Below are 57,671 nucleotides of genomic sequence, written 5' to 3'. Positions count from 1 at the left end.
TTATTTTCCTTTTTATGTTAGAACAATACATCACAAAAATATTAGAACTAACCGTTACTTCAATGGCAATTAAAAAGGAGCTGCCCGGTGCAGCTCCACACTATCGTATCCGTTAGTTCAATACAGTTTTTATTATGAGTTGAGAAGTTCCTTTAAAGCTTCCGTATTATTGCTTGTCAAAACGGGAATAAATTCAGTTATTTTTTCAATATCCCACTCCCACCACTTCAAAGTATTGAGAATACCAATCGTTTCCTCGTCGAATCTATAACGTATTAATTTTGCTGGGTTCCCTCCTACAATAGCATAAGACGGAACATCTTTGGTTACTACAGCATTTGTGGCGATTATCGCACCATCACCTATATGAATCCCTGGCATAATTGTAGCATTGTAACCTATCCAAACATCGTTTCCTATAACTGTATCACCTTTGAAGCCACCACTTAAATTCTTTAATCCGACTTCCCAATCTCCCCCAAATGCCCCAAAAGGAAAAGTTGTAAATGAATTTGTATTATGATTCGCACCGTTCATAATAAATTTAGCGGTAGATGCAATAGCACAAAATTTTCCGATTTTCAGTTTATCTCCTAAAAAGTCAAAATGATAAAGGACATTTTTCTCAAAACCTAAAGGGTTATTCAAGTCATCGTAATAGGTATAATCCCCAACTTCAATATTTGGATTTATCACTACATTTTTTAAAAAGCAAAGACTTCTGATATTTTTCATTGGAAACACACTATTTTTATCTGGACCCATCATATTCCCAACCTTTCAAAAAACCCAGTTTTTCTACATTATACCATAGCTCCTTTCACAAAACTGTCCAATAGACAGAAGGAACAGTTGCCGCACTAAATTTGGCATAATCAAGTAAGCGTTGGGCGGAGGCTTCAACCAGCTCGATATCAAGCTACGGCCGCCGGTGTTTTCCTCCCTGATTCATAATATGTGCCATGTAAATGAATATAATTATAGATTAAAGCGCTTTACATTAAACTGACTGGTGCCCTACAATGATTGGTAGATTAAGTAATGGTACGTCTCCATCCGGTTTGTAGGGGGTTGTCCACGAGCATGTTCCCACAAAGCTTAAAAATATTTAAGCATAAAAGCATTTTTGTCAAAATGCTTGTTATTTTTAATGCATTTATCATCTCCACCATCCTCATCTTCGGCTACGTCTCTTATTCCAAATCATCTTCCCTGCTGATTGAAGAAGTGGTCACCTCCAATAATAAATATATTGAACAGGCGCGAAATAACATCGATCGGGCAATCGAATCGTGGGACGTCTTATCTTTCCAGGTTTCACTGCAAAGTTCAATCCGCCGCGCCTTCTATTTGTCTGAACAGACATGGAACCTCGATCAGATGCTGTTTCTGGATGTTATACAATATTTGAAAAGCGTCAAACTCGCCAACCCGCTGATCGCCGATATATGGCTGCAGCCTTACCGGTACCCTGTTGTCCTCAACCACGAATCCAAATACAATTCGGACTATTTCTACAGCCAACTTTATACCACCAAGCCTGAGATGGACTGGCGAAAAAAAGAGACGGGGCATTTCGGCTACACGTTCATGGGGCGGTTCGACGTCGTTTCTTCCGATGCTTCTCAGTCCGTAATTACGTTTGCACGAACCGTTCCGCTCAGTGAAGTATCTCCAACCGGGATATTGTACATGAACGTCAAAACCGAAGACCTGGCAAATATGCTGCAAAGCATTAGCGACCCGTACCCTGCATTTATTTACGCCATAGACGCATCGGGCCAGCTTGTGATCAACAGCTCCGTCCGCTCCGAGCATGATCAGCGGATCTATTCCGTCAAAGGGATTATTGCGGATAAAGTGAAAGCCCAAGGAACTCGAGAAGGGTACCTTGAGGAAAAAATCTCTGGCGAAAGCTACCAGATCGTATTCACCTCGTCTTATGTCAATGGGTGGACTTACATTAGTGCGGTGCCAACCGCATTTATTACGGAAAAAGCGAACAAATTCAGGCAGTTCACGCTATTTGCTGCCGTACTTTGCCTCGCAGTCGGTGTTATTATCTCCTATTTTTTGACGGAACGGATGTACCGGCCAATTTACAATATCATAGCTTATATGAATTTGTTCGAACGCAAAAAGGACGAATTGCCAGGCATTCGTAAGGAGGATGAGCTCGGATTTATTGACAGGATCATCAATTACGTATACTTCGAGAACCATCAGTTGAAGGGCGAATTCGAGAAAAATCTGCCTGCGCTGCAGCAAAAGATCTTATATGATTTGATAGAAGGCCGGGTTTCCTCAGAGAAAATGGCCGAGGCCGCAGAGAAGCTTCAGCTTCCCTTCGCCTTCGATGCGTACCAGATCATCGTGTTTGAGACGGTGGATTTTTCCGTCGACGAGAGGCTCAGTCCCCATGAGCCCGATATTATAAGCATGATTGATCAAATGGCTGTAACAACCGACGCAGAACTGCCGCATTTTGCAGTCAAATCGATTAAAAAGCGTGTCAATAAAATCGTCACTGTCGTCAATCTCGATTCCCGGAATCCAAACCCGGAGCTGATCAGCGATTTGATATGCCGCGTGACCAACTTTTTCGTACGGGAGCACGGGCGGACCTTTACTATCGGCATAGGCAATGTATACAAGCGGGTGGAGGATGTACCGTTTTCCTATGTGGATGCGTTGACCGCGTTGGAATACAAACTAGTCAAGGGACAAGGCAGCGTCATCTACGTGGATGAAGTAAGCAAACTACCCGATCGTTCTTACATGTATTCCTTTGATACGGAGAAAAGAATCATCAATGCGGTGAAAACTGGCAATACAACAACGCTATCAGAGCTTTTGCAAGTGTTGTGGAAGGATAATCTGGAGAGTGCCCCTCCAACTCCGGAAATTGTTCACCATTTGTTTCACGCGCTTGCCGGGACTGCAGTCCGGACGATTTATGAAATCGGTTCCACTGCAGAGGAAATATTCGGCCGTTCCTTCAGTTTATACCGTGAACTCGACTCACAGCCTGGCGTTGAGGACAAAAAGCGGTGCATTGAAGAGGCATTCAGAATCATCGGTGAATGGATTCAAGGTAAGAAACAAGGCCAATACACCCAGCTGCTCGGGAAGGTTGAACAGTTTGTTAGGACCAATTACCACCGGGACTTGTCCCTAGCGGTCGTGGGAGAAGCACTTGGATTATCCTCATCCTATTTAAGCAGCATTTTTAAAGATATCACGGGCATGAGCTTCGTCGATTACGTCAACTCGAAGCGGATCGAGCAGGCCAAGCTGCTGCTGCAGACCACGAACCACTCTGTGGCGGACATCTCAGAGCGGGTCGGCTTTACGAGCTCCAACACGTTTATCCGCGTATTCAAACGTCATGAAGGTGTCACGCCAGGACAGTTCCGTCAGTGAAGGGGTGCATCGTAGCAGGTCTCAACCGGAGCTATCACTTGTATCTCACTTAGCCGACCCTCCTCTTTAAGAGACGACGGGGCCGGCCGTTTTTTTGCATATTTTCCCGGCTAGACTCGATAACCTTTCAAAAGCGAACCAATTAAACCGTCTATCGCATCCTCCCCCAAGATTAGCCTATAAATCCAAACAAATCGCCCCTATTATCATAAAAAATGGGGATGGTTCTAAATAATCGGAGATGGAAAAATCGTTTGTGAACGGTTACATTATGGACACGAAATTGAAAACTACTCACTTGATAACATCCATTTATCGAAAGGAGGCGTTTCGTTCGATGGCTAAGCCCGAAGCCGCTGTTCCCCATTCCGTGGCCCCGTCCACGGCTGCCAATCCGTCACAATGGCGAAAAACGATGAAAAAAGCCCTGCCTTACTACCTCATGTTTCTGCTCCCTTTCATTTACTATGTCATTTTCCGCTATGCTCCCGTCATTATGGCCGTCTTGATCTCTTTTATGGATTACAACGTATACAAAGGCATTTTGGCAAGTCCATTTGCCGGGTTCAAGCATTTCATCGATTTCTTCGATTCAATCTACTTCACCCGGCTGATCCGTAATACGCTGATAATCAATCTGCTGAACCTGGTATTCGTGTTTCCGGCTCCGATCGTTTTCGCATTACTATTGAATGAAGTGCGCAACGCCTTCATCAAAAGATCCGTTCAGACCATTAGCTATTTACCGCACTTTGTCTCCACCGTCATTGTTGCGAGCATGGCCGTGACGTTCTTATCTCCGAGCGTCGGACTCATTAACAACCTGCTCGTTCAGTTCGGTATAGAGCGGATTGCCTTTCTTCAGAAGCCGGAGTATTTTTGGTGGATCTACACATCCATCGATTTGTGGAAGACGCTTGGCTGGTCAGCCATCCTCTACTTTGCCGCGCTAACAGGAATCAATACAGAGTTGTACGAAGCGGCGAAGGTCGACGGGGCGAACCGTTGGAGGCAAATGTGGCATGTCACCTTGCCGGGCATCGCACCAACGATTATCATTTTGCTTTTGCTTAAAATTGGACACATGCTGGAAACCGGATATGAGCTCATTATTTTACTATACAACCCCAACACGTATGTAACGGCGGATGTGATCGGTTCCTATGTTTACCGGAGGGGTATCCTAGAGGCCAACTACAGCTTTGCTTCCGCCGTCGGGTTGTTCCAGTCCGTGATGGGGCTGGTGCTCTTGATGATCTCTAACCGATTGGCACGCAAATATTCGGAAACGAGCATTTGGTAAGGAGGACAAACAATGCCGCTGCGCCGTTTGACATGGGGAAGCCTGATCTTTAACACGCTTAATATGCTGTTTCTGGGACTTGTCGTGGCAATCACCATATATCCGTTCTTATATGTGCTTGCCGCTTCACTCAGTGAGCAGATTTATATTTCGCAAGGAAAAATAGGCATTATCCCGATGGGGTTTCAGTTGGAAGCTTATAAAAGGGTCATCGAATTTCCGATGCTCGGACGCGCTTACTTCAATACCGTAGTTTATACGGTCCTTGGGACCGCTGTGAGCCTCTTTCTTACGGTGCTGGCTGCCTATCCGCTTTCGAAGAAGGAAGTCCCAGGGCGAAATTTGCTCACCGGCTTTATCCTTTTACCGATGCTCTTTAGCGGCGGCCTCATCCCCACCTACCTTGTCGTGAACGCGCTTGAGATGCGAAACACGATATGGGCGATCATAATTCCGACTGCTGTTGCATCATTTTACGTGTTCATCCAGCGCACTTTTTTCGAGCAAATTCCCGCAGAGCTGGAGGATGCCGCTCGAATCGACGGATGTTCCGCGATGCAGACGCTGCTGCGTATTTATTTGCCGCTGTCGGTGCCATCACTTGTAACCATCGGGCTGTTTTATGCCGTAAACCAGTGGAATAGCTTTTTCCCCGCAATGATTTATTTGAACGATGAAAACTTGTTTCCGGTACAAATCCTGCTGCGTGACATCGTTATCCAGAACCAGACCGATCAAGTAATGGTAGATGTCCATGACGACAAAAATCTGCTCAGCGAATCGATCAAATACGCGACACTGATTGTCGCAACGCTGCCAATCTTACTCGTATATCCGTTCATACAAAAATATTTTGTGCAGGGCTCCATGATGGGATCGATCAAAGGCTAACCGCGAAATCACGGGATTTGCGTCCCTGATAAAAAGGATAAGGGAGGTTTTGCAGCTATGACAAATTCTAAGTGGACCAAAGGAATAATTAGCGCCATCGCGCTGATCGTGACGCTATCCGGATGTCAGTCCGGAGGCTCTGATCAGAAGACTTCAGGAACCCCAGAACCCCAGAATGACCCAAGCGGACAGACGGCAGTCGGCGGTAAAGTGCTGGATAAGAAAATCGAGGTCAATGTCTATATGCGGCCGAGAACCGAGTCGGTGGAGTCGAACGATCTGCCGTGGATGAAGCCCATCGTCGAAAAGACCAATGTGTATTTCAAGTGGCTAAAAGCCCCCAATGACGATAAGGACTACATCGAGAAGTTTAATTTAACCTTGGCCGGCGGCGATCTTCCGGATATGATGGAAGCGACTCCAGACCTGCTCAATAAGGGCGGTGAAAATGGGGCCTTCGAACCGCTTAACAAGCTGATCGACCAATATATGCCGAATTTCAAAAAGGTTATGGAGAAAAACCCGCAAATCCTAAAAGACATCAAATCGGATGACGGCAACATTTACTTCTTCCCGCAAATCTCCGCGGTCAAAACCATCAATTTGCAAATCGTCCGGCAGGACTGGCTGGATAAAGTCGGTATGAAGGCACCAACGACGACGGATGAATTGTACGAGGTGCTGAAGGCTTTTAAGGAAAAGGACCCGAATGGCAACGGAAAGAACGATGAAATCCCGTTTACAACGCGCAATAAGCTCAAAGGGCTGTTAGCACTCGTCGAGCCTTTCGGCGTGTCGTTCGAGGAGGATTTTTATGTTGAGAACGGCCAGGTTAAATACACCTATACGAATCCAAAGCTGAAGGATGCGCTCGCTTTCGCCGCGAAGCTGTACCGCGAAGGCTTAATCGACAAGGAGTACATTACGAACGACCAGAAGGTTTGGGAATCGCGCTTCACGAATCAACAATCGGGTATTACATTTGATTCGTTCCCGCGCATCGAATATTTGGAGAAATTAGTTGCAAAGGCCGAGCCGAAGGTCAATATGATTGGCATTCCTCCACTTAAAGGCCCCTCTGGGGACGCATATACGAAAAGCCAACAAACGTTAATCAAGAACGGCTTTGCCATTAGCTCGAAATCCAAGTATAAGGTGGAACTTGCCAAAATGCACGATTGGTTTTACAGCGAGGAAGGACAACTGGCAATGAATTTCGGAAAGCTCGGCGAAACGTACACAATGGAGAACAATCAACCGAAGTACACTGACTTGATCATGAAAGACCCTAACAAATCCCCATTGATTAAAATGTACGAACTCGGCCACCGCGAATTTGCTTATCAGTGGGACATCCGCTATGAGAATGCCATGGTAACGCCAAAGATTGAAAAAATCCGCGATTCGATTACGCCATTCATCAAGGATAAATATCCGGTTGCCCTTTCCTTTAAGCAGGCAGAGCGCGATGTCCTCAACTCCAAATTCGCGGAAATAACGACATACAAGGATGAAATGGTGAACAAATTTATCATGGGAGCCGAACCGCTTGACAAATTTGACGCCTATGTCAAAAATATCGAGAAGATCGGTCTGGATAGTGTCCTGAAAATCCAGCAGGCTGCCTATGAGCGGTACACGAAACGATAAAAGAAATGATAGTGGGGGCATTAACGCGGCTGCCGGTTCATGCCGGCAGCCGCGCATTGGACCTACCACCAACTTCGCCATGATCTTCCCTTCTCCTACTATTCCGTTCACATCCCGCACTGTCCACAGCTTTTTACCAAAGAGTCAGCTTCTTTTCGGCTGGTGTACGCGGCTTTGGACGGGGAGCTTTGTCAAAGAAGCCCATGTGAAGGATACCTACGATACGTTCGTCTTTCCGTACGCCCAGTCCATCCTGAAACTCGGGATCGAATATGAACTCGATGGTAGACCATATCATGCCGAGATTGTTCTCCCAGCCAAGAAGTTGAAAATTTTGCATGAAGCAGCAGACTGCGGCAAAATCTTCATTTCGCTTGTGTTCGTTCTTCTCTTCCTTCATCACTACGATCAGATGCGCGGGAATTTCAAGTATCTTATTTCTCATGAACTCCTTAAGCTTGGATGGCAGCAGACGATACCGCTTAAGGTTGCCGGATGCAGACGTAATCAGGTCAACCAGACGTGTCTTGCCGCCGTCGCTGTCCACATAAATGAAACGCCATGGCTCCCGCATCCCGTGATTGGGAGCCCAAACAGCGTCATTCAATAGTTGAATCACCAATTCACGAGGTACAGGGTTCCGATTAAATGTGCGAATGCTTCTTCTCTCCCGAATTGTCTTGGCGATACTCATGACAATCACTCTCCTTTTGCAATCAGCGGCCCAGGCCGACTGTACCGATCCGCCGGCAGCGTGTTTTAATATCCGCCGCAATCCGCTTTTTGTCTGACATAAAGGTCTATTCAGCGGCTTTTCCCCGCCAGCGATCTGTGCCTTCCTTTACCATTTTCAGTGGATTCAATTCCGAAAGGGTTATTGCCCAGGCAATATACCTATCCGGGCCGAATGAGTGCCCTATAGACATTGTGCGGTATAACCCCCCCCTACATCACAATAAATTGTTTCACATGAACGAAAAAAATAACATATAAAACAAAAGGATTAAAATACGCCAATCGACATCATATTCATTTATTGTTTCATATGAAACAATATCATTGTAACTCCCCCTTTTCTTGGTGTCAACCTCCAGCTCTGCCATATTGTCGGCCCCTTTTTCAATCAGTGAGCTGGACAATTTCTCAGGGTAGTATGGCTTTAATCATCGTATCCATGTACCTGTATCCCATATTGTTTCTCAGGAAAATACTTATGATATAATAAACAAACAAAATAGTCGAGGAGATAGTTGAATCATGGATTCAATCAAGGCAAATAAAAGCGCAATTCTTGAACATTTCATTCAGTTTCTTCAGCAAAAAGAGCAATATGAATCATGGATAACCGGATCTTATCTTGAGGAAATTCGGAAGCATATAGGCGTTGAATTAAGTCTGAACATGACGGAGCTGCATACCATTGCATGCATTGGAGAACGGGAGCCGATTAATGTTACATCGATCGCGGAAGCGTTAAACTTAAGCAAAGGGAACACTTCCAAGGTCACCAATAAATTATTGAAGGCGGGTTGGGTACGAAGGGCCCAGCTCAGCGATAATAAAAAGGAAGTATATTTTCGGCTGACTCCTGTCGGTAAAAAGATCTTTGCTGTTCATGACGAGCTCCACACCAAGGAAAAGCAGAGAATGTACGAGTTCCTGGAAAAATACACCGAAGCTGAGCTTGAATTGATTAAACAATTGTTTGAAGATCTGATTGATTTCTATCGATAAAGCTTGAGCAGAAATGCATTACGTAAAACTTCATGATTTTTCCCTAATGCTTTTAACTCCTTCGGTACCATTCTGATACCTTTGAATGGCCTTCAATTTCTCATCTAAACTGAATTTAGGCAAAAAAACTGCACCTCCATTGTTAGTTGTGTCTAACAAATAGGGTGCAGTTTAAAATGGTGAAAGGCCTTTTCCCTCACTTCGCTATTTCGCGCGTGCGCGGAGGCGCAGTTGTTCCAGCCCCTGCCCTATTCAGCATCAGGTAAGCCAGTATGGAAGTGACGCAGCCGAGAGCTCCGACCATCAGGAAGCCGTTCTCCAGGGAAAACCAATCTCCGGCGATTCCCATGATGATGGGGCCGCCGAACATCCCCAAGCCGTAAATCGCCTGGTAGAATCCCATTGCCGTCGCACGTTTGCCGGTATCCATATGTTTAATGCTCAACGACATCAGCACAGGAGAAGTAAAGCCTCTTCCGAAGCCGGCCAAAGCTTGCGTCAGCATAAGCACCCAGAGCGACGGGGTGAATGGAATCGCCACGGTAAACACCCCGCTGATGATAAAACCGACAATGATCGTGTTTCGCTCTCCCAGCTTTTGCGCCAGATGCCTCCCTCCGAACCAGGCGGCTAACGCGGTTGGAAACGTGGAGAAGAAGGTCAGCAGCCCCATATCAAGCTTGGTGGCTCCTAGCGATTGGGCGAACACCGGCGTGAAGCCGAAAACTGTGGCGAAAGTCAGTACCTGAAACAGAATGGACAAGAAAGAAACGGTAAGCAGCGTCCGATCCTTCGCAACATCCAGGACACCCTCGAAAGTAATTTTTTGCGCATGTTTATCCACCTTTTCAACCAGAAACCATGCACCTACGAGCCCTATCATCCCTACCGCTGCACCGATGATGAAGGAGGACTCCCACCCGAAACGGTCCGCGAACCATCCGCCGAGAAGGATACCGAGCATCTGTCCGGTCGAATTATAGAAGGACAGCGTTCCAAGCGCTCGAGTAGTGTCTTCTTTCTTGAAATAGCTTACGAACAGAATGGTAAAATCGACCCATGTTGCTGCCGCCGCACCCGCAAGTGCCCTCAGAATGAGTATCCAGGTAATCTCCTGCGTGATTAGAATGCCCAGTCCGGCCAACACGGAGAACAGCAGACCGAACAGAATAAACATTTTGCGCTTATGATAGCGGTCGGAAAGCACTCCCACGGGAATCCGCAGCAGCATCTGGCTTAGCCCGTACATGCCGACAATAAAGCCGGCCATCTGGTGGGAAGCCCCCAGAAACTCCACATAGGAGGCCAAAATCGGAACGCAGGTATACATGGAAAACCAGAACAGCAGGGTCACGGTGCAAAAAAGAGGAATTCGATAACTTGCCTCAGCATTACCCAAAGTGATCACTCCGCCCTATGTCAATGTATATCCAATCATAGTTAATCAGAGGATGCGTGACAAGAACTGTATTAAAGTCCATTTAGTAACCTCGAGGTAAGTAATGGGAAGTTCGGGAAAGGAAACCACTCATTTTTCCTGAACCGTAAACTCCACCCGCTCGGCTAGGATTTCAAACAAAGCATCATCTTCTTCTTCCTTCATAAGTACCCTCCTTATTTCCATAAGTACTATTAATAAAAGTGCGCCTGCTAAGTGCAGACGCGCCTTATTTTCACCATGAAACTATCGTTATCGCTCAATGAATCGGCTGCAGCTTCAAAGCTTCGGGAATTGTATCTTAAACATCGTTCCCGTTGAACTCGTTTCAATATCCATGTGAGCATTATGCCGTTTTGCGATGTCATAGCAAATGGCAAGTCCTACTCCCGTGCCGTTCGTCTTTGTCGTAACAAAGGGGGTTCCGGTTCCCAGCTGCTCCAAAATATGTTTTGGAATACCCGGCCCTTCGTCTGTAACTCGCAATTCTACGCAGGATGGAGTCTCCAGCGTCTCGACATAGACAGTGCCCCCGATTTGCATGGCCTCGAGAGCATTTCGCACCAGATTCAATATGAGCTGCTTGACCTCTTTGGAATCGAGCATGACATCAGATACTTTAGTTCGCTTCAAAACCAGCTTCTTTTTCGCTATGAAAGCCTCATTCTCTATCAGCGGGAGCATCCGGTCAATGACGTTCCATATATTATCTTGGCTTAATTCCTTCTTATGGACCTTAGTAAGAGACAGAAAATCGGAAATGATCTCATTTGCACGATCTAATTCCTCGATCATCAGGTTAACGATCGTTTCATCGACCCTCTGTAAATTAGAATGCATGATTTGCAGAAAGCCCTTCACTGTGGTTAGAGGATTCCTGACCTCATGACTGATGCCTGCAGCCAGCTGCGCTACATGGTTTAATCGATCCATCCTCTCCAATTCGATCCTTAACCGCTCCTGCGATTCCCGCAGCCGCCGTTTTTCAAGCATATAATCGGTAATATCTTCAGAAATGGACACAGCCCCAATAATTTCACCTTGTTCGTTGAATATCGGTTTGCTGTTCCAGACTGCGATTTTTCGAACCCCGTCAGGCCACACCAGTTCTACGACTTGCTTATTTTCCTTGCCTTCCAAAATAGCCTTCTGTAAGGTTAATTCTTTTGCAGTCAGACATCTGCCATGCTCATCGAAGGCAAGTACTGAAGGCGGGTCGTCCGCTGACATCGAGAAGTCTCCTCCTGATTTGATTCGGAGAAACTCGGCAGCCGTGGCATTATGTATAATTCTTTTGCAGCTTGCATCTATCGAGACAGATATACCACCAGGAAGATCAAATAATTCAGGAATGATGTCCGATAAGGGCTTTTTAATTATCATATGCTCTCCATTCTTATCCGATTTTCATAGGCTTAATCTTATCTTCTTCGACATCCTGCCGCGTATTCCTGCACCCTAGCCTAATGCGGTTACCAGACTTCCCCTGCAGCGTTTCTTAGGCTAACATCTCTTGTCAGATTTTCTGAGCACCGCCTTTACCAAAAAACAAACGCCCCGGGACGATGGGTTGTTACGAGGTCAAGCCTCTAAAACCCGTCTTCCAGAGACGCTTTACAACAAAGTATAAATGGTAAACTACCCAAATCGAATCATGAAAAAGTCCAGGATAGGATCATCCCTTCCAAAAGCATTCAACCATATCGGCGTAGGTCTTGAACAACCGCCGGGATACGTCTACGGGATCTCCTGCAGCTTCCAACGCAAAGGTATCGCTTCCTTCCATCCAGCTGACCTCCCACTCGCGTATTTCCCGGTCAAAGGCTTGCTGATCGAAAGAATCTGGATCGTCGATAGAGGCCTCCAGGCAGGCGGCAAATCGTCTCCACCTTTGCAAGTAATAGCTCGCCATGATGCCGGACCACTGTTTGTGTGCATAGTCGTCAAAGGTAACCTCGGGCCACCAGGTGGAAATGATCGTGCGGGCATTGAACTCATGAAGCGCTATCTCATCCTGTGTATTTCCCCACTTCTTCGCTCGATCTATCCATGGGCCGGTAAGAAAATGAACATTTGTGCCGAGCAGCTCTTCCAGATCGACGATCAGCGCCTCCAATGCGTTCCAATATTCTTGAAATCCCGTACGGTCCCTTCGGGTGAACGCCTCAATCATCTTCAAATGCAGCGGCCTTGCCGTATCTGATAACACCTGCCGTCCTACATTCACCAAATCGTATTGATAGTTGATGGAAGTCCGCAATTCCTCCCCGCTCTCCAGCAAGGCTTCCCATGCACGCAGCAGCACCCGCACATCATAGAAAGGAACTACCGTTCCGTTGCAGGTTCGTCTAATTTCCAGCTTCGGTCTGGCGCAAACAACGGATTCATAATTAGCATTTTTTGAATAGACCGATTTGCGAAGCAAGCGCCATGCTTCTACTGCCGCATCATTATGTCTGCCATAGCGGCGCCGCAAGTAGGCTGTTGCCCATTCATCCGGATCGGGAGCCTCTGTCCGCCAAATCATTTCACTCAGCAGGTCGTAAAAAACCGGATTCTCCTCAATGGCTTCAGGAGCAAAGCCGATCCCCGCCATATCCCCTCTCCCCGGGTCATGCAGCGCCTGTGCCGGACCTTGCGCCAACGAATCCAGATCCCCGAACATCCCGTTACGCGCACCGAAGTTGTGCAGCATGCACCAAATCCACGGTTTTCCGTAAAAAGCATGAGACTGCTTCCATTTGGCATTGCTCTCCGCATGCAAATCCAGCATCAGCAGATGCTCCTTCGGAAGGGAACGCACAATGGGCTCGGACATCGACCAGCTCTGCATGACCCAGATTCCATCCGGATCATGGTTCAGCATGCTTTGACAAACAGCCTTTGCCGACTCGGTGACATACTCCGTCGAGGTGTCAGGCGATTTCCCTTCATGGAACAAATCCATCGCGTACAAGTGGTCCGTCCCGTAAAGCCTCTTCTGCTCCTCGTAAAAGTGACCGGCCGCTTCGTCAAACAAGGGATCCCGCGGGTCCAGGAAGTGAATGCCCGGCATTCCAAACCATGACTTCAGCTGCAGGATGTTGGCATCCGGATGCTTCTGTTTCAATGCGGCAGGCACATGACCATAGAAGCCCGCTAACACCGGCGTCATGCCGAGCTGGCGTTCACGCTCCAGAATTTGCAGCTGCAGCTCTCTCTGCCCTTCAATCCAGCTTGTTGGAAGCGGCCCTCCCATACCGTCGACATTCCCCATATAGTGCCAGGCCAGGTAAGCCGGTCCTGTCAAATGCTTGAGCATTTCATCGTCGGACAGCCCCAGCTTGCGCCCTGTCTCCATCCAGACCGCTTCCTGTCCCGTTGCGGCTAGAGGCATGTTAATGCCGTGCAGCGCCATCCAATCGATTTCCCGCTCCCATCGCTTCCAATCCCACCAGGTCATCGTGTAGTTAAAGGTACAGAAATTGTACATATATCGATGACGATAAGGGGTTATTTTACGAACAGCCTCTCTTACGGGCAGCAGCTGGTCCGGCAGCGACAACTGATCGCCTGACCAGGAAATATGTGCATGGCAGCTGTATTTTAAATACCAGTGAAGCGCGGAAGCGAGACTGATACCGTTCGATCCCCGGAGCACGATTCTCTTCCCCTTGTTTTCAATCTCAAATACATCGCGTCCCTGGTCCTGCTCAATCACTTCCAGCTCAAACTGCTCGGCATAAGCCGCGCCCAACAGACGATGCAATAACCCTACTACGACTTCTTTATCCACAACGTTATTTCTTACAGCATCTGTCATTAGCTTGTCTCCTCCTATAAGTTCCCGCTTCCGCTTCGGACGATAATGATCAATCCCTGCTGCGGCTGCAGCGATATGGCTTGCAAAGATTCCAAGGCAATGGCATCTTGAATATTGTCAATCGCCGGCACTTCGATACATAGCGAGTCGGGCTCCCAGCCAAGCTGCCCCCAATCGATATGAAGGGAGCATTGGAGCGGTTCGTCCGCCCAGCTGGCCGCAGCAATGAGCATTTGATCCTGCTTGTGGTATACGGTAACAGCTACATCCTTGCGACTAGGCGCAATCGGATTGTCCGGATGCCAGTAGCCCAGCATTTGCGCATCCTGGATACCAAAACGATCCCATAGCTTCCAGAGCCCCTCCGGGCTATGACCGAACCAGCCAAGCCGATTGGACATCCCGTAAATCATGCCGCGCCAAGGGTTGCCATCACCCAGCATTTCCCCCATAAGCCCGAAGGGAATGCCGCTGATTTCAACTAGCCAATACTCGGGACGGACCTCGTTGTATTTGAACCCTTCCCCGATCCACAGGCTGTCGAGATAAGGGAAGAGCTCCATATATAAGTCGGCATTATTTACAAAGCCCGCCCTTTCATTCATGTGGTTCCATGTATGAAAATCGATCAAGGAGCCCGGTTTCGTCCGGTCCAGTATTTTGCGGACACGCCGCATCGTGAAACGATCATAGGCCGTATCGTCGATATACAGGCCGTCCATATCGGTATGCTTCAGCAGCCAATTCAAGCCTTCCACATAGTAATTGACTAATCTCGAAGTCCCGTCCGTTACTATAGCCGCATCGATTTCCCCCGTGTATTTTCCTGCTTTAAATTCATGCTTCCACGCAGGAATGATGTCATCCCCCAGATGCTCTCGAACCCACTTCGCCGCATCGCCCTGCCATAAAGAAGTGACCACATCCGGATTCGGCCTTGGAAATATCTCATCCCCCAGGCTCCGGAGCGCTTGCAGCTCCGTCATATGATCGCTGATTTCCCTCACGGTATAATATAGCTTGACTTTCAGATTCCTGTTATGCGCTTCCGCTACGAACCGGGCAAGAGTCTCCGTTTCCAGGAACGGATAATTAATGAACGGATGGGCATCCGCGCCATGGTGGATATTGATGATATTGGCGCCGCTAGCGAGAGCCTGTTCTTGCCAATGATCCATCACCGCTTTGCCCTCCAGCCGATGCAAATACCGGTTATTCCAATGGGCATTCATCTCTATCGCCTTGAGCGGAGTGATCATCAGATCAAAGACGAAGCGCAGCTCTTCTCCCTGCTCCATCATTCGTTCTCCGCTATAAGCGCGTAACACAGCTGCATGTTCACGATGTAAGAGCTTGACGCCGCCTTTGCCTCGATTCCCCCAGCTATCCGGTACCGTTAAGGGACGGTGCTTGTAATAAATATTGACGAACGGTCTGCGGCCTTCCGGATCGAGCAGACGGAGCCGCAGGCCCGCATTAACGTCACCAATCCACATCGCATGCTGATGTTTAGAAGGATCCCAGTGCCAGTCCAGATGCTCGGGAAGAAAGCCTCCCTTATGCCCGAGTCCCATTCCATAACGGGCTGCACCCGGAGCATAAGGAATATCAAGCCACATATCGCTGACATGTACAGTCTTCTTCGCCTTCAAGGTTACTTCATAACGGACGTACCCATCGTATTCGAGCTCGCCTTGACACCTCATCTCGAACGAAGGGCAATGACTTTGGGCAGACCATCCAATTCGGCTGTCCGTTTGTCTCTCGAAGCGTACTCCTCTGCTCTCCCAGACTGCCTCTCCTTCCGGGGTTTGGACAGCAAAACGAATCGGTTCTGCAAGAATCGGCTTCCCAACATCCGTGAGTCCATCTACAGCGTCATTGAACCGGCTTTCAATTGCTTCGGGGAACCCATAGTCATTAAGGGTCAGCTCTCTGCCTAAGCAGCCCACCCTCCGATCCTTCCAGGTAACCGGAATGTAAGGTGCCGTCACTTCTTCGTCGATAGCCAGATCCGAGTTCAGCCATCGCAAACGGGAATGCCTCCACGTCTCGCTGTCTCCGGCATCGTCCAGAGGCTGGCCAGCTACCGTTAGCTTTACGGTAAACGGCTGAATGCTGCCGCAAGCCGAAAAGGTCCATACTCCGGAATACGAAGCCGCGGGCACATCTCTGGGAACGGAAATTCCTATCCACAGCGACTGAACGCCTCCCTGTCGGACAGTAACTTTTTTCTTAAACGGCTGTCCGTACGCATCCCTGCCTCCCATGGCAAAGCACTTGATTCCGGAAGCAGGAATGCGCGAGCCTTGAGAGGACACCAGATCCGTGAATTCTGCTTGCACGTCTATTAGCGAGCAGCGAGTGGCAAACAAGACGACTTGCAGCACATAGAACTCTCCCGGCCGCACAACAGCTGCAAACTCGCGACGCTGGGAGCGCTCCAGCCAATCTTCCGGAAAATCCTGAAGCCATAGAATCGGCCGATTCCTCTCCTCCCCGAATACATAATAGGGCTCTTCCGCCTGGGAAGCGATTTCAAGAATTTGCTGTTTCCACAGCCGTTTTCTATTTGCGCTGTCCATGAATCCCGCTCCTGTTCCATTTCAATTAGCAGCCCCTGCTACTTCATTGCCCCTTCGATAGCTTTATTGGCTTCCTCTTCCGCTTTTCTAAGAGCCGTGTTAATATCTTCATTTTCAGCGTAGACACGGTTCAAGGCATCGTTCAGCGGCTTGCTTGCCAAGCCCTCATAAGCAGACGGGGCCGGCCTTGGGGCAAAGCCTGTCTTGAAAATAGCCTCCAGATGCTTCCCTTTGACACTGGCGAAATTTTCCCCGAAATGCTGGAACACTTTGGCATCCCGCAGCACAGGGACTCTGCCGATTTTGGCAAATTCCGTTTGAGCCTCTTCGGAGGATGCGATAAGAGACATAATTTGATATACAAGCTCCTTGTGCTCGCTCATCGAGGACATTAACATGACATGAACGTCCGGCATGGAATGAATGCCCGGCTTATTGGCAAATACAGGCGAAGTGACCATGTCCCAGTTCATCGGATTCCCCGCCTTAGAGGCTTCTTCCAGCGGAATCAGGCCGTCTGTCGTCCAATAATCATACATGGCAAGGGTGCGGGTTTTGTAAAACGCATCCGAATTGGCCTTAGCCAGATCCATGCCCGGGATCGTCTGAAGCTGCTTCAAAAATTGAAACAACTGTTTATAGCCATCGGAATTGATGGCCGCTTTATTCGTTTGCGGATGAACCTGTTGAAGCGATAATTGCCCTGCCAGATGAGACACACTTCCTGGCTGAAGCCCCATATAAGGGATGCCATCTATCGAAGCCGTCAGCTTGCGGGCCAGCTCTGCCGCCTGATCCCAGGTCATATCGTCCTTAGGGTAAGGAACAGCGAGCCTGTCAAAAATATCTTTGTTATAAAACAGCACTTTCGGGTTTTTGTACATAGGCAAGCCTGCAAACTGAAGTGAAGGAAAGGTTCTAAACATGTCGGCAATAGGCTGATCGAAGATACCGGTATCAAAATGATATGCTTGCATCATAGGGCCGATATCGCCGACCACCTTCAGATCAATCATACTGGGGATGGAGGAAAACGATGTGACGATCAGATCCGGGACATACCCCGAGGTTAAGCGTTCGCTATAGTTTTTCTCGTTCAGTCGTTCCAAGGTCACGTGGGGGAACTTCTTTTGAATCGGCTTGACAAAAATGTTGTCCCACTGCTCGTCGGAGAACGTAATGACGCCTAACACTTTTAATGTGACCGGCTTGGACGGATCATCCTGACTTCCTCCCTTCTCTGCATTTCCTCCTAGTGGAGCGCATGCCGATAGCATGAATATAATCCAAACCATCAATAAACCTACCCAACAGCGGCGCTGAACCATATGCTTCCTCCCTTATTTAGATGAGTCCCTTCACCTTTCCACCTCATTCTAAGCGTTCCGCTGTGTAATGGCTTTACATAAATCACATCATTCTAATGAAAATTATCCATTATATGGAATTCCCTAAATACGATCTATCCTAGTCCGTTTTGATTGTCCACGGCATGCAAAATAACCCCACCAAAGTGGGGCGAGTCCGTCGAAAAATCTATAGAGCTTGAACTATTACAATATACTCCAGTGGGACATGCCCCTCCAGCCGCTATTGAAACCCATGAAATGTCGTTATTTTTAGGGTATTTTCACGGGCTTCAAAGGCGGACATACTTCAATGATACGTTCCGGTAATGTTGTCCTGATTATCATTCAATAATTTGGTTATTATAACAATTTGGCCAGCATGATAGCTATAATGCTCACATACTTGAACTAGTATCGTTTCTATATCCCTTGAATAATGGGCGTTAGTTTCAAAGGCGGGGCGGACCACCATTTTGTTCCAATCCTCAACCGAATAATGTATGTTAATGCTCGTTGTTAGATCAGATTCTGTAATCCCTTCTATTATGCTAGAAGATTGCCGCCTGACATCGTTAAGCAGCTCTATCAAAGCTTCACGTGACATTCCATTGTTGGTGGTGAATTCGGATGATCTGGTCCGATTAAAGGGGGCATTGCCAATACCGCTGACAATATGTTGGTACTCGTTCCCCGCCAAATGAAGACATAAGTTGCCGACGCTATTCATATTGGGCTTACATCTATGCCATATTTGTTCATCTGAGAGAAGCTTCAAACAGGATTCTATTCGTTTGAGCTGCTTATTCATTTCATTTAGAACCAGTGTGTTTAGTTTCATAGCGATAAGGTCCCTTCCACTATTTTTTGAAAATACAGACCGTTTTTATTAGCTCGTCCATCGGACCGATGATCTGTTCGACTTCCTTCAAATGATAAAAAGAACAGGTTGTTTTCATATCATTAATTTCATCTGTTGAAGAGTACAAAACGATCTTCTTTTTTGCAGCCAAAGCAATACCTAACTCTACGTGGCTGCCCTTCCCCGCGGGGATCATTACGATGACCACATCGGCATCCAAAACACCAGATACTTCATCCTGGCCAATCTGACGCAGCTTGGTTATAGAATCGATATTGGAATGGTTTGTCCAATCATATGTCTGGATCAACCCGTGAGATTTCAGGCTTTTTGCAGCTACCCGGACATTCTCTATATTTTTAAGGCTGGATGCTATGTAAAATTTCATGAACTGTCCCTCTTTTAATTGCGACGGAGACCCTTTCTATAGTCTTTAACCACATGTATAAGGTTTAATGATCAATCGCTTTTCCTAACCGGTATGTAAATTTCCATCTCACTATCGTCGGAAGTTTTGTTAAAACGTTCATCATAAAGTTCCACAACAAAAGAAGTCCGGTCTTCTACCCATCCGTTTTTTCTTATGTATTCATTGATCTTCTGATAGCCCTTCCATATATCTGTAACGGCCCCCCTATAGGTTGTCATGACAAAGGATTGATTCTCAATTGCTTTAAGCTCCATTCCTGGCGGTATGGAATCATTATACTCCACACCTAGGTAGAAGACCTCCTGTCTTTCAGGATGCGGACTCTCGTCCGGCATCGCATAGAAGATGAGCTCAGCTGCCCCATTCGAATTATATTTCTCGATTAGCTTGGCTCTGGCTGCAGGTAACGCTGTGGAAAAATCCTTATAAAGACACTCACCTCTAATGCCTATTAAGCTAAAGGATTTAACTACGTGCTTCGTCATCATGTTTTCCCCCATATAGCCCCTCACCTTTCCAGGTATTATCAGTACCAGCACACACAGCAAGATTCGGACGTCAAAAAGCTGCCTTATTTTCCCCTTCGCAAATATGTCCGGTTGGATGGGTATTGGAATATTTATCCACATACGTAAATCATACCGAATATACGTTCGATTGTAAAGAAAAAAGTGTACCCGCATGAGGCTGTTCTCATACAACCTGAATAGAACCAGGCATGGTTGGAATCTGAAAATCCCTCAAAATCAGCCAGGTCCTTCAAATGGTAATTAGCGAATCCGGTAAAAAACACCGACATTTCCTTGTTCAACAATCGTAAATCCATGTTGGAGCAAGCATAATACAGCATCTTTGACTGGGGCTCCTACTTTAATAAATCTCTGGCAAGGCTTTGCACTTCCGATAATCCGGATTCTGCCGATATTCGCAAAATTTTTCTTGGATCGAACAATAATTACGACATCTGGAAAGCGGGCCATGTTATCAACTCCTTTGAAGGGATATCCTATGGTATTCATCTTCGAAAAAAGATTCTTGGGCAAATCCGAAAACAAGAGGGTTGAAAATGCAGAAGGCATGCGCACCGACTGTCCGTGAGTCCTGGCAATAAAAAAAGCCCCACAAAAGTGGGGCCGCTTTAATAGGACTTATGCTAAAACAAGGTAGGTACCATGCCCCCGTCCATACGGATAGGAGAACCTTTAAACGCAGATGCATAAGGACTGCATATGAATGCGGCCAATCTGCCGATTTCAAAAGGCCTGATGAACCGCTGTATTTCGGATTGGGGCAGGTTAGCTGCCATAAATTTTTTCTCTTTTTCCGAAAATTCCATATCACCAGGAAACAAGCTATCAATGATTTGATATACATTTTCAGAAAGCGTTGGCCCCGGCAGGATCGTATTGGAGGTGACTTCCGTTCCTTTGGTTAGTTTAGATAAGCTTTTGGATAGCGATAATAACATAGATTTGGTCATGGCATACTGAGGCATTTGTCCTGAAGGCATGATTGCTTCCTCGCTTGCGATAAAGATGATTCTTCCATCATTATTCTTCAACATGCCAGGCAGATAAAATTTAGCTAAACCATTAGCGGCAAGGACATTCGTCCGGAAATAGGTTTCCCATACTTCATCGCTAACGTCCTCATAGGACATGATTTCATAAATTCCCATATTGTTAACCAAAATATCAACTTGGGGATATTTCTCAAATAATGCTTCTCTTTGCTGTCTATCCACAAGATCGGCTGCGGCATTCTGCGGAGAGGTAGAAGGGAACTCCGACTTCAATTCCATTACGGTTCGTTCCACTTCTTCCGGATTCCGTCCGTTAATAAGTACATGGACTCCTTCTCCCGCAAGCTCAATCGCGATGGCTTTCCCTATCCCTTTCGTCGATCCAGTTACCAAAGCTGTTTTGTTCCTTAATCCCATATCCATAACCTAAGTCTCCTTTTGTTGTCATTCACATCAAGCTGATTTGAAGTTTCTTCTTAGAACCCTTGTGGGTTGGATAAAGATTATATTACTTGGTCTGGATCGTTCGGTAACTAGCGCGCCACGCCAAACTTCTTGTTTAACCCGCCAAATCATGAAGTACGGAACATACCGCCCAGTTAGAAAGGAGTAGGCACGGATTCTATGACGGCGGGTGTGCTTTTAAATATTCGGAACGCCAATTGGAAGGAGTATCCCCTTCCCAAAGCCGAAAAGCGCGGTAAAACGAGTTCTGATCTTCATATCCAATTAAAAAAGCGACTTCTTTAATTTCGAGCCTACGATCTGCCAAGTATTCCCGTGCCTGCTCATGCCTGACCTGAGTCAGCAGCTCCTTGAACGTCACCCCTTCGTCAGTTAGACGCCGCTGCAGGGTACGATCGCTCATGCCTAATTCACTAGCCACGTAGTGAATGTCTAGACGCCCTCCGGTTAGGCTGCGCTTCAAGATCCACTTGACCGTCTCAGTGATGGATCGGCTGCGCTGTTCATCCAAGGATCGGTCCAATACGGGAGTCAGAATCTCCAGCAGCTCCCTGTTATACGAAATAAAGGGGCGGTCCAGGTCTCTTCGATGCAGAATCAGTCGGTTACCGGTTGCGCCAATCCGGATAGGGCATCCGAAGTAAGCTTCAAGGGCCTTTACATCACCCATCGAGTGAGTAAATTCCACGGACCTTGCAGCTAATGGCTGGCCCGTCCCCCGTCTACCCAGCTCCAGAAGAAAAGCAAGCGTGGTTCCAATCAAGACGGGCGGTCCGGCTTGCCCGCTGCACATCCATTCCAATTCAATGGTACAGCTCTCACCCTCCTCGGTGATACGCAAGCTTTCGGGAGGGCATAATTGTTTGTAGCGGGCCATTCGGCAAAGGGCATCGCGATAGTCGCGAGCATGGTAAGTCGCCAAGACGGTCGGCGGGTATTGTGTCGTTTCAAAAACAGTCACAAGCTTGATGATTCCGATGGCCGTGTCGCCAATAAGATCGGAGTAGGCTTGCCAGATTCTAAAATATTCATCAGCAGTCACTGCAGCTGATTCCGTAATAATGGTTAGCGGCAGCCGAGCTTTGCGGGCCACGTCCTGCGGGGCAATTCCCAATTGCTGCAATCCCGTCCAAAACCCCGGCGGGAATTTTATTCGATCCAAATTCATTGCGTATGAATCTCCTTTAGCTGCCTGGCTACTCGTCCTTTGTGAATAAGTATTCCCCAAATTGTTCTTATCTTCATTCTAATATGCCGTGAAGGAAAAACATAATCCTTGTGAAGCTGCCAGGGAATCTCAGAAAGTGTTATACCATCTCCTGGTAAAGATTTTCCACATCCTTCACCAGATCCGGTATCCAGGCTTCTGACCCGGGGATTATATCTGTACCCCCATAAACAAGCCATCGCAATGTCTTTATAAGCCAGCATAATCGCAATTGCCAGTTCAGATGCTCCATATGCTCCGTTTGATATGATGTTGAATAAGGTCTTGGAAAATTTCGGGACTCTTTTTTTGTTTTTGCAAATACAGTAAAGGCCATCCCGCAAAGGATGGCCTTCAAATTTGCCGTTACAAACAACGCTATTTTTACTTCATTTAAATCTATTTTCAAAAATCCTTCGGAGGACTTTATTCATTAAACAACTTCCGACACCGTTTCCCTGATAGTCAGGGTGAACTCAAAGAGGAGCTATCCCTGAGACAGCTCCACACGAATCATTTCTTATCAGCGGATCCATCTATCATAGACCATATCATCAAGTCCGGATGCCATCATCCATTTGCCGTTAACAAATTTCATTTTTATAATCAGGGAACCGTACGGCTCATCAAGTACTATAGTATCTAACGCAATTTCTACTACATTATCTTTTTGGCTTATTATCTTGGCGGTATCAATCAGAAATTCGGTCGCCCATCCGTGTCCTCCATTTATGGAGTTGACATACAGCCGCCCTTCATAATCCTTATAAAGAGGAAGACCACTATCTTCCGTTTCCAGATATCGGCTATAAAATAGCTGTTGAGCGATCTCTTTTATAAATACGTCCTCTACTGTTTTTTTCAAATCCACTATGGATTTCACGTTATCCATCATATCCGCCGGCGATTCTCCGCTTTGCTGTGGTATGCCTGTTACAAGACAGTAAGCTTCTTCACCCGGAATCGTTTGCGTCCGATCGATGTTGAAAAATCCAGATCCGTTGAACATTCCTGCAACGATAACTTCAGCCTTCGGCAGAAGTACTTTGAGAATCTCCTTTGCTTCACGATCCGTAAGACTTCCATTTGCACGAAAGCTGGTTTTCATCGTATTTACGTAGCTCGACATCGATTGATATTCTGCCGTTAACTTCTCATTATGCGGATCATACTGCACATCACCCGGACGGATGATAGTGAACACTTTATCTCCCCGTTCAGCGATTTTCGATACATGCCCGGCCTCCATAGCGGCTTGCCCATTGCGACTCCAATCGTCCTTGGTCCAGATACCGATCGAAAACACAACTCCCCCATATCCTTTGTTTGCTGCGTCGATAAAAGAAATGGTTTCGAATGTGGAAGGCTCGTCTATGGTTTCCGCCACATCATATTTCCCCTCCCAGCTCTTAGGAAGGTTGAGGGTGAAGCTGTGTTTTTTGTTTTCATACACGATGCTTGGAGCCGCACTAGTGAGGTGGCCGTTTACATGATCAACATGGAGGTTCACCGCCGAATATGATCTAAAATCCCCTAAGCCCTCGGAGACAAAGGTTTGAGCGTCTACCCCAAAATCATCTCCATGAATGGCAGCCTCACCGATTTTTTCATTGTTATCATTGTAAAAGCTAAGGGTCGCCCCAACAGCATTTTTGGTATTCCCCACACCTTCCATTTTCAATTGACCAGTAACCTTGGTGCTGCCACCGTCTTTAGTTAAAATTAAATTACCGGCCCATATCCCTTTGTAATCCGGGTCCGATAAGTCAAGGCTGCGATTTTTAACCAAAATCTTTTGCGTATCCTGATCATAGTCGATCGTGGCACCCAAATTTTCGGCTACGAATCGGATCGGTACGTACGCATGACCGTCGACATTCACCACTTTGTAATCGTCGTTTAAAGAAACCTGACTTCCATTGATTTCGAAATGGGCAGGAAATAGTAACGCCTGGATAGAATCTGACGCGAAGGCAACAGAAGCACTTGCAACGAATAAACCGCAGCACAAGCCCGATACAAATTTTAGCATAAACGGACCTCTTTTCCTGTTTATATCCTTAGACGTTCCTATGCAGGTTTAGTTACAGATGCGTAGGAAGAATATTTATGCCGGCTTTATCGCCCGCGGCAGCTTCTATGTGTACGTCTTCCTTAAATGGATTTCACGAGCAGAATCTCTAAGGGCTCATTTTCTAACAATAAGCAGCCCGAATCTTTATATCCTAATTTCCTGTAAAAATGCTGCGCTTGTTCATTAGCAAGAGTAGAGGTCATGACCTTGCCGCTTCCTCTCTCTTTCATTCGCTGTTCCCAAAAAAGCACTGCTTCCTTCCCTGCGCCTTTCCCTCGATACTGCTCATCAAGCCATATCATATTCAGAAAAGGAATGCTATCCCAAAAGTAACCGTACCTTAACCAGCCCATGTTTACGTTCTGCTGATCTCGTATGATGAATATTTCATTTTCTTTTATTTTCCTTGCGATCAGACTCTCCAGCACATGACGGTCATGTTCTTTAATGTAATCATAATCAGCGTCATTAGCATATTGAATCTTCAGCACATTGTTCCCTCCCCTTTTCCGATTTATGAGGTCAAAAGCGGCGCCTGCTCAGTCCTGTTTCTATATGGAATCAACCGCCTCGCTTAATACCGCAGCACCCTTTTACATGCCGCATCTATTTCTCCAGACTTTGCTGTATTCCGAATTGGAGCATAGACCCATTAGACGAGTCGTAATAGCATCAGACTAAAACAAAATACGGAAACAGCAACGGCCATGGACGAGTATCCATCCTTGACTGTCGCTGTTTCCTTGCACTGAAGTGGCGTTACCTTGAATGGCATGTGACCAGGACCCGTACGGTTCCGGCAGCAACCTTCCCTTCCCTCTCCTAAGCTATTACGCGGTCTCGTAGTTTTTTAACGGCATGCCTACGTATTCGCGGAAGGAACGGATCCGATCCGCCTCGAACTCAAAGACAACCGCGAGTTCATTGCGATAAGTCAGACCATTCAGAGCCCCTTCTGCACGAAACACCACCATCCCCCGGCTCTCATTCTCAAGCTCAATGAGCGGAGTCATCTGCACCTGCAATACCGAGCGCTCGAACCTGATCAATTCCTCGAACCGTTCTTTGCCTTGCTGCTCGTGATTCCATCCCTCCAACGGGAGCGGAACGGAGAAATGAAAATCTTCCGTAACCTGATTAAGAAAATCTGCGGTATCTCCTGTTTCGAAAGCCTTCTTAAAAGCATCAAATACTCCCAGGGCTCGGGATGGTACCGATCCTTCGGTTTTCTGCAAGGAAGAAACCCGCTGTAGTACTTCACCGGTATTCACGTTCGATTTTATCATAATAAATCGCCTCCTGATTCGGGTCTTGTTAGGTCATTCGCTTATTTGACGAGCTTAAGCTGGCTGGAAATAACCCCGAGGTGAATGGCTTCATGCATCAAAGCGAAATTAAACAATTCACCGGCCGTATTGAATTGAAACGGCCCCATTGCAAACGGGGATTGCAGCTCCTGCTCGAGCAATTGAGGTGTCAGTTCGGAAAGACGGGACAGCTGTGCCGTTAACAACCCGATCAGTTCTTCCTTCGACGGAGGTGCTGCTGTCCAATCCGAAGGCTTCGTTCCGGAGTTGAACAATGTCTCGTATTGCGGCGGAATGTCAGATGGGAAGCCGAAGCTTAACGAAGCGTACTTATCCATCCAATAAACCATGTGTCCGATATTCCATCTTACTGTGTTAGAGAAGCCCTCCGGTTGGATGTCCATCTGTGTCTCCGCTACTCCCTGTAGCTGGCCGACGACGATCTGACGAAGCACTTTTCCTGTATGGATAATTGATTGTGTCATTGTTAAATCCTCCTCATATGGGATGTTCTGTTCACATCTAAAGCATACCTCTGCCACCCCAGAGCAACAATCACGAAATTCCGATGCAATTGATCGGTTTCAGTAATGATTATTGAAGAATTTATCGGATCAGGAAACCGGAGGAGTGTAATTTAGCAACATACTCCTTTGAAGCTAAATCAGTCCTGTACCTTCCATTCGCTTAAAAGAATACCCCCTTAGCTTAACTTAAATAACCCCACAATAATGGGGCTATGTATGGCCTTCAATGCAGATTCAGGTACTTTGTGCGGAGCCCTGAAATTTTATAAATTCTATCTTCACCTAAGCTGGCTATTCGGACACCTTTTTCTTGCAAATACATAGGTATTGTGAATTTAACTTAAATTATTATCCGGATTTCCGTCAGGGTTCGTTCTGTCATACCCTTCATCTCCGCCGCGGTGATACGGCTCTACCTCCGTCCCATCGGCTCTCGTATAACCACTTACCTCATGCGGATCTACATGATGTATGCCTGCCTCGCTGGAATCGTCACCACCAAGATCAAGGTCGAAGTCGCCCAAATCCAGGGCTAGTCCCGTTGGAATTGCAATAACGGCGGCAGCCGTAAGCAATCCCTCCGCCCCGCGACTCATGCGGGATGGATCGCCGCTGACAACATGTCCGATGCTGCGGGCTGTATGTTCAATCGTATTCACCGCCCCTTGCAGGACGCGTGAGCCCGCTTCCTTTAGGTTATCGGCACCTTGTCTTATCATCACGTCGTCATCATCAATAACACCATGAATGACGTCAACTGCACCTTGGACCGCTTTGGCAGCCGTTACACCGGAACGCTCAACGGAGCCTCCGACAGCCTTGCCAATCCTGCCAATCATTTTGTTTCCCGTCAATGCTTCTATGATTTCGAACGGCACGCAGACCAGCCTTCCCAAAATTTCACTTAAAAAGGTACCAAACCGTTCAATAATTCCAGGTTCATACTGCGCTACGTCCGCATCATTGAGTATCCCTGCTGTTCTTCCCCGCAAATAAGCCGACCGATCGCGCACATCAAGCTGCGTCAACCGCTCCAGTTCCCGGACACGGGCGATAATCTCATCAGCCAACCGGTTCGCCTCCGCCTTCGCCTGCTGCCGCTTCATTTCGAGCCGTTCCATCGCCTCATCGATCCAGGCCGTTTCCTTTCCGCCCGATGACTTCTTCGCTTCGATATAACGCATAGCTGCTTGTTCGGCCTCACGCTCGATTCGCTCTAGCGATTGTCTCTTGGCCAGCTGTACGGTTTCCAGCGTAAGTGTCGCCCTCTGCTCAATCTCTGCCTTCAGCCGCTGCTCCGCTTCGCGGACGCGAGTAATTAACTGCTCCATGCGCTGCTCACGGGCATGCCTCTCCGCCTCACGATGTTCCAGGATGCGGTCAGCCTGGCGTTCCATATGCTCATAAGTGTTGCGACGAGTCTCATCGACCCGCTGAATGATGGCTTCCGCTCTTTGACGAGCCTCTTCTTTTCTTGCACGATACCGTTCGAACACCTCATTAGCGGCCTGCTCAGCGCGTCGTTTTTTCTCCAAATAACGGGTTACCGCATCCTCTGCAGCTTGATCTATCGGTCTCTGTTTGTCATCGTCCATTACGTCCATCTGTCTCCTCTTTATTCCATGCTCTCCCATTAGTATATAGCAAAAAGCAACCTTGAACAGACTCAAGATTGCTAAAGATCTGCTTACATGCTCTACTATACGAACCTGTGCATTCGTTGTTAAACAGGAAAATTTCCTCCCTGACCTATAGGCAATATTAACCATTCCCTGCCATTTACGAAAAACAAGCCTGTGTGCTAATATGTGGAAACTACCACTACAAAATAGAAAAGGAAAGGGATTCATCATGAAGAAAATCGCTCTTATTCTTACTATCGCATCATCTCTCGTATTCGGAGCGACAGCAACGAACGCACAGGGGGCAACCTTCAGTGACGTGAGCCAGACAAAACACTCCTGGGCGGTCAAAGCCATCGACTTCATGAGTGAGCACGGGGTCATCAACGGATACTCTGACGGGACGTTCCATCCTGACGCAGGTGTAACCAAGGCGGAGTTCGTAAGCATGTTCTCCCGTCTGTTCGATAAGTACGCCACCAACGATTCCCATACCCGCCAGTTCAAGGACATTCCTGCCACCAACTGGGCATTTGACTCGGTATCGAAAGTGATGTCGGACTACACGTACTTTACATACAGCAGGGACGACAGCGGCATGTACTTCCACCCGAACATGGAGCTGACACGCCTAGGTGCCGTCAAACTGATGCCTGGCCTGTACGATGAGCTGAAGGACGATAAGGAAATCTACAACACCCTGCGGAGCATGAACGACATCAAGGTATACGAGAATGTCAGCGGGTACGATAAGGACGGACGGTTCGATGAGACCGCCGACCGCACAAACGCCGAGTTCCCGATCATCTTCAAGGATGGAGCACTGGACGACGACTATTCTGGAATCGTAGGCACGAAGATCGCAAGCCTTCAAAGGGAAGGACTGATGACCGCCTATGAGGGAAGCTTCAGCCCGAACAAAACGCTCACGAGAGCCGAAGCCGCCACAACCCTCTACCGCTTGTACACTCAGCTAAAGGGTGATGGTAAGCTGGCGCAGTACTCTACAATTCAGTAATCCAAAAACAGGAGCGCGGGGGTTGACCTCTCGCTCTTGTCTCTTTAAGACGCACCGCACCCTGAGACATTGCCCCGAGACCGTGCCTTATGTATAACATTATCGATCGGGGCTGCAGTCCCGCCGCGTTCCGCAAATGCTTAAACCAATAACCTGCAACAAAACACTTTGCCGACGAAACCCGGCTTATTTCAGCTCACCGACCCACTCCCATTTAAACGAGTCATAGTTTCTGGGACCGCTGAAAATGTTGACTTTCTTCTTCTCCCCCGGCATAAGCGTAAATTCGAGCGACGTATCTTCTGCGATTATTTTATTATCTTTATAAAGCATGACATGTACTTTTCCATTGAAGGCTTTAGCTTTATTAAAATTACCGACATACACATGATGATCGATCGTTCTAGTTACAGTAGCCGTTTTGATGGTTAAACGCAGGTTTTCCCCTGATTCCTTGTTAGGGTTGCCTTCTTTGATCATTTGCTGGTCCAGCATGGAAAATGCTTCTTGCATTCTTTTCTCGTCCATATGGTTGGAGATTCCTATAATGGCGTTGAAGAAAATCATAATTCCAGCAAAAACAGAGCAAGCCCAGATCCAGCCGGCCCTTTTGCTTACCGCTTTACTTTTCCAATTATAAAGCAGCACTCCAAATATGACTCCTAAAATGAGTGCGAGCCCGTTCATAATTATCGCCGCTGCTCCTATTGTTCCCGCCTCCTCTGTGGTCACCTTATTCTCTTTAAAATACGTCAGACAAGGGAGATAGTTGCTGCTTTCGACGCAAGTTATCCGTTATTTACAAATTCCCCTTTGAAAGCCACTTGCTCTTTTAAGGAAATGAAATTTTAAATATGGTACAGATGGGAGTAGACAACAGGTGAATTTTAAGTTACATTTGGATAAAGCAGGTGCTTTAGTGATTTGTTCATAGCTAAACGGGACGTAATTTGTCTTATAGGGACAATAATTGTCCCTTATGCAATTGTTCGGATCATTTGAATGGATCACTTCACGCCCTAGTGGGACATATTTTGTCTTATATGGACTTAAAATGTCCCTATGCTGTTTTCTCGGCAAATCACCGTATTTGCCTTGAAATAATAATAAAAAATGGAGGTAATGGTATGACAGTCAAAATTGGAATTAACGGATTTGGCCGTATTGGTCGTAATGTGTTTCGGGCAGCATTAAATCATCCGGAAATCGAGGTTGTAGCTGTAAACGATCTGACTAACGCTGAAACGTTAGCCCATCTGCTGAAATTTGATTCCAACCAAGGTGAATTGTCGGCGCAGGTCACTGCGTCGGGCGGTCATATTTATGTGAATGGCCGCAAAATCACTGTATTGGCTGAACGAGAACCTTCACAGCTCCCATGGAGAGATCTTGGAGTTGAAATCGTCATTGAATCGACGGGAAGATTTACAGATAAGGCCAAGGCAGAAGGGCATATTACGGGGGGAGGAGCGAAAAAGGTCATTATTTCGGCGCCTGCAACGAATGAAGATATTACCATCGTCATGGGCGTAAATGAAGAAAAGTACATTTCCGAAGAGCATCATGTCATTGCAAATGCTTCCTGCACGACAAATGCTCTAGCTCCCCTTGTTAAAGTGCTCCATGATCAATTTGGAATTAAACATGGCCTGATGACAACCGTCCATGCCTACACGAACGATCAGCATATTCAGGATCAGCCTCATTCCGACTTAAGACGCGCGCGGGCGGCGGCCGTTTCCATGATTCCTACTTCAACAGGTGCAGCCAAAGCTATTGGTTCCGTGCTGCCGGAGCTCAAAGGGAAGCTCAATGGCTACTCTCTGCGCGTGCCCACTCCAGTCGTCTGTATTGTTGACTTAAACGTTGAAGTATCCAAAGAGGTTACTGTCGATGATGTCAATCATGCGCTCAGGGAAGCGTCTGAAGGCTCCATGAAGGGTATTCTCGGTTACAGTGAGCTGCCTCTGGTTTCCATTGATTATCAAGGGGATGACCGCTCTTCTATTGTAGATGCACTGTCTACATTAGTAACCGATGGTACGATGGTAAAGGTCCTCTCCTGGTATGATAATGAATGGGGCTTCTCCAATCGTGTGGTTAATCTTGCCCAGTACATTGCTAAAAAAGGCTTATAACTCGCGACGTAGGAAGGCCGATTTCTGTCCTGCAAAAAAACAGCGGGACCCTAAGGTCCCGCTGTCATCATTATGTGGCCGCTGGAAAGCCCATCAATTTTTGGTCACTGTAAGCATGAAAGGCTCATGCGGGTTCCAGTGAATTTCTCCGTCCAGCTGCTCGACGAGGAAACGAACCGGCACATAATAGACTCCATGGATGAATAGCGCCTCATGACCCATATCGACCTGTTGGCCGTTTACAAGAGCCGTCGCACTATTTGGCGTAAAGCGGATTTCCTTCTTGGCTGTATGGATCACGACGCTGCTGCTCTCGCTATCCCATTCCGCTTTATAGCCCAGATTCTCGGCTATTTCACGCGCCTGTCCATATGCTATATCTTTGGAGGTAAAGCCATAAGACGACAGATAATCATAATCGTACATTTCTTCTATCATCGTATCGAATTCAGCCTTTTCCATCAGCCACAGATTGAACTGCTTGCGCGTTATTTTCAAATCACGTTTCAAAAACGTATACAATGCGGAGTTTTCATCCACCTGCTCCATGACCGCTTCTGGGGTATCAAGCTTGGCAATATCTACCGCATCCTGCGAGGATAGAGCCGAAGGCTGAACCGGGCCATTCATGTTCCAGCGCTCCATCTGAAACTGTACCTTCCCGCCCTTAAGCCCGCCGATCTCATCCTTGAACTGGACGTTCATGTTTGCTTTTCTTACAAACTGCTGCGGGTCCACGAACATATCGAGATGCACCTTCGTATCCGGAGAAATATGAATCTCCTGCTGCTTCGCTGTTACGATGGAAGACAGTGTAGCGAGTAGAAACTTCTCGGCACCATAAATGCCTTCTACCGAAATTTCTTTATCGGTAAACCATTCCTGGTACCGGCCCCCGAGCGCTTCATCATCCTTGAGGTAGTCGTACAAGCTGCCCGCCAGCTCCCGCAGCCCTTTATCATCCAAGGTTAGTGAGCGTAAGTATTTCTTGAACAGGTCCGGCATCTGGGTACCCATAACATCAAAAGCCACGGTTGTTCCTGTCGCTTGGCTGCCATGGACCTCAACTACCTGATTGCGTTGAATAGACAGGCTATCCGTGTTCGGCAGATTGCGGACCAGCAGCTGAAGCCCCTTCTTCGTCAAATCGCGTTCACGCTCGTTGACCGCTTCAGATAACGGCGTCGATGCCCTGCCCAACTGCATCCATTTACTCACACGGTAAGGCAGCTCATCAGAAAGCGTTCCAAGCTGTAAGGTAATCGGATGCCGTGCACCCTCCACTTGAACAACCGCCTTATCCCCTTGCACCGAATATTCAAACGGGATTTGAAGCTGAGCCTTGGTCAGCAAGCCTTTACCGGAAACGGTACCAGACTTCTTATTCACCTTCAGCTCGTTCAAGCGAAGCTCCAAGCCGTTTAACAGCTCGTAGCCCTCCAGATAAGGCTTCGGATAGCCAATCCCGAGCTCATCCGTTTTGCTGAACTTATCGGAGTCTATATCAAATTCAAACTTCAGAGAAGTGGACCCTTCATAGGATTCAAGCCCCATCTCCTGATCAAACAGCTTCACCGGGTCAAATCCGTCGACCGGTTGACAGCCTGCCAGCACAAGCAGTGCGACCAACAGTGCAACGATTCCCCTCTTGCTCCAACCATACATCAATGTCATCCCCCTCTTCATCTATGATCTCTCCTACTATAAATGGAAAATATTACTTCTAGCAAGAGTTTTATTAGATTCATAGAGTTTCCCCGGCCGCTAACCTCCGGACAAAGAATAGCGGCAGCCATGGACGAGAGCTAAGTCCTAGACTGCCGCTGCAATCAATTTCGCTGCAATTATTGCTGGATGACAGATTACATTTCAAAGAAATTATCCCGCTCGACCTTACACACTCTTAGACCAAATCGTTGATACCAAACTGCTTTTCCCTTTTCCTGCGCAACTTTGTGCATGGCATGGTCCTTCCAATTTTTTATTGATTCTAGGGATTCCCAGTAGGAAACTGTGATGCCCACCCCCCCTTGATCACGGACACTGCTTTCTATACCCAAAAAACCCGGCTGTGCGGAAGCCAGTTCAACCATCTTGTCTGCCATTTGTCCGTATCCATGATCTCCGGCTGTAAGCTCGGATGTAAAAATAACCGCATAGTAAGGCGGCTGGGGAGTTTTTGCAATTCCGCTCATAAGTTCCTCCTGCATTAGGTTTGGATTCATTCGATTAAGAAGCTGCTTTGAATAAGGGGCTGGAAATTCACCATCGGCAATAAATTTGTTGAAGCTATTTGCTACACAAACCCATCTTGCTAGGCTAAAACCTAACTTGGTTTGGTAAAAGTACTGATCTTAAATATGGTCGCTTCCCTCTCATTCCGTAATAAGTAATATCATAGACGAAAGATTGGCTTAGGGGAACTGCTTGTAAATCGGGCACGCTCCAGTTCTTCGGCAATGATGCGGATGCCTTCTTCTATATCACGCTCATCGGTCCGAATGATGCTGAGACGCAGCAAGTTCAGCTTGGGGAAGGAAGACAGGAACTGCTGATCGGACAGAAACACGTCCACTCCCCGATCCTCCAATCGCTTGACCAATTCCTCTGCATGGGAATCCGGCGGAATGCGTACGGCAGTGAAGAGCCTTTCTTAGCATACATATCGTATAAGGAGGGATTATTTCCACCATGGATAAGCTGCTGCTAGCTCTCCGTTTAAATGGATACTCTCGCCAATTGGAGGGGCAACAAGACTCACATTTGCCTTTAGAGCCTCTACCATTGCACGTTCTATAGGCTCTTTCCAGCCATGATAAGCAAGAGTAAAGGCACCCCAATGAATAAGCATCATATTTTTCCCGTTTACATCTACATGAGCCTCCACAGCCTCTTCGGGTGTCATATGAACCCAAGGCCAGCGCCGGTCATATTGACCTCCTTCGATTAGCGCAATATCAAATGGCCCGTACTTTTCCCCAATTTCTTTAAAATGTGCACCATACCCCCCATCTCCACTAGTATAGAAACGGGTTCGTTTTCCAAGTATGACCCAACCGCCCCATAAAGTTGTATTTCGGTTAAAAAGCCCTCTTCCCGAGAAGTGTTTGGATGGAGTCAAAGCAATGGTTAACCCTTTGAACTCCGTTTCGTCCCACCAATTGAATTCTGTGATCCTTTCCTTTGCAACTCCCCAACGGATCAAATGTGCACTCACGCCGCAAGGAACGAAGAAATGACCAACCTTGTCCCTCAGCTTACGTATAGATGGATAATCTAAATGGTCGTAATGATCATGGGTAATAAAAACCGCATCAATAAGCGGTATTTCATCAATAATATGCAGCATATCTTCACTGTAGCGTTTGCTCCCTACGAAAGAAACAGGTGACGCTACCGGCCCAAGCATCGGATCGACAAGTATCTTTTTATTATCGAGACTGAGTAAAAAAGTAGAATGCCCAAACCAAGTTAAACTATCTTCTTCGCTTTGGATTCGGTTCCAATCAATTTTGGAAACGGGCAATTGACCGTCAGGCTTACGGTCTTTACTACCCGAAATAGAATCCCTAATCATTGAGAAGTAATCATATACACTTATATCCATCTTGGTAGGCACCTGATTGACAAACTTCCCATTAACATAATTATCAAACTTAGTGTATCGTTCTTTCTGCTCGCTGCTTGGGTTTCCACCAAATACTGGGTGCATGTTTATAAACAATGCTGCAGCACATAAAGCAAATAAAGATATCAAAAAATAGATCATTTTTTCCCCGCAATCCCTTCCTTTTGATGCTTGATATTAAATATTTTACTTTCACAAGTCTCCATAATCAATTTTGAAAAAACGTCTCTTGACCTTCAAGCAATTAACCGTCCATTTGTCGGGCGGGAGCAAAAATTAAAACCTGCAACTATATCCCGGTAGTTCAAAATCCTAAGTGCTTTTCTTTTCGAGGTACACCAAGCTGAAATCATGGGATATCAAGCGCTCTTTAAAGGCTTTATATCCTAGCTTCTCGTATAGGGCGATATTCTTTTCGCTCTTGCTCCCCGTAAACAACTCATAACGAGAATTGGGGAAGCACCCTTCTATAGCATACATTAACTTTTTTCCTACACCTTTATTTTGTTGGTTTGGATCCACCAGGAGTTTGCCAATGTAACACGTTCCGTCTTGCTCAATTGCTCTAACAGAACCAATGATGGTATCAGAAACTACAGCTTTGAGTACCACGTGGTCTTCAAACTGTTTTTGCAGCTGTGCGAGAGTCTGAGCAAGAGGTTCAATACTGGTATCGTTGTATAGTTCAGCTTCGCTCCTATAAGCCGCTTTTTGCAATAAGAGGATTTTTTCAGCATCCGATACAGAGGCTCTTTCAATTTGAGTGTCCATCAAAAATACACCTTTCTTGACTCATTCTGAACTCTTCTGAGTGAGTCGTTCATTTATTCAAATAAGATACTCTTCACCCTGCCGTTGGAGCGGTTCACTTCAAGCCAGTCGATAGTTGCGGTATGTTCGTCGTTAGGATTATGGCGAACCAGCTCATATATATGGATTGTGACGCTATCAGCATCGGAATGATCAACCTCCGACCGATATATAGATCCGTTGTTATCCTGGTCGCGGACATTATGGGAGGCAGCGGTTGTCTTCTTTTCTCCCGTAACGATGTAGAATGCTTCTTCCTCCGTCAGCCGAAACTGATCAAGGTCGCCTAATGTCAGGTCCCCGTTGTCAAATCTCTCCATTTGCAATTCAATGAAGCGATCGGCGTACTCTTTGTTCAGAACCTCATATATGAATTCCTCGCTCAAGGAAAGAGCGGCAAGCTTTTTGCCAAGCTCCTGCTTGTTATAGCTTTGGATTTCCCCAAGCGGCTCAATCGTTTGCGTGTTCGTATCATAGATGGCCAAATTCTCGCTAATGACCTTGTTGCGGTCCATCGTGCTGTAGGACCGGACAAGCAGTGCTACCTTCGTGCTGTCTATATAATAGGTAAACACATCGGAGAAGCCGTTCCGATACACATCGGGAAGTTGTAAACGGGTGTACAGCTTCGTTAGAAAAGGGGCATCATGAATACCCGAATTATGCAGGTAAAATGTTCCTTTAGGTTCGGCATTAAATCCTCCGAATCCATAGCCCGGATAATCGATAGTAATGGAATTTTCCGTAAACGTCATCGTAACCTTGCTGTATTCGGGGTCAGAAAATACAAAGTTTTCGCCGTCATATGTGAAGTCGGAGTCCAACTCCCCTAAGTTGTGGCTGAACCCGTGAACGACCGAAACATGCAGATGATAACGTCCGTCATCGAGTTTGGTCACTTCAGCCGTGCCGTTGTTTAACGGATTGTACCAAGGATACGTAAAGGTGCCGGTGACGATCTTATCGACGGATACTTGGGGTGAAACTGGCGGCTTGGCCGCACCTCCTTCGGTCTGTGTGATCCGGACCGTTCTTGTATCGGACTCCCAATCGACCTTTGCACCAAGAGACTCTGCGATAAAACGAACGGGGACCATCGTATTTCCATTAACAATGACAGGCGGAGCTTCTAGGAATATCTCCTTTTCATTCAAGGCAGCCGTTCCCGATCCCACCGTAAGGCGAATGACATTCTGGCCCTTCCTTGCCGTCACCGTCGAGGTATTGCCGTCCCATTCAACCTCCGCTCCCAGCCTTTCGAATATGCTTCGGAGTGGAACAAGTGTACTTCCGTTCCTAATGATCGGCGGCTGTTCAAGCACTAACGGGCTGCCATCCACTTGTACGGTTATAGCTTCGGAGGAAATGGCCGGAAGCGCCCCCATCTCTGCCCTGTTATCTGCACTGGCTTTTGTCATGTCCGGCGTAGCCGATAAACCGACAGCAGCTATTGTTAGCGCAATGGTTAATTTAAAAGCGTATGTTTTCTTCTTCATGGGTAAGATGAAATCTCCTTTATGATGAGAGTTATACCCTTCCTATTCTTTGTGCTCCAGTAAATTCCTTCTTGAATCGTTTGATTGACTCTATTGGGGAAAATGGCTACGCACTGACTCCAATATAAAATCAGGGACCGTCTAGAACAGGAAAATAAGTTCTAGACGGTCCCTGATATTTTTTTGAACTACCGTCAAACGGACTTCCTTCCACTTAGACTCAGATAGTGTTAATGGGTTCAGTTATTGAAGTAGTGTCCCTGTTCGATATCCGGGATCAATGCGGGATGCATTGGCCGCCAGCCCAATCGTGACTGGGTCAGCGCACTCGACATCGGGTTGTCGGACGACGTGAAGGCGCCGAGAAAGCCGAAGTGGGCTTCTGCCTCTTCGCGGGGTATGCTGACCACTGGCAGGTTTAGGTGACGGCCGATGGCGGCTGCGATGTCACGGAATGGCACACCTTCCTCGCCGACCCCGTGCAGCCGTGAGCCGGCCGGTGCAGATTCAACGGCGAGGCGGTACAGGCGCGCCGCATCGAGGCGATGAACGGCCGGCCAGCGGTTGGAACCGTCGCCGATGTAGGCGGAGACGCCCTTGTTGCGAGCAAGGTCGATCAGCATCGGGACGAAACCATGATCGCCCGGGCCGTGTACAGACGGTGCAAGACGGACGACCGATGATCGTACTCCACGCTCCGCCAGAGCGATCACCGCGTTCTCCGCTGCTCCCCGAGGCACTTCGGCATTGACCGCGATCTCTTCCGTTCCGAGTAGCCCCGGTGGGGTCGACCATGCGACCAACAAAGTTCCCGAGGTGAACACGAATGGCTTGTAGGAGCCCTCGAGCGCTGCACCTAACGTCTCTACGGCTCGCAGATCGGTTGCGACTGCACCGGCGAAGTCCGAGAAGTCCGTCTTGAAGCCTAAGTGAATGACGCCGTCTGCTGCGGCAGCGCCCTTATGCAGGCTGTCGAGGTCGTCGAGGGCACCACGGTGTACCTCGGCCCCGACTGCTGTCAGCGACTCGGCAGCCTTGTCTGAGCGGGCAAGGCCGATTACCTGATGCCCTGCATCGATAAGTTCGCGGACGACGGCGGAACCGATGAAGCCCGTCGCCCCTGTAACAAAAATACGCATAATGAAGCCCTCCTTAAGTTGTTGAGCTGTAGATCTACTTGGATCACCCGCGGCGAGCAAAACGATTAAAACCGCCGGCCCCAAGAATAAACCCATTATAGTCTGCATCCCACCCGGATCTTTGCCTGTTCCTCGTCACTTCTTGTCTAATCCTCCAGAACACACCCTGACCTCTGGCCGCTCATGGATTAATCTGTAGGTGTGATCATCCGATAAGACTTATATTCAGGTGATAAAAAAGATAGCCCGCCAAGCCTTACGGCCGCGGGCTGAACAGGAATAGCAGGAGGCCGTAAATGCCTCGGGCAATTAAGGCTGTTGCAGGAATGCAGAGCTCTCCCCAGTTATGGTCATTCCGACATTTGCGTTTGTTGACGCAATCTGGCGACGTCCTTCCTTGGCGGGCTTCCGAAAAAACGGCTGTAATCCCGGCTAAATTGAGAGGTGCTCACATACCCCACCAGCCGGCAGGCGGTGTTCGCATCCATGGAGTTGGAAACCATCAGACGCCTCGCTTCATGAAGGCGCAGCGCTTTTTGGTATTGCAGCGGGCTCATTGAAGTGACTGCCTTAAAATGCTCGTGAAACGAGGACTCGCTCATATGTACCATCTTGGCCAAGTCTGTAACCTTCATCTGCTGGGAGAAGTTGTCGCGGAGCCAGGCAATCGTCCTCACAACCCTCTGCACGACCGAATCCGCAAAACAACTTTCAGCGATATGAACACCGAAGGGGCTGCGCAGGACTCGTATCAAAATCTCATCCATCACGAGAGGGGCAAGCAATTCAGCATCGCTGGGATTGGAGAGACACTCCACTAGCCTCGTCACAGCTTTGACCATGCCTAAGTCGGCGTTAATGACGTAACCGGCGCTCCAATTACGAACGATAGGCAGGCCCTGGGGATATACTTTCAGTGCCAACTCAGCAATCCTTTGCGGGTCAAGGTTCAGCTTAACACTCAGGAATGGTTCGGAATAACTGGCATGTGTAGTCTTCACAGCAATCGGCAGGGCAACGGGGAACATGAGCATATGCGCCCGGCCGAACTGATAGACCTCCTGCCCCACAGTGATGACCTTTGCCCCTTGTGCAACGATTAACAGAGAGGGTGAGTCGAAGGTTCTCACACAGTCAACGTTTACTCGTGAATAGCGACAGACGTGCAAACTGGGGATGCGCTGGCTAAAGGTGCCGTCATGAGGAGTATAGGTGTGGATCAGGCGTGCCAGACGGCCGATTTCTGCATCCAGCGACTCGTCGGCGTTACCTTGCGCCATTGGAAGCGAATTTTCATTTAGCATCTTCATCGTTTCGCACCTCCATTTTAAGTGAGCATGTAGTAAATAATTACGAACGAGATCGTTTATGATGTACTCTAAAGATATCATGTGAAGTTCGTCTAAACTAGAATTTTCTGTTGCTGGCCCTTGCCTGGTTTAGAAAGGTTTAATTCTTCTGACAACTAAAGCCCCCGTACGGTTACGGGGGCTTAGTTTGGCTGTTATGTTACTGTATAAACTTGAACCAGTCGATATTGAATATAAATCCTCTTTTTCCTGTAAACTTCAGATAAACATCATGAGTGCCTGTAGGACCGTTGATGGTACAAGATTGTGCCTCCCACGTATCCCAGCCGCCGGTGTCCGTTACCGGACAAGTGCCCACTAAAGTGCCTGTCGGGCTATCCAATCTAATTTCAATGTTTCCTTCTTTTTTGGAAGCCACATTTGCAACAAATTGGGTTGGTCCTGTCGTTCCAAATTGAACATTACGAAATCCGATGTAATCCCCCTCATGAATATTTCCAACAATCCGGCCGCCTTTAGAGTTTGGTTCAACCTTAATGCCTGACATGTCGTTGTAATTTTCTGCTTCGATCGTCGAATAGGCATCCGTGTTATAGTTTGTTTTGAGCCAGGCTTCCTTACTGAGAGTAATCTTGGAAACTCCCGCGTTTTGATTGACTGTCGATACAACGCTGGACAGAGGGAAGGTTTGATAAACATAAGGCAATTGCTCGTCATACCGGTAGGTAAACGTAAACGGTGTAGTCGGCGGGTTCATTTTACTCATGTTTTCTACCCCGTCGATATGAGAAGACCAAGCCCATTTCCCGATAGTAGATTTGTCATACCAGGTTATTCCTTTGGTAAACGCATTATCGCCATTATTATCCCAACTGCTGCCTGTATAGGTGCCGCTGCTGTTGGTTACTGTTGAATTGACTATGAGACTATGGTTCATTGCATTTTGGAATAGCATGTCAAAAGGTGCGTTCATATTAGCCGTATCGTCACCTTGGCGTTCGGCACCAATCAGCGGTTCATTAAATGCATTATATACATTCGTGTCTGCCGCTATGGATGCACCGTTCCTTGCATTGACTCCGCGCGATAACTTATCTCCGCCATATTTTGCAATGGCCTCAACGCTATCCAACGCATTCTGATGAGTGGAATTATCAAAATAGTTATTGAAGATGTGCCCGGTGCCTTGACGAATCATGGGCAAGCGTTGTCCGACATTCTTATAGCTGTTATACGCTAAAGTCAGTCGAATTCTTTGATTCCCGTCTTTAATTTCAACGCCGTTAGGACCTACGTAGTTCGTATAATCTTTATCGCCGGAGCCTGACAAATGAACTTTCGAGTGGTATGCGGCATAAGCCATAATCTGATTTTTGGTAGCGCCTTCATTACGCATTTTATAATAAACGCTGTTTATCGGGTCCAATGTGCCTGCTGCATATTTTTGCTCCATATAATCGATAGATTGATAAACAGAGCTGCTTACCGTTGGATTCGGATCAGCTGCTAGTCCGAATTCATTCCAGGAAAAAGTGACGTTGGATGCGCCATTCTCCAAATCTATCATTCCATCGGCCGCTATAGAAAACTTGCAATGGTCTATCCACACGTTATTAGCGCCATTGACCTTGATAAAGGACCAGCCTACTTCCTTATGCTTTCCGGAGTCATCCCACTGCCACATCTCGTCAAAATTGAGATTTCTTATTACGATATCATTGACGGACGCCTGTAATTTCAGTTCGGCATGCTTAATAGATTTGCCTGAAGTCGAGAAAATCGTTAGTCCATCTATATTAGCTATGCTTAATTTGGATACTCCGGATTCGATTAACAGCGGATTTGTAAATCCGTTCGATGGATTCGGGTATTTTGTAATAAAACTGTATTTAGACCTTTCCGTTGAATCGAGAGCTAATTCAGTCCATCCTAGGTGGATATCATCGGTAATTTCAATAACTTTGACTGCGCCGCTGCTCGCATCCGAGATGGCTTGCAAAAACTCTCTTCCATTGCTGACCGTACGATAATAAGAGGTTCCTATATAGCTGCTTCTATCCTTAACTCCTAAAGATGCATAGCCGGGAACCGTTAAAAAGCTGCTGTCATAGTTTTTCTCCACCTTAGTCGAGTTAGGTATGGAAGTGATCACCGCCGCCTCCGCTGTGCCGCCCGCACCAACGAAAGATGAAGTTACTAGTAGACTACCTAACGCCATGCTGCTTAAGATTTTTTTAATCAAGTCGTAGCTCCTCCTTAAGAGTAATCTGCCTCATAAATTCATTTTGCATTGCACGAATTACACGATATTAATGTCATCGCCCCCATTCTTAAAAGCGCTTCCAATATTCTCTGTGCTGTATTCCTCTTGATGGGGAATTTGGAAATAATTAATATAGTATAAGATACATGAAAGTATAAAATTTGGCAACAAGCGGCGGCTTACTACATAAATACAAAAATAGCCCCACAAATTGGGGCTTCAGGTTGTTGAAAAGCCTGTTCATAAAGAAAAATGCGAAAGGTAATAGGTGGGGTATCCCTTGGAGGAGCGAGAGCGTTCGCCTTTGTTCTCGGAAAATACCCGCTGTGGAACGAATATAATCCATATTTTCCGAGAACAACAGTGACCGGAAGGGGATACCCCACCGGGGTACCAAAGCAAATTTTTCAGATTTTCAGGTTTTTCAACAAACTCCATCCCCACTTTGCGGGGAGCCCCGAAATTTATAAAAACCGGCCTGCTCCCAGCAGGCCGGCCCATTTGCTATATTCCCAGCGGAATCATCGGCTTTAACAGCGCATCGTGAACGCTGCCGTTGCTTCCGACAATATGCTTCACGCTCAATTGATACGGATTCCCCAGAGTATCCGTGACTCTTCCACCGGCTTCTTCTATAATAAGCACCCCTGCCGCAACGTCCCACGCGTTAAGTCCGTATTCCCAGAACGCGCCCAGCTTGCCGGAAGCCACATACGCCAGATGCAGGGCTGCAGAGCCCAGCGACCGGATGGAGCGGCATTGAGGGGCTATCTCCTGAAGGCTTGTCATCACCGCTTGCCGGTTTGCCGCCTTGGACGGGAAACCGGTCCCTACTACCGTTTGCGCCAGTTCTGCCGCATTCGAGACCGTTATTGGGCTGCCGTTCCTAAAGGCGCCTTTTCCCTTCTCCGCCCAGAAGATTTCGTCCCGGCACGGATCGTAAATGACTCCGGCTCTAAGCTCACCGTAACAAGCCAACGCTATGGAAACCGTAAAGCCCGGGATGCCCTGCACGTAATTATTCGTTCCATCAATTGGATCGACGATCCAGACGAAGGGCTCCTTCTTGGCCTGCTCCAACCGCTCTTCCAGCTCTCCCGCATGAGCGAACGATTCCTCCTCTCCAAGGAAACCGTGCTCCGGGTAAGCTTCCTTCAAGCGCTGCCTTATGAGCTGCTCCGAGGCTTTATCCACTTCCGTGACGACATCGAAGACGGAGCTCTTCTGCTCGGTAGAGAAGTCCGTATCCATTCGGGAGTGGATCATTCGTCCCGCTTCTCTCGCTATTCTGCCTGCCGTTTCCACATAGCTCATGCCAGCTCTCTCCTCTTTTCGATATAATCTCCAATGATGGCGGCAATGGCATGCCGTTCATGATGCACGGTCACCGCATCAGCGGCGGCGGCCAATTGAGGGTGGGCATTTTCAACCGCATAGCCGAGATCGGCCTGCCGGATCATCGCCAGATCATTCAGGTTGTCACCTACCGCTATGGTGTACGGCTGGTCGATTTGCAGTATCCTGACCAGCTCTTCCAGAGCGGTTCCTTTGGTCGCATGCTGCGGCAAAATTTCCAAATAATTGGATTCCGAATAGACCATCTCGCAGGGCAAACCGCTGTTCAGAACGGCTTGCTCCAGCTCATTGGCCTGCTGGACCGAGTCGCTGATGATCATCACCTTGGTGACGGGACCGGCTATGAGGTCGTCAGTGAAGGGCAGACATACGACCCCGTCCTTCTTCTCGTGCTTTTCCAGTACCGCATTGCGTACCGGTGCGTACACTTGGCCGTCCCGGTACACTAGCAGCGCCATATCGTCGGCCTCCGTGAGGGAAGCCATGAATCGGGACCATAACGAAAGTGGAATGGTCAGCTGCTTTTCATACAGCACCTTTTTGGTTACCGGATCCACAATCTTGGCTCCATTATATAGGATGACGGGCACGTCGATACCAAGCTTTTGTATGAAGGGCTCTACTGCAGCCTCCATCCGTCCGGTCGCTAAAGTAAACAGACCGCCCATTTCCTTAAACCGCCTGATGGCATTTTCATTCTCGGGACTGATTTGATGCGTTTGATTCAATAAGGTTCCGTCCAAATCGGAAATGAGTAGTATTTTTTTCACATGTTCCAGCCACCCTGTCTGTTTTATATGGAAAGCGAATTTTCTTTACTTCCATTCGTTTTCAGGCCTTGAAGCAGCTGGGATTCCAAAGAAATAACAACGTCCATAGCAGCAATCTGCTCCATAGCGGAGACGAGCTGCTCCTGCTTTTTCATTTTCAGGCTAAAATGCAGGTTCATGGGCGGCGAAGCGGAGCTGTCGCTGGACGTATGCTCGTCGGGCATCATTTTCAAGTTGGCAATCTGCACATCATGATCTCCGAAGATAGAGGCTATGCGGCCCAGCGTCCCCGGCTTATCGATGATCTGGATCTCGACCTCGTGGTATCTGCGGTTTCTCATCAGATGCTTCTCCCATTTGTTCAGCAAGAACAAGCTGATCAGCACGAGAAAGGTACAGAAGAATGCGCCTGTGTAGAAGCCCGCTCCCACGCTCAGGCCGATGGCCGCCACAACCCATACCGAAGCGGCTGTCGTCAAGCCCTTGATCATGTTGCCGTTGCGCAGAATAGCGCCTGCTCCCAGGAAGCCGATGCCGCTGATGACCTGTGCCGCCAGACGGGCAGGGTCCGTACGAACATTCGTTTCATTGACAAACTGGGAAAAGCCGTAGATGGACAGCAGCATGATCGTCGCTGATCCGACACAAACCAGAATATGGGTACGAAACCCTGCTGCATGATTGCTGTATTCCCTCTCTATTCCGATCAGACCGCCCAATACAACGGCTAATATCATCCGGAGCACCAGCTCCCAATGGGTAATTTCCCATACGCTTCCGCTTACCATTGTCAATGTCTTTCTCTCCCAGCCCTGTAATTTATGTTTCTCTAAATAATATTACGCTTCAGTTCATTGTTCGGCACAGCATCGCTTGCTCGGGGAATCAGTCTTCCCGTCTCCTTGTCGTACACGTTGACCTTCTCCTGCGGGATGGTTACCCACACCGTCTTGCCGACGGGATAGTCCAGCTCGCCGATCACCTTCGCCAGCAGGAGATTGTCTCCGCGGGTCGTCAGCTGAATCAGCGTCTCCGAGCCGGCCGGCATGACCGAATAGATGCTTAAAGGAAACGCGCCATCGGTTTTGTCCGGCGATATGCGGATGTCCTCAGGATATACGGCCAGTACGGCCTTGCCCGAGACAGGCTGAACGCCGGGGATCACCATGGTGCCGAGCTCCGAATCCGCCATCAAATTGCCGTTATGATACGATGCGTCGGCATCAATGAAATTGATCTTGGGATTGCCGATAAAATCCGCGACCCGCAAATCGACCGGATGACGATAAATATTCCTTGGCGTGTCGACCTGCACGAGATTGCCCTCGAAAAAGATGGCGATCTTGGTCGACATGGTCAATGCCTCTACCTGATCGTGAGTCACGTAAATAATCGTCGTCTTCAACTCGCGGTGCAGCCGTTTCAGCTCTGCTCTCATTTCGAGACGCAGCTTCGCGTCCAAATTGGAGAGAGGCTCATCGAGAAGCAAAATTCTCGGCTCGGTCACAATCGCCCTTGCAATGGCGACCCGCTGCTGCTGACCGCCGGACAGCTCGGACGGATACCGGTCCTTGTACTGGATGATCCGCATCTTCTCCAGCGCGCTTTCCACCTTGCCGCGAATGTCTGCTTTCGGCGTTTTGTTAATGCTGAGGCCGAAGGCCACATTATCGAAGACCGTCATATGCGGCCACAAAGCATAGCTTTGGAATACAAGATTCAAGCCGCGTTTGGAGGGGGGCGCATAATAGCCCTTGGCTCCGTTGACCATTTCCTTGCCGTTGATCGTTAGGATCCCGCCCTCCGGATTCTCCAATCCGGTAATGACGCGGAGGGTCGTCGTCTTGCCGCAGCCGGAAGGCCCGAGCAGCGTCATGAAATCGCCGTCCTCGATAAACAAATCCAGATCCTTCAGTATATGATTGTTGTCGAAGTATTTATTAATCTTGCTCAGTTGGATTCCGCTCATATTATCCTCCTATGCCCTTCGAAAGATCGGCTTTGCCGTATTTCGTCGCAACAAAATTCGTAATCAATATAATTGCGATAATAATGATAACGATGGCATCTGCAAACTGCTGGTACCCCTTTTCCGCGTAACGGAACGTCAGTGTCGTCAAGGTACTCGTCTTCGGCGTCACGAGCAGGATGATCAGATCCAGCTCCTTCATGGCGCTGATAAACAGGAGCAGGAAAGCGCTTATAAGGCCTTTGCGGCTCAGCGGCATCATGATATTGAAGAATCGCCGGAACCAGGAGGCTCCGTGCAGCTTGGCCGCTTCCTCCAGCTCGCCGCTGATCTGCAGCATAGTGCTCGTACCCGACCGGGTTGCAAACGGCAGCTCTTTGACGATGGTAATCAAAATGACGATAGATAAGGTTCCGTACAAGGCAGGAAGCAGTAAGTGCGGCTGTGCGAACATGGATAAATAAATGGCGGCGAAGGATATGCCTGGAATCAGGTAAGGCATAAAGGACAGCTGCTCTACCAATTTTCCGGAAAGAGATTTCCTCCCTTTGGAGATGACATATCCGAATATTAAACCCATTATAGCCGCGATTGATGCTGCCAGCAATGCGATTTGTAAAGAATTTTTTAAGCCCAGCCAGATCGTGTCGCTCTTCAAAATTCCGACCTCGCCGGAGGCGATGGAGAAGTCCGAATCCCCGAACCAATAGTGTGTGGTCAGGTTGCTGAGACTGTAATTTCCGTCCTGCAGCATGAAGGTCTGCCATAAGAGAAGCAGCAGCGGGAAGATGCCCGCAGAGAACATGAACAGGAAGACGGCGGCGACGGCCGGAATTTTCCAGCGACCGAGCGGATTCAGATTTTTCCTCGAATCCTTGCCCCCGATCGTCGCGTAGCTTTTGCGCTTGCCGATAGCCCTCTGGTTGAAATAGATAGTCAACGACGAGATGATGATCAGGATCAAGCTCAAGACGTATGCGTCGGAGATCATCCGGTTCTTCATGCTGCCGTAAAGCATCGTAGCGATCGTGTAGTATTTGACCGGAAGACCAAGAAATGCAGCCGCACCGAACGTGCCCATACTTTTGGAGAACGTTAGAATCAATGCGGACAAAATAGCCGGAAGCACCAGCGGAAACGTAATTTTTCTGAGAATCGTAAACCGGCTTGCTCCCAATATATCGGCGGTCTCCTCCAGGCTGCTGTTGATCGAGCTGAGCGATACCGCGATAAGCAGATAAAAGAACGTGTAGTAGTGGGCAACGAGCACGATGGAGATCGGCAGAAAGCCATACGATATCCAATCCGGAGGGTTGATGCCGAAGACGTACTGGAGCATCCCCTGCGTCCCGCCGACCCGGTCATTCTTGAACACGATCAGCCAGGCGAACGACTTGATCCAGGACGGCAGCATGTAAGGAATAATGGCCAGGAACGCCCAGGCCTTTTTGTACGGAAGATCCGTCCGGGTTACTAGCCACGCCAGGCCGCCACCGATGATCATCGAGAAGATCGAGACGAATACGGCGATATTGAAGGAGTTCAATAACGGCTTGTAAAAGATCGATTGACTGATATCGCTGTACAGCACGTGAAGCCAGTGATTCAGCGTCAGTTCACCCGGCACGGCTCCCGGATTCGATCGAATGTCCTCGGGATGCCATGTAAAGGTGTGCGATACAATTTCCCACATGGGAATGACAATAGTGTAGCCAAGAAACAGAATGGCGATGGTACTGATCAAATATAACGGATTCGTGAAAAAGCCTTTTACCAGATTGACGGCGCGGGTCATCGAGTACTTGGGAGCCGACGTGCCTGAATATTCGATATTGTTCACCACTTACACCCCTTTACAGTCCATGGCTGTTATGTTGTCGATTCGAGTAATGCTGCCGCCTGCAGTCGTCTGACCGAATCAAGGACATGCGCGCACAGCGACTGGTCTTGATCGAATTTGTTCATCGTGAGCTCCAGGTTATAAATCCCTTGATACCCCGCTTGCTGAAGGGCGGATACATAATGCTCCAGAGGAAGGCTGTTCCTGCGTGTCAGAGGATTATGGGTCCCTGTAGCTCCCATGCCGTGAATATGCGTATGGATAGCCTTTTGTAGGAATTCCGCGGGAGGCAGGTCCAGCAGCGGCTCCTCCGGCAGCTCCTTCAAGCCGCGGACATCCAGCAGATTCGAGTAGAAATGGCCCATATCCCATGTAATGCCGACATGAGGGCTGTTCACCTCGTTCACGATTCGGAGGACACCCTCGATTGAATCGCCGGGGTCAACCTTGCTCGATTTTTTGCGGTTATTCTCAATGCCGATGCGAAGCGGAAGCTGCTCGGCGTCAATCATGCCGACCCAATCGCGCAGCAGCTCAACCGTTTGGCGGTGAAGCTCCTCCTCCGAGCCCGTCTTGGCATCGAAGGCGTGCAGCGCCATCGTCAGGCTGTCCTGATACTTGTGAAAATGCTTCAGCACATAGCTCATCGAAGGATAAATTTCCGCGAACCGGGAGCCTGGATGCTCCCCCGCTACGTGTCCGTGAATCGTCACCTGAAGCCCGATATCCCATATCGTCTGGATCAGATCGCGATAGGCCCACTCGTCCGCTCCCCGCGGGAGAATCCGGATTTCGATAGAGCCGACTCCGCTCGACTTGAGCGCATCCAGCAAATGCTCCACCCGGTCATAATGGGCGATCAGATCGTTGGGACTGTCCTTGCTTGCTTTTCCAAGAAATACAGGGCTTTGAATCGAAAAACCTAACATGGGCAACACTCCGTTTCGATGGTGTGAACTTACTGATTTTTAATCCAGAAATTGACGACGTCCTGATAGACCTTGTAGAACTTCTCGCTGTCGTACTGCCATACGTTCAGCTCGTTAATGTTTTTGCTGTTCTTATGCTTCACATCGTCGCGGGTCATCCAGGAGCCGACTTCGTTGAACGGCGCCGTTCCCTCTCCCTTGCCGTCCGCTTCCCCGGCCATCCAGCGCAGCAGCAGCTTCGCCGCATTCGGATGAGGCGCCTTGTTGCCTACGAACAGCAAGCCTTCGTCTACGACCGACAGCCTCGGCTTCATATCCCAAATGATATCGGCCTTCAAGCCCTTGTCGGCCATTTTGCGAATATCTCCCGACACCCCGATGAACACGGGAGCCGGCTTGTTCGGCGCCGCTTTGCCTACGGCATCTTGACCGTCGCCGCTTGATTTTACGAGGATGACATTTTTATAGAAGCGCTGCAAAAATTCGTAGCCGGCGTTAGGCGTCCCGTTCAAGACGATGTCCGTACCGAACTTTTCTTTGTACGCTTTGGCCATTTCATCTGAATTGACGACGAACCCTACAAACATATCCATTTGAGTCGGTGACTGCATCGGATCGACCATCAGCACCCGGTTCTTCCACTCCGGCGTCGTCAAATCCCACCAGTTGTTCACCGGAGGCGTCTTATTCTGCTCAGTATTGTAGAACAGCGTGCGGAATTCCAGGTAGGGAACGAAGGCGATTCCTTTGCTGCGCCAAGGCTCGTAAATATGCTTTGCGATATCATCCGGGAGGTATTTGAACAGCATGCCTTTCTTGACCAGCTCCTCCTCGATGCCGCCGCCCACTTCCTTGGTCAAGACCAGATCGGCATTAAAGATGCCTGCAGCCTGCTCCCGAATGACCTTATCCATGATGACGTTGGATTTCAGATCGAACGCCTCGACCTGAATGCCGGGGTACTTGGCCTCGAACGTCTTTTCTACATCATTAATGCGCCCTGAAGTGGAGTACACCGTCACCTTGCCTTCTTTTTTCGCTTTCTCATACAGCTCATCTACCGTTTCCGTCTTGTACAAGCCGTTCTGCTCCGCCCACTCCGATTTACCCTGTCCTGATGCGGCTGCTGCTCCTCTATTGGCTGCGGGATCTGTTGAAGCTTTGGGGGTTGAAGTGCTGCACGCTGCGATTACTATGCTGAAGGCTGCTAGCAGAGCGCAAGTCGTCCTCGCTTTTTTCATGGATTTCCCCTGCTTTCCTAAATGAGTTACTCACTGCATTTTGAGCCAAAACTCCCTGAACTTCACATAATTTTTATAGAAAAAGTCGGAGTCGTAATCCCACACATGGAGCTTATCGATCGGCAGCTGGTCGGTCCGTCCGTTATCGGTTCGGGTCGACCACGAGCCCATAACATTGAAGGGCTTGAACCCGTCGCTCTTGCCGTCGGCTTCCCCTGCCATCCAGCGAATCATCAGCTTGGCGGCGTTGACATTAGGCGCTTTATCGGCCACATACAAGTAGGACGGCCCGACAACGGAAATGCGGGGCTTCACGTCATAGGTGGCGGCAATGTTCAGGTTCTTCTCCACGACATCCCTCAGCTTGCTGGAGGCGCCGATCCCGATAGGCGGCTTGCCTTGGCTAGTTGCGCCTACGGCTTCCACGACCTCGTCGCTTGATTTCATCAGGACCGGGTCATTTTTCAGGAAGCGCTTGATAAATTCGTAGCCGGCGTTTTCCGTACCTTCGAGCACGATATCCTTGCCGAATTTGTCCTTATAAGCCTGCTTCATTTCGTCGGCGTGCTGGACCATGGCCAGGAACAGATCCATCATATCGGCCGAATCGATCGGATCGTTCAGCAGCACCTTGCCCTTCCATTCCGGCAGGGTCAAATCCCACCAGTTCGTAATCGGAGATGTTTTGTACACGTCCGTGTTGTAAAAGATCGCTCGCAGGCTGAAGTACGGCACAAGCCCGCTGCTCTTGCTTTTGTAAGGCTCAACCATCTTCTCCGATAAATCTGAAGGCACATATTTATGAACCAGCTTCTTGGATGTGAGCTCCGTCGATACGGCTCCGCTGGCGTCCTTAACGAAGATGACGTCCGCATTGTAAATACCTGCCGCCTGCTCCCGAATGACCTTCTCGACAATATCATTGGTCGACAAGTTGAAGGCCTCTACCTTAACACCCGGATATTTGGCCTCGAAGGTCGCCTTAACATCCTTAATCCGGCTGGATTGGGAATAGACGACAACCTTCCCTTCCTGCTTCGCCTTGGCGTACAGCTCGTCGACAGTCTCCGTCTTGTTCAGCCCGTTCTTCTCCGCCCATTCATTGGCTGCCTGAATATTCGTTGCCGCCCCCTGCTTCCCGTCTCCGCCCGAGCCTTGACCTCCGGTTCCGTTGCCTGAATTGCAGGCAGCAAGCATGAACAGCATCGTAAACGAAACCAGCAGCGCGGTAACCGCTTTGCGCTTTGTCCTCATTATGATGAAGCCTCCCGTTTCATAATTTGCAGGCATATTCATCGATGATAGCGTTTGCAATAATTGTTTCTTTCAGAAAGGATATTCGTTCCCTACTGCTGCTTCAGCCAGAAGTCGCGGACCTTAGGCGAATTCTCATAGTAGAAGACCGGGTCGTATTTCCATACGTTCAGCTTCGCAAGCGGCAAATCCTCCACCTGCTTGACGTCCGACCGCGTCGGCCAGGCTCCCCAAATATTGAACGGCTTCAAGCCATCCCCGTTGCCGTCCGCTTCTCCGGCCATCCAGCGGATGAGCAGCTTCGCCGCATTCGGATGCTTCGACTGATCCCCGATATACAGGAGCGCCTGCTCCACATGGGACACCTTCGGCTTAATATCGTAGGAGACGCCGAGCTTGAGCCCCTGGCCCTGCGCTTCACGCAGCTTGGTGGAGACCGCCAGCCCGACAGGCGGCTTCGTCTGCCCTGTTTTGCCGACCGCTTTGACGATATCACCGCCTGAATTGGTCAGGATCAGGTCATTCTTGGCTAGCCGGCGAATGAATTCATATCCGGCATTGGGCGAACCGTTCAGCTCAATGTCCTTACCGAATTTCTCCTTGTAAGCCTGCTTCATGTCGTCCGCATTCTGGACGAAGGCCAGGAACAGGTCCATCGTATCCGCCGACTTCATCGGATCGCTGATCATTAGGCGTCCCTTCCATTCCGGCGTCGTAAGATCCCACCAGTTCGTGATCGGAGGCGTTTTGTATACTTCGGAGTTATAGAAGATTCCTCTCACTTCGACATAAGGAACGAAGCCGTCGACCTGCGTTTTATAAGGCTCCACCATTTTGCCCACAAGATCGCTCGGCATATATTTATGGACGATGCCTTTTTTGAGCAGCTCCATCGTGAACGTGCCGCCCGTATCCTTGGTGAAAATAACGTCCGCATTATAAATGCCAGCGCCATGCTCCCGGACCAGCTTCTCCAGCATATCGACCGAGCTGATATTATAGGCCTCTACCTTCACACCCGGATATTTGGCCTCGAAGGAGTCCTTGACATCGCTGACACGGCTCGACATGGAGTACAATACGACCGAACCTTCCTCCTTTGCCTTGGCGTAGAGCTCTGCCGAAGTCTCTGTCTTATTCAGTCCCGCCTTCTCCGCCCAACCGGCTGCGGTGCCCGAATCTCCGTTTGCAGCATTGCCTTTACTGCCCGTCGTCCCCCCGCAGCCGCTTATGGCTAACAGGACCGAGCTCAGCAGCAAAGCGATGGTTGTTCGGCTTGCTGTCTTCCCCATGGGATAACCCCCTTTTTAATATTGTGCCAACAGCTGTTGGATTAAGCGCTTACCCTTGTGAGGAACCATGTATTCCTTCCTAGCCGGAATCATCTTGCAGGCTGCTCCAGCCATTCGGACCATGATAATTCGTATCCCGTACGCGCGTTTTGAACGCAGTATTCGTAAAATCGACGGACAAAATCCAGCCGTTCCAGCGCCGCCTCGTATTTGTAAACATCGTTCGGATCCATCCGGTGAAAATCTCTTCCGCCGATAGCGGTATTCCGCTGCAGCATATCGTCCAGACTTACGTTGACTGCATTCTTCATCATGTCGTACATGCAGAAGAACGTACTGGCCCGGCCTACGCCTCCCCGGCAATGAAAATGAAGCCACATGCCTTTAGGAAGCTGCTGAACCCAAGCGATAAAGCGATCTACTTCCTCATTTGATGGTCTGTGATGATCCGTCACGAAAAACCGCTGATACCCTAATCCTTCCTCTTGGGCCAGTGCCTCTTCGCTCACCACCCGTACAGGCTGCTTCAGCGGAAGCTCGATCAGTACCGACTTGCCTTCCACGTAGTCGAAGCTTATCTCCGCCTCGCTGCGCAAATTGTGAAGCAGCCGGTCGTTCACAGCCAGCACCTCTTCGTTGCTCAGTCCCTTGTTAGCTCCGTTATGCGCCCCAAGCCAATTGACCGCCATCCCATTGACAAAGCCGTGGCTTTCCTGCCGCAAATCCACCAGCGTAATCGGCACATCACCGATGATGCGTTTGAGATATTGAAGCTCCTTGTGGGAATATTGCCCGCTGGCGGAGGCTCTAAGCTCGCTGAATCCGGTAAGATCCGGTTCGCCCGAATCTGTGGATAACGGGGAAGCTGCCATGCGGAAGCGCTTGGGCTGCCGATCTATATTCTCTCTCTCCACAACCAATTGAATCCTTGCCTCTGCATCCGGATTTGACATCCAAACCGACCTCCCTGCAATGATCAAAAACCATGAAGTAAGCGTTATCATTCAGGCTAAAAATAGAGAGACTTGTCAATGCGAAGTCTCTATTGCTTTGTGCTGTTATCTGGCGATCCCGGAGCAAGTGTTCCGTACGATCAGCTGTGTCTCCAGCGTAATCGAATCCGCCGTCAGGAGATTGTCTGTCATCATCTGCATTAACAGCTCCGCCGCCTTGCGTCCCATCTCCTTGCGAGGCTGGGCTACCGTGGTCAGCTTAATCCAGTGCAAATCAGTGACCTCCAAATTATCGAAGCCGATAATGCTGATTTGGTCCGGTACGGCTACCCCGTTCCTGGCCGTGTATTCCAAAGCGCCTACACCGAGCAGATCGTTCGCCGCAAATACGGCCGTCATGTCCGGGAGCTCTTCCCTCAGTCTTTCCATAGCCTTGTACCCGCACTCAATCGTTCTGCCGTTCCATGAGATACCTCGGGGGTCCGGGGTAATCCCCTGCTTCTTCAAGCTGTCCATATAACCGCGATACCGTTCCTGACCGGTAAACGAATAGCGGGGCATCCCGATAAACCCGATCTGCCTATGCCCTAGCGAGAACAAATAATCCATCGCGCGACACGCGCCTTCGTAATGGTTGACGTCAACGAAAGGCATGTTCAGCTCCCCGGGAGGCCGCCTGCGGAGGAAGACCACCGGGATGTTCAACCGCTGCAGCAGCTCCTTCGCGTCGTCATCCAGGAAGTCCGGCGTCACGATAATGCCATCCATTTTCCTCTCCATTACGCTGTTCAAAAAGCGTTTTTCCTTATCCGGTCTCCGTGACGTATTCACATAAACGACCTGGTATCCGTTCTCCGACAACACTTCCTCTACATCATGGGCCATTGCCGAGAAAAAGGGATCGGTAATATCCGGGATCATCAGGCCTACTGTGTTGGACTTGCGTTGAATCAGGCTTCGCGCCAAAGCGTTCGGCGTATAGTTGAACCGCTTCATGGCTTCAAGCACTTCCTGCTTCGTTTCTTCCCGGATATCCGGATGGTTATTGAGCGCCCGTGATACGGTTGAGACGGAAACACCGAGCTGTTTGGCGATATCTTTAATAGTTAGCATAGTTGGGATTCTCCTTTGGTAACGTTTCCGGTAACGTTACCAAAAGTGTAAAATAAACCGCTTTCTTTGTCAACGAAAACATCTTTGCCTTGCGGTATATTTTTTGTCGGGTCCACAATCGTTCCCGAAAAGAAGCGTTTCGTGATTCCAAGCCCGGCTCTTACAGGAGCTCGCGGTCAACCATAAGCTACGGCTTCGCTCCTTAAGAAGGCGAGCCGCTCGCCGCCAGCCATTGCGACCATGTCGTAGCATAGCCGTCCCGGTTGCCTGCGCAATAATCGTAAAATCGATGAAGAAAGTCCAATCGTTCCAAGGCAGGACCGTACTTGAATTCATCCTTAGGATCGGCGCTGCTTACATCCTTGCCGCCGATTCGGACATGTCTTTCGAATAGATCCTCTCGGCTTACCCGGCCTGCGTGATGCAGCATGTCATACATGAGCATAAAGCTGGTCGTCCGCCCGACACCGCCGCGGCAATGAAAATGAAGCCACGTGCCCTCAGGCAATCCTACGGCGTAGCGGATGAAGCGGTCGACTTCTCCGTCCGACGGCCGGTGATGATCCGTCACGAAGAAACGGATATAGTCCGCCCCCTCGCTCCTCACCATCTCCTCCTCGGTCTGCACGAGCTTCGGGCCCGTGACCGGACTATCCAGATCGACGGATTTCTTCTCCAGCCGGTCGAACACAAGCTCCTGCGCATCCGCAAGCTGCTGCAGAAGACGGCCCTCCTCCGCCCGTATCTCCTCTTGGGTGAGATGCATGTTGCAGCCGTTATTGGGTCCATACCAGCTGACCGCCATCCCGTTAACGAAGCCGTGGCTTTCCTGCCTCAGGTCGACAATCGTTATACGCGGCTGGCAAATCGTCTCTTGCATGAGCCGAAGTCCTTGCTGCGAGAATTGGCCGCTGCCCGAAATTCTCAGGTCAGTCAGGCCGGTGAAATCCGGCGGTTGGCTCAAGCCTTCCGCAAGCGGACTGGTCATGCGGAATTTTTTCGGCAGAGCGCGCTTATTGTCCACGTCGATGATGCGATGTACGATTTGACTTTGCACTTCTGTCCCTCTCCTTTTTCGGGTTTTCATTAACCTCACTGGAATCGTTCTATCAAGCCCAGCCGGGTCAGAACGGATTCGTCCTTACCGGAAGCGTCGTTTCCGTCTGCATAAGTCTATGAAGGAGCTTCCAGACCAGCTCCGCACGGACATCCTTGTATTCCGGGGCGTCCCAAACATTCTCGGATTGAAGGGGGTCCTTCCGCAAATCATACAGCTCCCCCTCCTCCCGGTCGCTCCAAACCGTCAGGCGGTAGTCATGACTGCGGAGCGTCTTCTCGAACACCTCGGCCGTATCGATACGGGATACCTCGAAGTTATGCTCGATCAGGGCGAAAGGCGGCCTGCCGGGGTCGTTCTCTCCCTTCAACAGCGGGAGCAGGCTTCTCGCCTGCATGGAATGCGGCTTCATGCTGCCCGTCAAATCGCAGATGGTAGGTGCCAGGTCGAACAGCTGAACGATATCCTCCACTACAGGTTTCGTTGGAGGCTGCCGCAGCATCCCCGGCGTTCGTATCATCATCGGGATCCGAATGCTCTCATCCTCGGACCTTCCCTTGCCCCAGCGTCCGTAATCGCCCAGAAATTCCCCGTGGTCGCTGGACAGCAGCACTGCAGTTCGGTCCGACAATCCCGATTCATCGAGATATCGCAGGATCTCTCCCACGCAATCGTCGACATGGGAGACCAGCGTGTAGTAAGCCGCTTTCTTTTGCCGAATCGCTTCCTCGTTGTCCGCCGTAATCTCGCAGTTTCTCGGCAGAGTAACTGCGGCGGGATCATACCGGTCGGCCAGATCGGACGGGACGATAAACGGGGAATGCGGATCGAAGAAGCTCGACCACAGCAAAAAAGGAGAGTCCCCGTAATACTCCATGAATTCTATGGAAGCCGTACTGACCCACTTGCTGTGAGAAGCCTTTGCCGGGAAGCGGCCTCGGGCGGACAGATGATCCGTCCGGCTTCTCACGCGGGTTGCTCCCGGCTCCAGCCGGACCGCCTCCGCATATTCGGGATAGTTGCGCTCCACCCACTGCGTATACGGATCCCGATAAGTGCCCCGCTCATCCGTAACCTGCAGAGTACGGTACCCGTAGCTCGGATGCGGTGCCGTATGATCGCGGTACGTATGATTCTGCACATGCAGCTTACCGATATGGGCGGTATGATAGCCGCGCTGGCTCAGAATATGCGGGAACGTGACCTCATCCTCCGGCAACCGGACGCCTCCGCCTCTTACCCGGTGGGCATGGGGGAACCGTCCTGTAAGGAGCGAGGATCTTGCCGGCATGCATGCCGGAGCGTTCGTAAACGCATGGGTGAACCGGACTCCCTGTTCCGCCAGCCGATCCATATTCGGCGTATGGACCTCTCGGTTGCCTGCGCAAGAGAGGGCATCCCACCGCAGCTGGTCCACAGTGATGATGAGGATGTTCATCATGGGATTACACCCCCTTTTTCAAAGTGTTTCTTAACGAAATGTAAGGGAAAGCGCTTAACCCTACCTGTTAAAAATATCTCCCAATAGATTCGTCAGGAGCTTCGAATAAGCAGCACAGGTTTTTGGTAACGTTACCGGAAACGTTACCAAAATTGTAAAATAATCCGCGATTTCTGTCAACCCTAAAAATGAAATCGCTTTATTTTTAGTAACCAACCGCCTATCTGCTACATATGATTGTAATGGGAGGTGCTTTGGATGAAAGTGAGAAGCGTCTTGATCTTACTCTTCGGACTTTGGTTAATAGTATCGCCTTGGGTATTCGGTTATACGGAATCCGGGGCAGCGTTCTGGTTCAGCATGGGTGTCGGGCTTATTCAGATCGCAGCATCCCTCTGGTCCATAAGCCAAGCAACGGGAGACTCGCTTCCTAACCTCATCACGGCCGTCACCGGTTTCTTCATGG

The 57,671-nt window shown here is 48.8% G+C and carries 49 protein-coding genes and 1 pseudogene (1 of these 50 only partly in view); 8 read left to right on the top strand and 42 right to left on the bottom strand.

Annotated features, from left to right (window positions below):
* Nucleotides 1–132: 132 nt before the first annotated feature.
* Nucleotides 133–768, bottom strand: a complete 636-nt coding sequence (locus tag B1728_RS21965) for a CatB-related O-acetyltransferase (RefSeq protein WP_079912536.1) — start codon at nucleotides 766–768, stop codon at nucleotides 133–135.
* Between the two features lie 315 nt (nucleotides 769–1,083).
* On the opposite strand from B1728_RS21965, the gene B1728_RS21960 reads away from it, so the two are divergent.
* The 4 genes from B1728_RS21960 to B1728_RS21945 all read left to right on the top strand — a co-directional run bounded on the left by B1728_RS21960 (nucleotide 1,084) and on the right by B1728_RS21945 (nucleotide 7,267).
* Nucleotides 1,084–3,423, top strand: a complete 2,340-nt coding sequence (locus B1728_RS21960; RefSeq protein ID WP_179136144.1) for a helix-turn-helix domain-containing protein — start codon at nucleotides 1,084–1,086, stop codon at nucleotides 3,421–3,423.
* Nucleotides 3,424–3,760: 337 nt separating this feature from the next.
* A complete protein-coding gene (locus B1728_RS21955) occupies nucleotides 3,761–4,726 on the top strand; it encodes an ABC transporter permease (RefSeq protein WP_079912534.1) in 966 nt (321 codons plus the stop codon).
* Between the two features lie 12 nt (nucleotides 4,727–4,738).
* On the top strand, nucleotides 4,739–5,617 hold the full coding sequence (locus B1728_RS21950) for a carbohydrate ABC transporter permease (protein WP_079912533.1): 879 nt from the start codon (nucleotides 4,739–4,741) through the stop codon (nucleotides 5,615–5,617).
* Nucleotides 5,618–5,674: 57 nt separating this feature from the next.
* Nucleotides 5,675–7,267, top strand: a complete 1,593-nt coding sequence (locus B1728_RS21945) for an extracellular solute-binding protein (RefSeq protein ID WP_079912532.1) — start codon at nucleotides 5,675–5,677, stop codon at nucleotides 7,265–7,267.
* A 133-nt stretch (nucleotides 7,268–7,400) separates the two neighbouring features.
* Here the strand turns inward: B1728_RS21945 and B1728_RS21940 are convergent, their stop codons facing one another.
* On the bottom strand, nucleotides 7,401–7,961 hold the full coding sequence (locus B1728_RS21940) for a nitroreductase family protein (protein WP_079912531.1): 561 nt from the start codon (nucleotides 7,959–7,961) through the stop codon (nucleotides 7,401–7,403).
* Nucleotides 7,962–8,524: 563 nt separating this feature from the next.
* Between B1728_RS21940 and B1728_RS21935 the strand changes: the two genes are divergently transcribed.
* On the top strand, nucleotides 8,525–9,001 hold the full coding sequence (locus B1728_RS21935) for a MarR family transcriptional regulator (RefSeq protein WP_079912530.1): 477 nt from the start codon (nucleotides 8,525–8,527) through the stop codon (nucleotides 8,999–9,001).
* A gap of 196 nt (nucleotides 9,002–9,197) precedes the next feature.
* Here the strand turns inward: B1728_RS21935 and B1728_RS21930 are convergent, their stop codons facing one another.
* From B1728_RS21930 to B1728_RS21850, 17 genes and pseudogenes are all read right to left on the bottom strand, one after another.
* Nucleotides 9,198–10,400, bottom strand: a complete 1,203-nt coding sequence (locus B1728_RS21930) for an MFS transporter (protein WP_218672317.1) — start codon at nucleotides 10,398–10,400, stop codon at nucleotides 9,198–9,200.
* Between the two features lie 318 nt (nucleotides 10,401–10,718).
* A complete protein-coding gene (locus B1728_RS21925) occupies nucleotides 10,719–11,669 on the bottom strand; it encodes an ATP-binding protein (protein WP_179136143.1) in 951 nt (316 codons plus the stop codon).
* 445 nt (nucleotides 11,670–12,114) lie between these two features.
* Nucleotides 12,115–14,241 (bottom strand): alpha-N-acetylglucosaminidase, encoded by a 2,127-nt coding sequence (locus tag B1728_RS21920; protein ID WP_079912528.1) that lies wholly within the window; start codon nucleotides 14,239–14,241, stop codon nucleotides 12,115–12,117.
* 14 nt (nucleotides 14,242–14,255) lie between these two features.
* Nucleotides 14,256–16,826, bottom strand: a complete 2,571-nt coding sequence (locus B1728_RS21915; RefSeq protein ID WP_079912527.1) for a glycoside hydrolase domain-containing protein — start codon at nucleotides 16,824–16,826, stop codon at nucleotides 14,256–14,258.
* Between the two features lie 38 nt (nucleotides 16,827–16,864).
* A complete protein-coding gene (locus B1728_RS21910) occupies nucleotides 16,865–18,154 on the bottom strand; it encodes an ABC transporter substrate-binding protein (RefSeq protein ID WP_079912526.1) in 1,290 nt (429 codons plus the stop codon).
* Between the two features lie 328 nt (nucleotides 18,155–18,482).
* Nucleotides 18,483–18,983 carry a DinB family protein gene (locus B1728_RS21905; RefSeq protein WP_256865460.1) on the bottom strand — a complete coding sequence of 167 codons (501 nt, stop codon included), beginning with the start codon at nucleotides 18,981–18,983 and terminating at the stop codon, nucleotides 18,483–18,485.
* 49 nt (nucleotides 18,984–19,032) lie between these two features.
* Nucleotides 19,033–19,422 (bottom strand): nucleoside 2-deoxyribosyltransferase, encoded by a 390-nt coding sequence (locus B1728_RS21900; protein WP_079912524.1) that lies wholly within the window; start codon nucleotides 19,420–19,422, stop codon nucleotides 19,033–19,035.
* A gap of 71 nt (nucleotides 19,423–19,493) precedes the next feature.
* Nucleotides 19,494–19,964, bottom strand: a complete 471-nt coding sequence (locus tag B1728_RS21895) for a GyrI-like domain-containing protein (RefSeq protein ID WP_179136142.1) — start codon at nucleotides 19,962–19,964, stop codon at nucleotides 19,494–19,496.
* 270 nt (nucleotides 19,965–20,234) lie between these two features.
* Complete coding sequence (locus tag B1728_RS21890) at nucleotides 20,235–20,444, bottom strand: hypothetical protein (protein WP_079912522.1); 210 nt, start codon at nucleotides 20,442–20,444, stop codon at nucleotides 20,235–20,237.
* Between the two features lie 173 nt (nucleotides 20,445–20,617).
* Nucleotides 20,618–21,409: an SDR family NAD(P)-dependent oxidoreductase gene (locus tag B1728_RS21885; protein ID WP_079912521.1), complete on the bottom strand. Its 792-nt coding sequence runs from the start codon at nucleotides 21,407–21,409 to the stop codon at nucleotides 20,618–20,620.
* Nucleotides 21,410–21,608: 199 nt separating this feature from the next.
* A complete protein-coding gene (locus B1728_RS21880) occupies nucleotides 21,609–22,619 on the bottom strand; it encodes an AraC family transcriptional regulator (protein WP_079912520.1) in 1,011 nt (336 codons plus the stop codon).
* A gap of 428 nt (nucleotides 22,620–23,047) precedes the next feature.
* Nucleotides 23,048–23,122, bottom strand: a pseudogene (locus tag B1728_RS37355) (hypothetical protein); the annotation flags it as partial.
* 59 nt (nucleotides 23,123–23,181) lie between these two features.
* Nucleotides 23,182–24,690, bottom strand: coding sequence for a stalk domain-containing protein (locus B1728_RS21870; protein ID WP_079912518.1), 1,509 nt, complete (start codon nucleotides 24,688–24,690; stop codon nucleotides 23,182–23,184).
* Nucleotides 24,691–24,812: 122 nt separating this feature from the next.
* Nucleotides 24,813–25,220, bottom strand: a complete 408-nt coding sequence (locus B1728_RS21865) for a GNAT family N-acetyltransferase (protein ID WP_079912573.1) — start codon at nucleotides 25,218–25,220, stop codon at nucleotides 24,813–24,815.
* A 342-nt stretch (nucleotides 25,221–25,562) separates the two neighbouring features.
* A complete protein-coding gene (locus B1728_RS21860) occupies nucleotides 25,563–25,967 on the bottom strand; it encodes a nuclear transport factor 2 family protein (protein WP_079912572.1) in 405 nt (134 codons plus the stop codon).
* Nucleotides 25,968–26,059: 92 nt separating this feature from the next.
* The gene (locus B1728_RS21855; RefSeq protein ID WP_079912517.1) at nucleotides 26,060–26,524 is read right to left on the bottom strand and encodes a DinB family protein; all 465 of its coding nucleotides are present in this window, start codon (nucleotides 26,522–26,524) and stop codon (nucleotides 26,060–26,062) included.
* A gap of 377 nt (nucleotides 26,525–26,901) precedes the next feature.
* Nucleotides 26,902–28,170 (bottom strand): hypothetical protein, encoded by a 1,269-nt coding sequence (locus B1728_RS21850; RefSeq protein ID WP_079912516.1) that lies wholly within the window; start codon nucleotides 28,168–28,170, stop codon nucleotides 26,902–26,904.
* A 247-nt stretch (nucleotides 28,171–28,417) separates the two neighbouring features.
* Here B1728_RS21850 and B1728_RS21845 point away from each other — a divergent pair, with 247 nt between their 5' ends.
* A complete protein-coding gene (locus B1728_RS21845; RefSeq protein ID WP_179136141.1) occupies nucleotides 28,418–29,206 on the top strand; it encodes an S-layer homology domain-containing protein in 789 nt (262 codons plus the stop codon).
* 186 nt (nucleotides 29,207–29,392) lie between these two features.
* Here B1728_RS21845 and B1728_RS21840 read toward each other — a convergent pair whose 3' ends face one another.
* Entirely contained in the window at nucleotides 29,393–29,938 is a 546-nt protein-coding gene (locus B1728_RS21840; protein WP_144027955.1) for a hypothetical protein, read from the bottom strand.
* A gap of 395 nt (nucleotides 29,939–30,333) precedes the next feature.
* On the opposite strand from B1728_RS21840, the gene gap reads away from it, so the two are divergent.
* The gene (gene gap, locus B1728_RS21835) at nucleotides 30,334–31,344 is read left to right on the top strand and encodes a type I glyceraldehyde-3-phosphate dehydrogenase (RefSeq protein WP_079912513.1); all 1,011 of its coding nucleotides are present in this window, start codon (nucleotides 30,334–30,336) and stop codon (nucleotides 31,342–31,344) included.
* A 93-nt stretch (nucleotides 31,345–31,437) separates the two neighbouring features.
* Here the strand turns inward: gap and B1728_RS21830 are convergent, their stop codons facing one another.
* The 22 genes from B1728_RS21830 to B1728_RS21725 form a co-directional block, all read right to left on the bottom strand.
* Complete coding sequence (locus B1728_RS21830; RefSeq protein WP_079912512.1) at nucleotides 31,438–33,030, bottom strand: copper amine oxidase N-terminal domain-containing protein; 1,593 nt, start codon at nucleotides 33,028–33,030, stop codon at nucleotides 31,438–31,440.
* A 176-nt stretch (nucleotides 33,031–33,206) separates the two neighbouring features.
* Nucleotides 33,207–33,539, bottom strand: a complete 333-nt coding sequence (locus tag B1728_RS21825; RefSeq protein ID WP_079912511.1) for an antibiotic biosynthesis monooxygenase family protein — start codon at nucleotides 33,537–33,539, stop codon at nucleotides 33,207–33,209.
* 200 nt (nucleotides 33,540–33,739) lie between these two features.
* Nucleotides 33,740–33,919: a hypothetical protein gene (locus B1728_RS21820; protein WP_079912510.1), complete on the bottom strand. Its 180-nt coding sequence runs from the start codon at nucleotides 33,917–33,919 to the stop codon at nucleotides 33,740–33,742.
* Between the two features lie 105 nt (nucleotides 33,920–34,024).
* A complete protein-coding gene (locus B1728_RS21815; protein WP_079912509.1) occupies nucleotides 34,025–35,113 on the bottom strand; it encodes an MBL fold metallo-hydrolase in 1,089 nt (362 codons plus the stop codon).
* A gap of 171 nt (nucleotides 35,114–35,284) precedes the next feature.
* Nucleotides 35,285–35,743 (bottom strand): GNAT family N-acetyltransferase, encoded by a 459-nt coding sequence (locus B1728_RS21810; protein WP_079912508.1) that lies wholly within the window; start codon nucleotides 35,741–35,743, stop codon nucleotides 35,285–35,287.
* A gap of 53 nt (nucleotides 35,744–35,796) precedes the next feature.
* Nucleotides 35,797–37,278 (bottom strand): copper amine oxidase N-terminal domain-containing protein, encoded by a 1,482-nt coding sequence (locus tag B1728_RS21805; protein WP_079912507.1) that lies wholly within the window; start codon nucleotides 37,276–37,278, stop codon nucleotides 35,797–35,799.
* Between the two features lie 239 nt (nucleotides 37,279–37,517).
* Nucleotides 37,518–38,417, bottom strand: a complete 900-nt coding sequence (locus B1728_RS21800) for an SDR family oxidoreductase (protein ID WP_079912506.1) — start codon at nucleotides 38,415–38,417, stop codon at nucleotides 37,518–37,520.
* 350 nt (nucleotides 38,418–38,767) lie between these two features.
* Complete coding sequence (locus tag B1728_RS21795; RefSeq protein ID WP_079912505.1) at nucleotides 38,768–39,727, bottom strand: AraC family transcriptional regulator; 960 nt, start codon at nucleotides 39,725–39,727, stop codon at nucleotides 38,768–38,770.
* 199 nt (nucleotides 39,728–39,926) lie between these two features.
* Nucleotides 39,927–41,969: a carbohydrate-binding protein gene (locus B1728_RS21790; RefSeq protein ID WP_079912504.1), complete on the bottom strand. Its 2,043-nt coding sequence runs from the start codon at nucleotides 41,967–41,969 to the stop codon at nucleotides 39,927–39,929.
* Between the two features lie 525 nt (nucleotides 41,970–42,494).
* Nucleotides 42,495–43,304, bottom strand: a complete 810-nt coding sequence (locus tag B1728_RS21785; RefSeq protein WP_079912503.1) for an inositol monophosphatase family protein — start codon at nucleotides 43,302–43,304, stop codon at nucleotides 42,495–42,497.
* Nucleotides 43,301–44,116, bottom strand: a complete 816-nt coding sequence (locus tag B1728_RS21780) for an HAD family hydrolase (RefSeq protein WP_179136140.1) — start codon at nucleotides 44,114–44,116, stop codon at nucleotides 43,301–43,303. The genes B1728_RS21785 and B1728_RS21780 overlap by 4 nt, the downstream gene beginning before the upstream one ends.
* A gap of 23 nt (nucleotides 44,117–44,139) precedes the next feature.
* On the bottom strand, nucleotides 44,140–44,904 hold the full coding sequence (locus tag B1728_RS21775) for an MgtC/SapB family protein (RefSeq protein ID WP_179136148.1): 765 nt from the start codon (nucleotides 44,902–44,904) through the stop codon (nucleotides 44,140–44,142).
* A 41-nt stretch (nucleotides 44,905–44,945) separates the two neighbouring features.
* Complete coding sequence (locus B1728_RS21770) at nucleotides 44,946–46,085, bottom strand: ABC transporter ATP-binding protein (RefSeq protein WP_079912500.1); 1,140 nt, start codon at nucleotides 46,083–46,085, stop codon at nucleotides 44,946–44,948.
* 1 nt (nucleotide 46,086) lies between these two features.
* On the bottom strand, nucleotides 46,087–47,925 hold the full coding sequence (locus tag B1728_RS21765) for an ABC transporter permease (RefSeq protein WP_256865453.1): 1,839 nt from the start codon (nucleotides 47,923–47,925) through the stop codon (nucleotides 46,087–46,089).
* A 29-nt stretch (nucleotides 47,926–47,954) separates the two neighbouring features.
* Entirely contained in the window at nucleotides 47,955–48,854 is a 900-nt protein-coding gene (locus tag B1728_RS21760; RefSeq protein WP_079912499.1) for a sugar phosphate isomerase/epimerase family protein, read from the bottom strand.
* A 29-nt stretch (nucleotides 48,855–48,883) separates the two neighbouring features.
* On the bottom strand, nucleotides 48,884–50,095 hold the full coding sequence (locus B1728_RS21755; RefSeq protein WP_079912498.1) for an ABC transporter substrate-binding protein: 1,212 nt from the start codon (nucleotides 50,093–50,095) through the stop codon (nucleotides 48,884–48,886).
* 30 nt (nucleotides 50,096–50,125) lie between these two features.
* Nucleotides 50,126–51,349, bottom strand: a complete 1,224-nt coding sequence (locus tag B1728_RS21750) for an ABC transporter substrate-binding protein (RefSeq protein ID WP_179136139.1) — start codon at nucleotides 51,347–51,349, stop codon at nucleotides 50,126–50,128.
* Nucleotides 51,350–51,441: 92 nt separating this feature from the next.
* Nucleotides 51,442–52,641, bottom strand: a complete 1,200-nt coding sequence (locus B1728_RS21745; protein ID WP_079912496.1) for an ABC transporter substrate-binding protein — start codon at nucleotides 52,639–52,641, stop codon at nucleotides 51,442–51,444.
* A gap of 89 nt (nucleotides 52,642–52,730) precedes the next feature.
* Complete coding sequence (locus tag B1728_RS21740) at nucleotides 52,731–53,594, bottom strand: phosphatase domain-containing protein (protein ID WP_179136138.1); 864 nt, start codon at nucleotides 53,592–53,594, stop codon at nucleotides 52,731–52,733.
* A gap of 105 nt (nucleotides 53,595–53,699) precedes the next feature.
* Nucleotides 53,700–54,707, bottom strand: a complete 1,008-nt coding sequence (locus tag B1728_RS21735; protein ID WP_079912494.1) for a LacI family DNA-binding transcriptional regulator — start codon at nucleotides 54,705–54,707, stop codon at nucleotides 53,700–53,702.
* Between the two features lie 202 nt (nucleotides 54,708–54,909).
* Nucleotides 54,910–55,764, bottom strand: coding sequence for a protein-tyrosine phosphatase family protein (locus tag B1728_RS21730; protein ID WP_179136137.1), 855 nt, complete (start codon nucleotides 55,762–55,764; stop codon nucleotides 54,910–54,912).
* Nucleotides 55,765–55,831: 67 nt separating this feature from the next.
* Nucleotides 55,832–57,205: a sulfatase family protein gene (locus B1728_RS21725; RefSeq protein WP_079912492.1), complete on the bottom strand. Its 1,374-nt coding sequence runs from the start codon at nucleotides 57,203–57,205 to the stop codon at nucleotides 55,832–55,834.
* Between the two features lie 258 nt (nucleotides 57,206–57,463).
* Between B1728_RS21725 and B1728_RS21720 the strand changes: the two genes are divergently transcribed.
* A protein-coding gene (locus B1728_RS21720) for an SPW repeat protein (RefSeq protein ID WP_079912491.1) crosses the window boundary here: on the top strand, nucleotides 57,464–57,671 show its 5' portion. The gene runs 119 nt beyond the window's last position; only the first 208 of its 327 coding nucleotides appear in the window; it begins with the start codon at nucleotides 57,464–57,466; its stop codon lies off the right edge, out of view.

This window comes from Paenibacillus sp. 32352 (assembly GCF_002042965.1).
GTDB lineage: Bacteria > Bacillota > Bacilli > Paenibacillales > NBRC-103111 > Paenibacillus_S > Paenibacillus_S vulneris.
This window is presented reverse-complemented; position numbering and strand designations above follow the sequence as displayed.

Excerpts from the sequence above, each read along its gene's own strand:
- B1728_RS21745 (WP_079912496.1), bottom strand. The coding sequence starts at position 52,641 with ATGGGGAAGACAGCAAGCCGAACAACCATCGCTTTGCTGCTGAGCTCG.
- B1728_RS21775 (WP_179136148.1), bottom strand. The coding sequence starts at position 44,904 with ATGGTAAGCGGAAGCGTATGGGAAATTACCCATTGGGAGCTGGTGCTC.
- B1728_RS21830 (WP_079912512.1), bottom strand. The coding sequence starts at position 33,030 with ATGAAGAGGGGGATGACATTGATGTATGGTTGGAGCAAGAGGGGAATC.
- B1728_RS21945 (WP_079912532.1), top strand. The coding sequence starts at position 5,675 with ATGACAAATTCTAAGTGGACCAAAGGAATAATTAGCGCCATCGCGCTG.
- B1728_RS21925 (WP_179136143.1), bottom strand. The coding sequence starts at position 11,669 with ATGTCAGCGGACGACCCGCCTTCAGTACTTGCCTTCGATGAGCATGGC.
- B1728_RS21755 (WP_079912498.1), bottom strand. The coding sequence starts at position 50,095 with ATGAAAAAAGCGAGGACGACTTGCGCTCTGCTAGCAGCCTTCAGCATA.
- B1728_RS21855 (WP_079912517.1), bottom strand. The coding sequence starts at position 26,524 with ATGACACAATCAATTATCCATACAGGAAAAGTGCTTCGTCAGATCGTC.
- B1728_RS21885 (WP_079912521.1), bottom strand. The coding sequence starts at position 21,409 with ATGGATATGGGATTAAGGAACAAAACAGCTTTGGTAACTGGATCGACG.
- B1728_RS21785 (WP_079912503.1), bottom strand. The coding sequence starts at position 43,304 with ATGAGCTATGTGGAAACGGCAGGCAGAATAGCGAGAGAAGCGGGACGA.
- B1728_RS21890 (WP_079912522.1), bottom strand. The coding sequence starts at position 20,444 with ATGGCCCGCTTTCCAGATGTCGTAATTATTGTTCGATCCAAGAAAAAT.
- B1728_RS21850 (WP_079912516.1), bottom strand. The coding sequence starts at position 28,170 with ATGGACGTAATGGACGATGACAAACAGAGACCGATAGATCAAGCTGCA.
- B1728_RS21815 (WP_079912509.1), bottom strand. The coding sequence starts at position 35,113 with ATGATCTATTTTTTGATATCTTTATTTGCTTTATGTGCTGCAGCATTG.
- B1728_RS21725 (WP_079912492.1), bottom strand. The coding sequence starts at position 57,205 with ATGATGAACATCCTCATCATCACTGTGGACCAGCTGCGGTGGGATGCC.
- gap (WP_079912513.1), top strand. The coding sequence starts at position 30,334 with ATGACAGTCAAAATTGGAATTAACGGATTTGGCCGTATTGGTCGTAAT.
- B1728_RS21880 (WP_079912520.1), bottom strand. The coding sequence starts at position 22,619 with ATGAATTTGGATCGAATAAAATTCCCGCCGGGGTTTTGGACGGGATTG.
- B1728_RS21770 (WP_079912500.1), bottom strand. The coding sequence starts at position 46,085 with ATGAGCGGAATCCAACTGAGCAAGATTAATAAATACTTCGACAACAAT.
- B1728_RS21905 (WP_256865460.1), bottom strand. The coding sequence starts at position 18,983 with ATGAATAAGCAGCTCAAACGAATAGAATCCTGTTTGAAGCTTCTCTCA.
- B1728_RS21735 (WP_079912494.1), bottom strand. The coding sequence starts at position 54,707 with ATGCTAACTATTAAAGATATCGCCAAACAGCTCGGTGTTTCCGTCTCA.
- B1728_RS21950 (WP_079912533.1), top strand. The coding sequence starts at position 4,739 with ATGCCGCTGCGCCGTTTGACATGGGGAAGCCTGATCTTTAACACGCTT.
- B1728_RS21750 (WP_179136139.1), bottom strand. The coding sequence starts at position 51,349 with ATGAGGACAAAGCGCAAAGCGGTTACCGCGCTGCTGGTTTCGTTTACG.
- B1728_RS21900 (WP_079912524.1), bottom strand. The coding sequence starts at position 19,422 with ATGAAATTTTACATAGCATCCAGCCTTAAAAATATAGAGAATGTCCGG.
- B1728_RS21760 (WP_079912499.1), bottom strand. The coding sequence starts at position 48,854 with ATGTTAGGTTTTTCGATTCAAAGCCCTGTATTTCTTGGAAAAGCAAGC.
- B1728_RS21960 (WP_179136144.1), top strand. The coding sequence starts at position 1,084 with ATGTTCCCACAAAGCTTAAAAATATTTAAGCATAAAAGCATTTTTGTC.
- B1728_RS21810 (WP_079912508.1), bottom strand. The coding sequence starts at position 35,743 with ATGGACACTCAAATTGAAAGAGCCTCTGTATCGGATGCTGAAAAAATC.
- B1728_RS21920 (WP_079912528.1), bottom strand. The coding sequence starts at position 14,241 with ATGACAGATGCTGTAAGAAATAACGTTGTGGATAAAGAAGTCGTAGTA.
- B1728_RS21965 (WP_079912536.1), bottom strand. The coding sequence starts at position 768 with ATGATGGGTCCAGATAAAAATAGTGTGTTTCCAATGAAAAATATCAGA.
- B1728_RS21740 (WP_179136138.1), bottom strand. The coding sequence starts at position 53,594 with ATGTCAAATCCGGATGCAGAGGCAAGGATTCAATTGGTTGTGGAGAGA.
- B1728_RS21795 (WP_079912505.1), bottom strand. The coding sequence starts at position 39,727 with ATGAAGATGCTAAATGAAAATTCGCTTCCAATGGCGCAAGGTAACGCC.
- B1728_RS21910 (WP_079912526.1), bottom strand. The coding sequence starts at position 18,154 with ATGGTTCAGCGCCGCTGTTGGGTAGGTTTATTGATGGTTTGGATTATA.
- B1728_RS21895 (WP_179136142.1), bottom strand. The coding sequence starts at position 19,964 with ATGGGGGAAAACATGATGACGAAGCACGTAGTTAAATCCTTTAGCTTA.
- B1728_RS21870 (WP_079912518.1), bottom strand. The coding sequence starts at position 24,690 with ATGCTAAAATTTGTATCGGGCTTGTGCTGCGGTTTATTCGTTGCAAGT.
- B1728_RS21825 (WP_079912511.1), bottom strand. The coding sequence starts at position 33,539 with ATGAGCGGAATTGCAAAAACTCCCCAGCCGCCTTACTATGCGGTTATT.
- B1728_RS21940 (WP_079912531.1), bottom strand. The coding sequence starts at position 7,961 with ATGAGTATCGCCAAGACAATTCGGGAGAGAAGAAGCATTCGCACATTT.
- B1728_RS21955 (WP_079912534.1), top strand. The coding sequence starts at position 3,761 with ATGGCTAAGCCCGAAGCCGCTGTTCCCCATTCCGTGGCCCCGTCCACG.
- B1728_RS21805 (WP_079912507.1), bottom strand. The coding sequence starts at position 37,278 with ATGAAGAAGAAAACATACGCTTTTAAATTAACCATTGCGCTAACAATA.
- B1728_RS21935 (WP_079912530.1), top strand. The coding sequence starts at position 8,525 with ATGGATTCAATCAAGGCAAATAAAAGCGCAATTCTTGAACATTTCATT.
- B1728_RS21845 (WP_179136141.1), top strand. The coding sequence starts at position 28,418 with ATGAAGAAAATCGCTCTTATTCTTACTATCGCATCATCTCTCGTATTC.
- B1728_RS21800 (WP_079912506.1), bottom strand. The coding sequence starts at position 38,417 with ATGCGTATTTTTGTTACAGGGGCGACGGGCTTCATCGGTTCCGCCGTC.
- B1728_RS21915 (WP_079912527.1), bottom strand. The coding sequence starts at position 16,826 with ATGGACAGCGCAAATAGAAAACGGCTGTGGAAACAGCAAATTCTTGAA.